This window comes from Actinoallomurus acanthiterrae (assembly GCF_054775715.1).
The window spans coordinates 7,534,751-7,592,421 of sequence record NZ_BAAHCO010000001.1; the positions used below are offsets into that span (position 1 = coordinate 7,534,751).

The following is a 57,671-nucleotide window of genomic DNA, read 5'->3' on the forward strand; positions in this document are numbered from 1 at the left end:
GAGAAGGACGCCCTCAAGGCCGCCGACCCGCTCGCGCACTTCGCGCTGGAGCTGGAGGAGGCAGGTGTCCTCGACGCGGAGGCCCGCGACAAGCTCGACGCCGAGGTGAAGGCCGAGGTCGACGACGCCGCCGCGTTCGCCGACGACAGCCCGCACCCGGACGTGTCGACGCTGTTCGACTACACCTACGCCACCCCCGTACGGGGCGAGTCCCGCCGCCTGCCGGCCGACCCGGTCTTCTGAGGAGAATCCACATGGCGACCATGACCTACCGCCAGGCCCTCCGGGACACCCTGCGCGACGAGATGCTGCGCGACGAGAACGTCTTCGTCATGGGCGAGGAGATCGGCGTCTTCGAGGGCTCGTACAAGATCACCGAGGGGCTGCTCAAGGAGTTCGGGCCGAAGCGCGTCCGCGACACCCCGATCGCCGAGGAGGGCTTCGTCGGCGCCGCGATCGGCGCGGCGATGCTCGGCCTGCGCCCCGTCGTCGAGATCATGACGATCAACTTCTCGCTGCTGGCGCTCGACCAGATCGTCAACCACGCGGCGAAGATCTACGGCATGTTCGGCGGGCAGTGCAGCGTCCCGATGGTGATCCGCACGCCCGGTGGCGGCGGGCAGCAGCTCGGGGCCACCCACTCGCAGAACGTCGAGCTGTTCTACTCCTTCATCCCGGGCCTGAAGGTCCTCGCTCCCAGCACGCCCGCCGAGGCGTCGGCGATGCTGCGGGCGGCGATCCGCGACAACGACCCGGTGCTGTTCCTGGAGAACCTCGCGCTGTACAACACGCGCGGCGAGGTGCCCGAGAACCTCGAGGACCTCGAGCCCGCCGAGATCGGCCGCGCCGCCGTGACCCGGCCGGGCACGGACGTGACGATCATCGCGTACTCACGGATGGCGCACGTCGCGGCCGAGGCCGCCGAGAAGCTCGCCACCGACGGCATCAACGCCGAGATCGTCGACCTGCGCAGCCTGCGCCCGCTCGACCGGGAGACCGTCGTCGAGTCGGTCCGCCGCACCGGCTGCGCCGTCGTCGCCGAGGACGACTGGCTGACGTACGGCATCGGCGCCGAGATCGCCGCGACGATCCAGGAGGGCGCGTTCGACTGGCTCGACGCGCCGGTCCGCCGGGTCGCCATGGCCGAGGTGCCGCTGCCCTATTCCAAGCCGCTCGAACTGGCCGCCCTGCCGTCGGCCGAATCGCTCGTCACCGCCGTCCGCGACACCGTCCGCGCGACCGGCCGTTAGGAAGATCCATGTCCGACATTCTCATGCCCCGCCTGTCCGACACCATGGAGGAAGGCGTCATCAGCGCCTGGCACAAGAAGCCAGGCGACAAGGTGAGCGCCGGGGACTCCCTCGTCGACATCGAGACCGACAAGGCCCTCATGGAGTACGAGGCGTACGAGGACGGGGTGCTCGGCGAGATCCTGGCCGCCGAGGGCGAGACCGTCGCCATCGGCAAGCCCATCGCCACCCTCGTCGCCGAGGGCGAGACCGTCCCCGCCGCGCGGCAGGCGCCCGCCGCCGAGGCGGCCTCCGCCACGACCGGCCAGGCCGCCGCCCCGGCGGCGACCGTGGCGGCGGCACCGACCGCACCCGCGCCCGTACCGGCGCAGGCCGTCGAGACCGTACCGGCCGGCGGCACGCGGTCGCGCCCGCCGTCCTCCCCGCTCGCCCGCCGGCTCGCGCGGGAGAACGACGTCGACCTGGCGACGCTGACCGGCTCCGGCCCCGGCGGCCGGATCGTCCGCGCCGACATCGAAGCCGCCCTGAAGAACGCCCCGACCGCGCCCGCGCCCGCGCCGCAGGTGCCCTCCCCCGCCTCGCCCGTGGTGGCCGAGGACCCGGACGTCGAGCGGCTGCCGCTGAGCCGGATCCGGAAGGTCACGGCCCGCCGGCTCACCGAGAGCATGCAGACGACGCCGCACTTCTACCTGACACGGATCGTCGACGTCGGCGCGCTGCTCGCTTTCCGCAAGACGCTGAACCAGGCCCTCGACCCGGCCAAGGTCAGCGTCAACGACCTCATCGTCAAGGCGTGCGCCACGGCCCTGCGCGCCAACCCGGTGCTGAACGTCTCGTTCACCGAGGACGCCCTCCTCGTGCACAAGCGGGTGAACGTCGGCGTGGCCGTCGCGCTGGAGGACGGCCTCGTCGTCCCGGTGATCCGCGACGCGGACCGCAAGAGCGTGTCGCAGATCGGCGAGGAGACCCGGGAGCTGGCCGGGCGGGCGCGCGAGCAGCGGCTCACCCCGCAGGAGATGTCCGGAGGGACGTTCACCGTCAGCAACCTCGGGATGTTCGGCGTCGACGCCTTCACCGCCGTCATCAACCCGCCGGAGGCGGGCATCCTCGCCGTCGGCGCGACCCGCAAGGACGTCGTGGTCGGCGACGACGGCGAGTTCACCGCCCGTGACCGGCTGACGCTCACGCTGTCCGTCGACCACCGGGCCTGCGACGGCGCGACCGGCGCGAAGTTCCTCGGCGAGCTGGCCGAGCTGCTGGAGAACCCGCTCCGCATCGTCGCCTGAGCCGCTCACGCCTAGGGCGCCCTTCCACGCCGGTCGTGGGAGGGCGCCTTCGGCTTCGGGCTCACGACCTCACGCGCGCTCCAGCAGGTCGCGGAGGCGCTCGTAGGAGCGGTCCCAGCTCCACTCCGCGCGGACCCACGCGCGGCCCTTCTCCCCCATCGTGCCCGGATCGGTCAGCAGCTCGATGAGGCGGTCGGCGATGGCCGGCACCGACCGGCCGTCGACGACGTGCCCGGTCTCCCCGTCGCGTACGGCGTCCGGGGCACCGCCGGAGTCCCCGGCGAGCACCGGCAGGCCGGCGGCGGCCGCCTCCAGGAAGACGATCCCGAGCCCCTCGACCTCCAGACCCGACAGCCGGCTCCGGCACGGCATCGCGAAGGCGTCCGCGGCGGCATAGAAGGGCGGGAGGTCGTGGTGCGGGTGCCCGCCCGCGAACACCACCCCGTCCCCGGCGAGGCGGCGCAGCCGGTCCTCGTACGGCCCCGCCCCGACGATCAGCAGCGTCGCGCCCGGCACGGCGCGCCGCACGAGCGGCAGCGCGCCGATCAGGCGGTCCTGGCCCTTGCGCGGCACCAGACGCGACACGCTCAGGATGACGGGCCGGTCCCCCAGGCCGTACCGCTCCCGGACCGCCGCGCCGCCGGCGTCCGGGCGGAAAACCGAGGTGTCCACGCCGGGCACCAGCCGGGTCGTGCGCGTCCGGGGGCCGAACGCGCGGGCGATCCGCCGCCTCGTGTATCCGGTCAGGTACGTGACGGTGCCGACCTGGTCACCGATGCGGCGCAGCAGCTGCCGCGACCCCGGCAACGACGCCCACCAGATCTCGTGGCCGTGCGTGGTGGCGACCGACGGCAGGCCGAGCCGGCCGGCGAGCAGGCCCAGCGGCGCGGCCGCGCCGAACCACACCCGGTCGCACCCGTACCCCTTCGCCAGCGCCACCGCCGTCGCGGCCGCCTCCCGCGTCGGCAGCAGCGTACGGGCCCGGTCCCGTACGACCGGGAACGGCAGCCCCGCGTCGAACCGGTCGCCGTGCGGTTCACGCGACGTGTAGACCACGACCTCGCCGGGTGGGAACCGGCGCGCCAGCTCGTGGACGAACGTCTCGATGCCGCCCAGCCGGGGCGGGAAGTCGTTGGTGACGATCAGCGTGGCACCCATGGGTCACACGTCGCGACGGTGGACGACGGTGATGGCGACGGCCGCCGCGGTGAGCGCCCACAGGGCCAGCGCGATCCACGCCTCGACGGTCGTCGTCGGACGATGCACCGTGAAGCCGAAGCGCCCGTAACCGACGTCGATCAGCCGGTCCCAGGCACTGGCGGGCAGCGCGTGCTTGATGTCGGCGGTCCAGCGGTAGTGGTCGGTGAAGCACAACGGGAGCAGCAGGAGTACCGCCGTGGTGATGACCATCGTCGCCGCGCTGTGCCGGACGATCGCGCCGATGCCCATCCCGATGAGCGCGCAGACCGGCGCGAGCACCGCCGACGCCGCGACCGCCTGGAACGCTCCGGGGTAGCCGATCGAGAGGCCGACGTGGTGGCCCGACAGGATGGCCTGGGTCGCCCAGAAAGAAGCGCCGGCGACGACCGTCCCGTAGCCGAGCATGACCACCGTCACGTCGATCAGCTTCGCCGTCACCAGCGAACGGCGGGCCGGCACGGCCGCGAAGGTGGTGCGGATCAGCCCGGTTCCGTACTCGCCGGTGATGGTGATCGCGCCGACGCTCCCGGCCGCGAGCATGAGGACCATGCCGGCGGGCTGCGAGAAGCCGTCCCGCATCGCCCAGATCGGAACGAAGATCGCGCGGATGTCGGCGCCGTAGTGCGGCCAGTTGTGGTAGTCGGCGACGGCGGCGTTCACGTTCAGCCCGATGATGGCCAGTCCGCTGAGGAGCAGGGTCCAGTAGGTCGAGCGGAGCGACCAGAGCTTGGTCCACTCCGCGGCGAGGAGGTCGCGGAACCGGGCCTGGGGCTCGGCGGCGTCGGGGCGAATGGTGGTGGTCGGTGCGGTCATCGGGCGTCTCCGGCGAGGTATTCGACGCTGTCGGCGGTGAGTTCCATGAACGCCTCCTCCAGCGACGCGGTGCGGGGGGCGAGTTCGTGGAGCATGATCCGGTGCTGGAAGGCGAGTTCGCCGATGCGGGTGGCGCTCAGGCCGGTGACCGTCAGCGCCCGATCGTCGTCCGGCCGGACGGACGCGCCCTCGGCGGCCAGGACGGCCGTCAGCGAGGACGCGTCGGGGGTGCGCACGGTCACGCTCTGGGGTGTGCCGCGGGCCGCGAACTCCGCCAGGCTCTCGTCGGCGATCAGTTCGCCGCGGCCGATGACGATGAGATGGTCGGCGGTGTGCTCCATCTCGCTCATGAGGTGGCTCGACACGAACACGGTCCGGCCCTCGGCGGCCAGCCGCCGGAACAGGCCGCGGACCCACCGCACCCCTTCGGGGTCCAGGCCGTTGATCGGTTCGTCGAACAGCAGAACGGGCGGGTCGCCGAGCAGGGCCGTGGCGATGCCGAGCCGCTGCCTCATGCCGAGGGAGAAGCCCCCGATGCGGCGGCGCGCCACCTCGGTCAGGCCCACCTCCCGCAGCACCTCGTCCACCCGGGTTCGCGGGATCCGGTTGCCGCGGGCCAGCGCGGACAGGTGCGCGTACGCGGTGCGGCCGCCGTGCACGTCCTGGGCGTCGAGCAGCGCCCCGACGTGCCGGAGCCCGCGCGGGCGGCCGCGGAACGGGCGGCCGGCGACGGTGGCCGTTCCGCTGGTCGGCTCGTTCAGCCCGAGGATCATCCGCAGCGTGGTGCTCTTGCCCGCGCCGTTGGGTCCGAGGAACCCGGTGACATGTCCGGGACGCACCGTGAAGGTCAGGCCGTTGACCGCCGTCTTGGGGCCATAGCGTTTCGTCAGTCCGCTCACTTCGATCACGCGGCCAACGGTGTCGCGGGCCCGGCTCTCCGCACATCGAGCCGTCGTCGGCATTCCCGTGGCCCGCGTACCGACCGTGGTCGTACACCCGTGGTCCGATGCGGCCATGGAGATCACGCCATTACGATTCGGGCATGTCCGCCGTGCCCTCTTCTCCCCTGCTCAGGCGCGTTCCGCCAGGCGTGTGGACGGCCGCGGCCTGGTGCGCCGGCACGGTGTTCACGTTCCTCATCCGCGTGCGGCTGCCCGGAGAGGGCCTGCCCCCGGTCCAGGCCGGGGTCCTCTTCTACCGATGGGACGGCCGGGCGATGCTGGTGGTGGCCACCGCGCTCACGCTGATCGGCAGCGGCCTGCTGCGGCGGCGGCCGCTCACGGCACTCGTCCTGTTGCTCGCCGGCTCCGTCCTCGGGACACTCCCGCTGAGCGTCGGCGCGATCCCGGTGCCGCAGTTCCTCTCCGTCGACGTCGCCCTGTGGTTCATCGCGGCCACCGGGCGACGCCGGACGTCGCGCGCCGCGGCCGGTCTGGTCTTCGCCACACTGGCCGGGTACCTGGCCTTCCGGCTCCTGTGCGGGTGGACCATCCAGACGTCGACGGAGCTGGCCGTGGCGATGACCGCCGCCATCGCCTGGCTCATCGGCAACTCGACCCACCAGGCGCGAGAGCACGCCGAGGACATGCGCGCCCAGGCCGCCACGCAGGCGGTGACCACCGAGCGGCTCCGCATCGCCCGCGAGCTGCACGACGCGGTGGCCCACAACATCGGCATCGTCGCCCTGCAGGCCGGCGCGGCGCGGAGAGTCATCGACACCCAGCCCACCCGGGCACGCGACGCCTTGAAGGCGGTGGAGACTTCGAGCCGGGAGACGCTGTCCGGGCTGCGCCGGATGCTCGGCGGGCTCCGGCAGGCGGAATCGGAGGCGGCGCCGCTGCACGATCTTCCCGGTCTGGCGGACCTCGATCGGCTGGCGGAGGCCACCACGGCCGCCGGTGTCCGGGTCGACGTGCGATGGCGGGGAGAACCCCGCCCGCTCCCGCCGGAGATCGACTTGTCGGCGTTCCGGATCATCCAGGAGGCCGTCACCAACGTGGTGCGCCACGCCGGCACCCGATCCTGCACCGTCTCCATCGACTACCAGGACGAGGACCTGACCATCGACGTCGCCGACGGCGGGCGCGGCCACGGCGCCGCCCCCGGCACCGGCTACGGCCTGGTCGGCATGCGCGAACGCGTCACCCTGCTGCACGGTGACTTCTCCGCCGGACCACACCCCGAAGGCGGCTTCCGCGTGACGGCCCGCCTCCCCCTACCGACAGGTGTCGCATGAGGATTCGGGGGATCGCAGGCTGGGGTGGGGCCGTCCTGTTCCCGGTCGCGCTCGCCTGGTCGCAGGTGGCCGGGTCGGGCAGCGGACCGTTCTACAGCCCTTCCCAGGCCCTCGCGGCGATGCTGTCGATGAGCCTGCTGATCGGCGTGCTCCGGCGGATCCCGCTCCTCGCGCTGGCCATGATGCTCCTCGGCTGCGTCTTCGTCGTCGCGTTCGCCGGGCCTGAGTATCAGACTCGATCCCCGTTTCTATCGTTTCTGGCGGTGGACCTGGCCGTGGCGTTCATCGTCGCCACCCGGGCCTCGCGGGTCTCGACCGTCGCCGTCCTGCTGTCCCTCGTCGTGCAGTTGCTCGCCATCGCCGGCTTCTCAAGTGGGCAGGACCTCCTGACCACCGTCGAGATCGCCGTCTTGGCCATCGCCACGGCCTTTATGGCCGGCAGGCTGCTCCGCGAGCGCCGCGAGCACGCGGCGGCGCTGCGTTCGCGCGCGGTGGCCGACGCCGTCACCGCCGAACGGCTCCGGATCGCGCGCGAACTGCACGACATGGTCGCGCACACCATCGGCATCGTCGCCCTGCAGGCCGGCGCGGCCAAGCGGGTCATCGACACGCAACCCACCCGAGCCCGCGAGGCGCTCGGCGAGGTCGAGACCGCGAGCCGGGAGACGCTGTCCGGGCTGCGCCGGATGCTCGGCGCACTCCGCCAGGCGGAAGCAGAGGCCGCACCGCTGCACGAGATGCCCGGCCTGGCGGACGTCGACCGGCTCGCCGAGGCCACCACGGCCGCCGGCGTCCACGTCGACGTCCGATGGCACGGAGAACGCCGCCCGCTCCCCCCGGACGTCGACCTGTCGGCGTTCCGGATCATCCAGGAGGCCGTCACCAACGTCGTACGGCACGCCGACACCCGGTCCTGCACCGTGTCCATCGACTACCAGGACGAGGACCTGACCATCGACGTCGCCGACGGCGGGCGCGGCCACGGCGCCGCCCCCGGCACCGGCTACGGACTGGTCGGCATGCGCGAACGCGTCACCCTCCTGCACGGTGACTTCACCGCCGGACCACGCCCCGAAGGCGGCTTCCGCGTGACGGCCCGCCTCCCCCTACCGACAGGAGTGAAATGAGCGTCCGCGTTGTTCTCGCCGACGACCAGCCGCTGGTGCGCACCGCCCTGCAGATGGTCATCACCGACGCCCCCGACATCGAGGTCGTCGGCGAGGCCGGAACCGGTGCCGAGGCGGTGGAGGTGACCCAGAGCCTCGAGCCGGACGTCGTCGTGATGGACATCCGGATGCCCGGCATGGACGGCATCGAGGCCACCCGGCAGATCACGGCCGGTTCGGGCTCGACGCACGTCGTCGTCCTCACCACGTTCGACGATGACGACTACGTGTACGGCGCGCTGCGCGCCGGCGCGGCCGGGTTCCTCGTCAAGGACATGGCGCTGGACGACATCCTCGCCGCGATCCGCGTCGTCGCCGCCGGGGACGGCCTGATCGCGCCGAAGGTCACGCGCCGCCTGATCGAGGAGTTCGCCGGCCGCCCGGGGCCCGTTCCCGGGCGGCGCACGCTCGACGGCATCACCGAACGGGAGCACGAGGTGCTGACCCTCGTCGGGCGCGGCCTGTCGAACTCCGAGATCGCCGCCGAGCTGGTCATCAGCATCGCCACCGTCAAGACCTACGTGACACGGCTGTTCACCAAGCTGGACGCCCGCGACCGGGTCCAGCTGGTGATCATCGCCTACGAGACCGGCCTGGTCGCGCCCTCCCGGTGACGGCCCCCGCCGCCCCGGCTCCGGGCCCGTGGCCTGTCTGAACGGCCGGAACGGGGGGTAGGTCTCGGACGGACAACGGGGGAAGGCCGCCGCGCCCGTGTGGGGCCGGGTTCGCCTGGCGGTCGCGCACGACAGGGGGGAGTGCGCCGTGCGGGTGATCGTCGATCTCACACGATGCCAGGGGTACGGCCAGTGCGCGTTTCTCGCGCCGGACGTGTTCGCCATGAACGGTGACGAAGCGCTGCTGTACGACACCGACGCGGACGAGGCGCAGCGCGAGCACGTCCTCCGCGCGGCGGCGGCCTGCCCGGTTCAGGCCATCCACCTCGACCAGATGGCGACCCAGCACCGGGGAATGCGGACGGGCGCGGTCGTCTCCCCGCCGGTCGGTGACGGATTCCGGAAGACCGGCCGGATCGTGATCGTCGGCGCCTCGCTGGCCGGGGCACGGGCCGCGGGCGTGCTCCGCCGCGACGGCTTCACCGGCTCGCTGACCCTGATCGGGGACGAGCCGTACGAGCCGTACGACCGGCCGCCCCTGTCCAAACAGGTGCTGACCGGCCGGGTGCCCGCGGATCACACCCTCCTCCCCCGCCTGCGCGAGGTCGACGCCGAATGGCTGCCCGGCGTCGCCGCCGCCGGACTCGACCTGGCCGCCAAGACGGTGCGGCTCGCCGACGGCCGGGAGGTCGGCTTTGACCGGCTGCTGATCGCGACGGGTGCGCGCGCCCGGCCGTGGTTCAACCCGGAGGAGGCCGCGCTGGACGGGGTCCTCCCGCTGCGCACGATCGAGGAGTCGTCCCGGCTCCGGGAGCGCCTCGCCGCACGCCCACGCCGGGTGCTGGTGATCGGCGCGGGGTTCACCGGCTCGGAGGTCGCGTCGGTCTGCCGGGATCTGGACCTCCCGGTGACCGTCGTCGAACGCGGCCGGGCGCCGCTCGTCGGCGCGCTGGGCGGCGTGATCGGCGATGTCGCGGCCGACATGCAGCGCGCGCACGGCGTGGACCTGAGGTGCGGCGTCACGGTGGAGGCCCTGGAGGGAGACGCGGACGGCCGGTTCCGCGCCGCGCGGCTCTCCGACGGCGACACGGTCGAAGCCGACGTCGCGGTCGTCGCGCTCGGGGCGATCCGCAACGTCGAGTGGCTGCGCGACTCAGGGCTGGCCGCCGGCGTGTGGGGGGTGGCCTGCGACGCGGGCTGCCGCGCCGTCGACATCAACGGTCTGGTCACCGACGACGTCTTCGTCGCGGGCGACGTCGCGCGCTTCCCCCACCCGGTCTACAACTTCCAGTTCATGACGCTCGAGCACTGGGGCAACGCGGTCGCCCAGGCCGAGATCGCCGCGCACAACATGCTCAGCGACCAGGCGCACCGCTGGCCGCACCTGTCGCTGCCGGTGTTCTGGTCCAATCAGTTCGGGACCAGCATCAAGTCCGTCGGCGTGCCGACCTTCGCCGACGAGGTGGTCATCGCGCACGGCTCCCCGGAGGAGCGCAGGTTCGTCGCCGTCTACGGCTACCGGGGGCGTATCACCGCCGCGGTCACGTTCGACCGCGCCATGTGGCTGGAGTTCTACCAGGGCCTGATCGAGCGGGCCGCGCCCTTCCCGCCCGAGTTTCCCGCCACGGACCGGCCGGAGACGCTACGGCCGGTCCCGGCCGAGGTTCCGGAGCGGCTCGAGGCGACACAGGTCACCGTCATGGTGACCGGACACGATCCGGCCGAGCGCCGCGCCACCTTGATACACCGATGAACGAGTCACGAGGAGGCGCCGCCATGGCACCGTCCAGCGTCTTCGAGCAGATCCTCGACTTCTCCCACCGCGCCGACCCGTACTCCCTGTACGCCGAACTGCGCAAGACGCCGGTGGCGAAGCAGGAGGACGGCACCTACGTCGTCAGTGGCTACAAGGAGATCGTCGCGCTGCTGCACGACCCGCGCATCAGCTCCGACCGTCGCAACCGCGCCCGGCCGGCCGGATCCGAGGAGGAGGCGACGGGGCTGCCCGGATTCATCAGCACCGATCCGCCCGAGCACGACCGGCTCCGGCGTCTGGCGATGCGCCACTTCGGTCCGCCGCATTCGCCGCACCGGGTAGAGAGCATGCGGCCCGAGCTGGTCCGTCTCGTCGGCGGCCTGATCGACGGCGTCGCCGACCGGACGCGGATCGACATCGTCGACGACATCGCCTACCCGTTCCCGGTCACCGTGATCTGCCGGCTCCTCGGAGTGCCGCGTGAGGACGAGTCGCGGTTCCACGTGTGGGCCGACGCCATCGCGGAGTCGATCGGCCCCGGGGAGTCGGACCGGGCCGAGCGTGAGCAGCGGCGGGAGAACGCGCAGCTCGAGCTCGGACGGTACCTCGGCGGGCTCGCCGAGGTACGGCGGAAGAACCTGGGCGACGACCTGCTCTCCGGCCTGATCTCCTACGAGGGCCCGGACGGGGCGATGTCACCGTACGACGTCGCGGCCACGGGCTCACTGCTGCTGGTCGCCGGCCACGAGACGACGGTCAACCTGATCACGAACGGGATGCTCACCCTGCTCCGCCATCCGGAGCTGATCCACCGGCTGCGCGATGAGCCCGATCTGGTGATCTACACGGTCGAGGAGCTGCTGCGCTACGAACCGCCGGTGCAGTTCATCGCCTCGCGGGTCGCCCTGGAGGACATCGACATCGCCGGGACCACGATCCCCAAGGGCGCGCCCATCGCCCTGGCGCTGGCGGCGGGAAGCCGCGACCCGGAGCACGTGCCGGAACCCGACCGCTTCATCCCGGACCGCCGGTACAACGAGCACCTCGGGTTCGGCGCCGGGATCCACTACTGCTTCGGCGCTCCGCTGGCCAGGCTGGAGGCGCAGATCGCGCTGAGCGAGCTGGCGAAACGGCTGCGGAACCCCCGCCTCGTCACCGATCCGCCGCCGTACCGGCCCAGCGCGGGCCTGAGAGGACCCCGCCACCTCCTCGTCGACATCGATGGCGTCGCCGGCTGATCCGCTCGGCGCACGGGATCTGGAACCGCCCGTGGCGGGGATGCGTCTAACAGGCTCGTCCTCCGCCGAAAGGCCGTCATGCGCTCTCGTCTGATCGCCGTCGCCGCCGGACTCGCGCTGATCCTCACCGCCTGCGGTCAGCGGACCGCACGCGGGCCGGGGCCCGCGAACGACGACTTCAGGCGGCGTGCTGCACAGGCGATCGCGGCGTGGGAGGCCGTGGGCAAGCCGACGGCGTGGACCTCAGGCTTCGTGCCCCTCGAGGAGCTCACGCTCCTTCCGCGCGACCCCGGCTTCACCGACACCACCCGGCTCGCGTACCGCATCGGCGCCTACCGGCTCAGCGGCCGGCTGCCCGAGAACGCGCCACGACGCGGCACGATCCGCTGGCCCGACGGCCGGACGCTCGCCCTCCCGCTGTCCAGCGCCCGGGAGGCGTACGCGGCGTTGGACCGCGGGACGATGACCCGGACGGTCCCGAGCACGTCGAGCCCGGGAGCCACGCCGGCGGACGGCGCGGCGGGCGCGTCCGCCGTGCCGTGCCCCGAATGCGACCTCACGGTGACGGGCGCCCGGCTCGGGCCGGTGTCCCTGCACACCAGCCGAGGCGTCGCGCAGGTCCCCGCCTGGTGGTTCACCGTCCCGAAGCTGAAGAGCCCGGTCGTCCGGGTGGCGGTCCGGCCGGAGACCGTCGGCGCGCTTCCGACGCCCTCGACCATCGCCGGGGGCACTCCCGTGTACGGGCTCGACGCGGTCCCCGGCGACCCCCGGCGGCTGCGCGTGACGGTTCCCACGCCCAGCGGAGCATGCGGGGTGGGAACCGTCCGCGGCGTGGCCTACGAGTCCGCGCACGCGATCGTCGTCGGGACCACGCTGACCGGGCACACCGGCGACTGCCCCCAGATCGAGACGGCGCGCACGCTGGACGTCACTCTGACCGGCCCGGTCGGCGGCCGGGTGGTGCTCGACACGACCGGCCGCCCGATCCGCCTGGGCGAACACCGCCCCATCCCCGCCTGACGAAGATCACCGCGGCGCCGTGCTTCTCGAGGACGCTGCCCCGGTGCGTGGACGCACCGGGGCAGCAGGGGTCAGGAGGCCCGGTGAGCCGGGCTCACCGGGGCCCGCTCAGGAGAAGGACCAGGCGAAGACGTGCAGCGACGCTCCGCCCGACGGGGCGTTCAGCGTGAGGCTCTTGACCTGCTTGCTCGCGTCGAGCGCGATCGGCGTGGCGCCGAACACGTAGATGTTGAGCTTCTGCTGGTTGCCGTCGGACCCGTTGCGGTAGGGGGTCTTGGCGACGATCTCGTTGCCGTACTTCGGCGGGTAGGCGTCGGCGCCGAGCGCCCAGTCGCTGAACTCCAGCTTGCCCGTCGCCGTCGACCCGTCGGTGTAGGTGATCGTCACCGTCGACGGGGCGTTACCGTTGCCCGCCGAGCCGAGGAACGCCAGCTTCGACGCGCCCTTCGGGGCGTCGGCCAGGTCGACGACCTGGCCGTTCGCCTGGACGTTGTCGAGCTGCCCCGGCGTGCGGTTCGGCCAGGCGAAGGTGAAGCCGTTCCAGGTCACCGGCTGACCGGGCTTGAGGCCCGCCGCGGCCAGCGCCTGCGCGGAGTAGCTCCACCCGCCGCCGTCGAAGTTGGCGTTGCCCTGCTTGCCGTCGTCGGAGATACCGGCGTTGTTCTGGTACCACTCGATCGTGCCGCGCTTGGCGACGTTGAGCGAGATGCCGGTGGTGCCCACCGACTGCCCGGAGGCGGTCAGCTCGATCGGCACCGAGTAGTAGTCCAGCTTCTGGTCGGCGGCCACCGAGACGGTCACCTTCTGGTCGGCGTGGCCGGCGTCGGGGACCTTCAGCGTGCCGGAGGACGGCGTGACGGTGATGCCCGCCGGCGGCTTGGCGGTCCAGGTGACGGTGTCGCCCGTGCCGACGGCCTGCACGCGGAGGGTCGCCTCCACGGAGCCGCCCGGCTCGACGGACGCGGTGCCCGGCGTGGTCGCCGACAGGAACGGGCGGGCGCCGGTGCCGAACGATGGCGGGGCGTCCTTCGGGTCGCTGCCGAAGGTGGTGTTCGGCTGGGCCCCGAGGGTGTAGTCGAGCCTCCCGCCGGAGGCGACGAACGACTCGGGCAGCCAGGCGCGGCTGGTCGCCTTGCCGCCGACCTTCAGCGACTGCACGTACTTGTCGGTGTCGGACGCCCCCGGCGCGTTGATGGTGATCTTCTGGCCGCTGGACCGCGTGACCGTGATCTGCGGGAACTCCGGGCTGTTGAGGACCATCTCGGCGCGGCCCGGGATCGCCGGGTACATGCCGAGCCCGGCGAACACCCGCCACGCCGACATCGTGCCGAGGTCGTCGTTGCCGACCAGGCCGCCCGGCGTCGGCTTGAACAGTTCCTTGCGGGCCCGCGCCACGACGTCCTGCGTCTTGTACGGCTGCCCGGCCCAGGCGTACAGCCACGGGGACTGCAGCGACGGCTCGTTGCCCAGGTAGGCGTACGGCTCGTGCGAGCCGGCGTTGAGCTTGGTGAAGAAGGTGTCGAGCCGCTTGGCCGCCTGGTCCCGGCCGCCCATCGCGTTGAACAGGCCGGCGACGTCGTCGTAGACCATCCAGTGGTACTGCGAGCCGTTGCCCTCGACGTACCAGTTCGAGTCGGCCGGGTCGAACGGCGTGAGGAAGGAGCCGTCCGCGAAGCGCGGCTGGATCCAGTCGTTCTGCGGGTTGTAGATGGTCTCCCAGCCGTGCGCCCGCTTCATGAAGTCCTGGTAGGTGCTGTTGTCCCCCAGGCGCTGGGCGAGCTGGGCGATGCCGAAGTCGGCGATGCCGTACTCCAGGGTGGTCGCCGGGTCGGCGGGCACGTAGCCGAGCCTGAGGTAGTCGGCGTTTCCGGGCCGCTCGGTGTAGCTGGTGTTCTTGTCCTCCCCGACCCGGTTCGCGCCCTTGACCATGGCGGCCAGCGCGCCGTTCGCGTCGAAGTCGCGGGCGCCGAAGGCGTACATCGTCGACACGATCGAGTGGTACGGGTCGCCGTTCATGACGCCGGTGATCGTGTTCTGGTGCGACCAGCGGTCCCACACGTCCCCGACCGAGTGCGCGTCGTTGTACATCGACTGGGCGATGTCGGCGCCCACGTCGGGCGCCAGCAGCGCGATGAGCTGCGCCTCGCTGCGGTAGATGTCCCAGCCGGAGAACGTCGCGTACTGGTGGTGGCCCTTCTTTACCTTGTGGGTGCGGTAGTCGAACCCGGTGTAGGTGCCGTCGACGTCGTCGAAGATGTACGGCTGGAGCATCGCGTGGTAGAGCGCGGTGTAGAAGGTCCGCAGCTGATCGTCGGTGCCGCCGCCGATCTTGATCTGGCCGAGGCGCCTGTCCCACGCGGCGTGCGCGGCGTCGCGCACGGAGTCGAAGCCCCGCCCGCCGATCTCCTTCTTGAGGTTCTGCGTCGCGCCGTCGATGCTCACGTACGACACCGCGGCGCGCATCTGCACCGGCTTGGCCTTGCTGGTGTCGAACTGCAGGTAGACGCCCGATCCCGGGCCCTTGACGGTGACGTCACGGGCGAGGGCCTGCGGGGAGCGCTGCGGCATCGGCCGGCCCTCGGGGCCGTTGTTCAACCGCCCGAAGGTCTTCTGCGTCTGCTGGGGGACCTTCGCCGGGGCGCTGCCGCGCACGGCGTCCTCACCCGGCTCCACCGAGTCGTTCTTCCACGTGCCGTACGTCTGGAAGGGCCGGTCGAAGGTCGCGGTGAAGTACACGTAGTACTTGGTGTCCGCGCCGCAGAACCCGCCCGTCTTGGCCCAGCCGGACACGGTGTTGCCCTTGACCGTGGCCTCGGCGTCGTCCACGCCGTTGATCGACCCGGTCACGTTGAGCAGCAGCGTGCCCACCTTGTCGGTGGGGAAGGTGAACCGCGCGACACCGGCCCGCTGCGACGCGGTCAGCTCGGTCTTCACGCCGGAGTCCAGCGTCACGGCGTACGACCCTGGCGACGCCTGCTCGTTCTCGTGCTTGAAGGTCTGGACGTAGTCGGTGCCGTGGGTGGCGGGCGACGTCGTGACCGGCCCGGAGAACGGGATGACCGGGAAGTCCTGCGCGCCCGTGCAGCCGGGCCCGGAGATGTGGGTCATGCTGAAGCCGCGCAGGCGGTTGTCCTCGTACTTGTAGCCGCCGCCGGAGTTGCGGACGGTGTCGGGACTCCACTGCATCATCCCGAACGGAGTGACGGCGCCGGGGAAGTTCATCCCGGCGCCGCCACCGTGCCCGAAGTCGGGCCCGCCGTCCTGGGTGCCGACGAACGGATTGACGTAGGAGGCGAGGTCGGGGGCTGCCGCGTGGGCTGGGAGGGCCGGTAGGGCCAGGGAGGTCAGGGCGAGGCCGGCGAGGCCTGCCAATCGGGCACGCGAGCGTCTGAACACGGCTGCTCCTCTGGGTGAGGTCACAGGGTGCGCTGGCGGAGGACCATCGCAGAGTCATGACAACGTTGTCACGGTTACCGGCATTGTTGATCTGTGTCACTCCACAGTCAATGGGCAATACCGGCCACACCGATGTTCCCGAGTCACGCCGGTTTCATGGGGATCGCGATCGCCGCACCGCGATCGATTAGCGATGAGTCAACGGACGTTACCGATTCCGTCGTTGATGGCGGTCGAGCGCCACGGAAGGGTTGGGTCACCTTGAAGTCGAGCACCAACCCTGAGGCCAGGAACCGTGAAGAAGATCTATAACGCCGCTCACCTGTACATGATCATCGGACTCGTGAGCGGTTTCTACTACCGCGAGGTCACCAAGATCAAGCACTTCACCGGGGACTCGCAGCTCGGTCTGGTGCACACCCACGTGCTCGCGCTCGGGATGCTGTTCTTCCTCATCGTCCTGATGCTGGAGAAGCAGTTCGCCCTGAGCACGGGCAAACTGTTCGGCTGGTTCTTCTGGATCTACAACGCCGGTCTCGCGGTGACCGTCGCCATGATGACGCTCCACGGGACACTGACCGTCCTCGGGCACGAGAGCAACGACGCCATCGCCCTCGTCGCCGGGCTGGGGCACATCCTGCTGACCATGGGCCTGATCCTGTTCTTCATCGCCCTCGGCAAGCGCATCCCCGCCCGGCGGGAGCTCGCGGACCGCGGCGCGGCGCGCGGCGTCGCCCCGGCCGAGCCGCTCGCCGACGGCTGAACCGCGCCGACGCCTAAAGCGGGCGGCCCGGACCCGGACCGTACGGGCCCGGAGGCTCCTGACCGTACGGTCCCGGCCCCTGCGGTCCGGCCGCCTTCTGGTCAGCCGGTCTCGCCAGCGTCACCCCGCCCAGCTACTAGGGTCTAGTGCCGGTGGAAGGCCTCGGCCAGCCACCAGGAACCGCCGTCCTCGGCGATTCTGGCGTCGATCACCAGCGGGCTCTCCCGCGGGCCGTCGAGCCAGGTCCGGACCGGAACAAGATCGTCGACCGTGCGCACCGTGACCCCGGTGCAGCCGAAGCCACGCGCGATCGCGGCAATGTCCGTGCAGGGAAAACGGACCGTTCCGAGGTCGGCCTGCGCGCCGAAGTGGTGGACCTCGGCACCGTAGGCCGCGTCGTTGTAGACGATCACGACCAGGGGCAGGCCGAGCCGTACCGCGGTCTCCAGTTCCGAGACGCCCATGTGGAAGCCGCCGTCGCCGAGCGCCGCAACGGGCAGCCCCACCTGCGCGAGCCTGGCCCGGGCGCCGATGAGCCTGCCGTGCCTCGTGGTCCACATGTTCAGCGCGCATCCCCAGCCGACGACGAGGTCGGCGCCGCCGATCAGTTCGGCCGTCAACGGCGAGGAGAACCCGCCCGAGATGCCCAAGGACCACGGATCGTCGTGGAACAGCCCGTTCGCCACCGCGGAAGTGGCCAGGAGCGCGCCACAGGAGTCGGCCAGTGCCCGAATCTCCGCGGCCGCCGCCCGGGCGCCCCGGCCCGCCACGAAGACCGGGCGCGAGGCATCGGCGAGGAGATCGGCCAGCCCGCGGACGGCGTCGGAATCCGCGCGGAACGTGGGCGCCGACCCGACCGCCGGCACCTCGGACGGCGGATCCGGCACCTCCATCGCCTGCACGTCCAGTGGCAGGTTGAGCACCACGGTGCGGCGCTGGTGCAGTGCGCTCCGGAAGGCCCGCACGGTGTCGGCCACCGCCGTGTCCGGGCTGTACACCCGCTCCGCCACGGCCCCCACCGAACGGACCAGCGCGTCCTGGTCGATCCGGAAATTGGACAACAGGTCCGAACCCGGAGTGTCCCCGGTCACCACGAGCAGCGGGGTACGGCTCTTCGCCGCCTCGCCGATGCCCGTCATGGCGTTGCTCAGCCCGCAGCCCTGATGCGTGGACACCACCGCGACCCGGCCGCTCATCCTGGCGAACGCGTCGGCCGCGGTGGCCGCCCCGCCTTCGTGCCGGGTCGCGAAGAACTCGACGCCGTGCGCCCGCAGCGCGTTGGTGACGTGGAAATTGCCGCTGCCCACGACGCCGAACACCGGGCCGGCGCCGAGCTGGGCCAGTACCTTCCCGACGAGTTCCGCGACACGCACCCTCAGGCCGTCCTTTCCACGAACGCGTACACCCGGGCGGGGCTTCCGGAGCCGCCGACGATCGGCAGCGGCGACACGACCAGCAGCGCGCCGGTCGCGGGCAGCCGTGCCAGGTTCTGCAACTGAGTCAACCCGCATTTACCCGCCCCGAGCAGCCGGTCGTGGCAGGGGAAGATCGGGTCGAACTCGGCCGCCCGCCCGGCGTCGGTTCCCACGGTCTCCACGCCGAACCCGGCGATCGGGGTCTGCTCGGCCAGCCACTGCGCGCATTCCGGCGACACACCGGGGGTGTGCGACGTGCCGTCGCCGGCGTTGAGGAAGTCGTCCTGATCGGCCGAGCGCGTGTCCCACCCGGTGCGATAGAGCAGCCACCCGCCGTCGGGCAGCGGTCCGTGTTCCTCCTCCCAGGCCCGAACGTCCTCGATCGTCAGCACGAAGTCGGGATTCTCGGCCACCCGGTCGGAGACGTCCAGCACGACCGCGGGCGCGATCAGCGTACGCAGCGGGATCTGGTCGACGCTGTGCCCGTCCCTGCCGGACAGCCAGTGGTTCGGTGCGTCCACATGGGTTCCGACGTGCTCACCGGTGTGGATGTCGTTCCAGTACCAGCGCGGACCCCGCTGGTCGTAGCGGCTGATCTCCTCGAGCCGGAAGTTCACGGTGTTGGCGAACGGCTCCGGCAGCCGCAGCACCGGCGTGCTCGCGGACAGCGGGGCCGTGAGATCCACGACTTCGAGCCGATCGGTGTGCAGAGCGGACATCAGGTCGGCGAGCAGCGTCATGGCGATCTCCTGATGGGGTGGGGACCGGCGACGGACCAGGATCAGATCGGGCGCCGCGGCCCCGGTGGCTCATCGCCCGGCGTTCCCGGGCCACCGTACGGGCCCGGTGTGTCCCGCGGCCCGGACGGACCGGACGGCGGCGTGTCGTGCGGTTCGGGCGGACCGGACGGCGGCGTGTCCTGGGGCTCCATGAAGGGACCCGGCGGGGGGTACGGACCCGGCGCCGCGAACGGGCCGGGGGGCGGCGGGCCGTACGACGGGCCCGGCGGATTGTACGGGCCTGGCGGATTGTACGGGCCCGGGGCCGAGAACGGGCCGGGCGGCGGCGGGCCGTACGACGGGCCCGGCTGGAGGAACCCGGACTGGCCGCGTCCGGCCCACGGTGGCACGAGCGGCCGCGTCTGCCGGCCCTGGAACGCCTGGCGGGCCAGGTGCATGAGGTTCAGCAGGTCCTGCCGGCGGCGGTAGAACCAGGTCGGCTCGGCGACGTTCCGCTCGGCGCGCTGGTGCAGCAACGCCAGCTCGGTCGCGGCGAGCTGGTAGTCGGCCATCGCGCGCGCCGCCCGCGCGCCGCCGGCCATGCGGGCCCACTGGCGGGCGCGCCGGCGCAGTTTGAGGTTGCCGAGCATGTTGACGTCCTGCGGCGTGACCAGGCCGGTTCCGGCGTACATCGGCAGGTGCCGCTGGATCAGCTTGACGGTCTGGCGGCGCTCCCACCGGATGGTGACGATCAGTCCGATGAGGATCAGGAAGTCGATGCCGTAGGCGATCATCAGGCCCTGGAGGCCGAAGGCGGTGGAGAAGTTCCAGGCGCCGTGCAAGAGCATGGCCGCGCAAAGCCCGACGACGGGCGCCACGACGCGGGCGGCGCCGCGGTGCAGGGCGGCGTAGGCGACGCCGAGGCCGGTCATCGAGGTGAACAGCGGATGCCCGAACGGGGAGATCACCCCGCGCATGATGAAGACGGCCTCGAGGTTGTGCTGGTGGAACGCCCGGATGTAGTACCCGACGTTCTCCATCATCGCGAACCCGAGGGCGACCATGGCGGCGTAGATGATGCCGTCGGTCAGACCGTCCAGCTCGTTGCGGCGGAACCACAGGAAGCCGAAGAGCACGGCACCCTTCAGTGACTCCTCCACCAGGGGCGCGCCGACGGAGGCGGTGACGAGCTCGCCCCGCTCGCCGAACACCGGCTTGGTCAGCAGCTCGTACCCGGCGGTGTTGAGGATCAGCGCGCCGAGCACGGCGACGCCGGCACCCCACATGAACGCGAACAGCAGCGCGCGCCACGGCTCGGGTTCGAGCCGGTCGAGGGTGAGGACCAGCGAGATCAGCAGGGGCACCGGGAGGATCGCCAGGACGAACCCGACGATGAACGGCGCCCCGTTGAGCGCGTCCAGGCCCAGGACGACGATCGCGCAGACCGACGAGACGACCAGACCGATGATCAGGCCGACGGGTGCCCGGCCGGGCATGCGACCTTCGAGGATCGCCTTGGGATCAACACGCGCCATGCCGGGAGGTTAACCGTCAGTGCAGCAGCGGGTCGATCGCGACCGCCAGGAAGAGCAGTGCGAGGTACGCGTTCGAGAGGTGGAAGTAGCGCATCGGCTTGAGCACGGCGCCGGTGATGCCCGCGCGGACCCGGCCGAGCAGCCGGTACGCCTCGACGAGGCAGGCGACGCCGAGGACGGCCGCGGCGATCGGGTAGAAGATCGTCGTGTGGGCGATCGGCCACAGCGCCAGTGAGCACGCCACGGTCACCCACGTGTAGACGATCACCTCGACGGCGACCCGCCGCTCGGTGGCCACGACCGGCAGCATGGGCACCTCGGCGGCCGCGTAGTCCTCGCGGTAGCGCATGGCCAGCGTCCAGGTGTGCGGCGGCGTCCAGAAGAACACCACGAGGAACAGCACGACCGGGGTCCATGACACGCTGTTCGTGAGGGCGGACCAGCCGATCATGACCGGCATGCACCCGGCGATCCCGCCCCACACGACGTTCTGCTTCGTGCGCCGCTTGAGCACCAGCGAGTAGACGAAGACGTAGAACAGGATCGCGAACACCGACAGCCCGGCGGACAGCGGGTTCACGGCCAGCGCGAGGAACACGGTGGAGGCGACGGAGAGCGCGATCCCGAAGACCAGGGTCTCCTTCGGCGTGACCTGCACCATCGGCAGCGGCCGGCGGCGGGTGCGGCGCATCTTCGCGTCGATGTCGCGGTCGATGTAGCAGTTCAGCACGTTGGCGCCGCCCGCCGAGAGCATGCCGCCGACGAGGGTGGCGATGACGGGCCACAGCGGCGGCAGGCCGCCGGCCGCGAGGAACATCACCGGAATCGTCGTGATGAGCAGGAGCTCGATGATGCGCGGCTTGGTCAGCGCCACGTAGGCACGGACCAGTGCGCCGAACGGTCGACGGCCGGGCGTGGGCGGCGCGGGAGTCCTCGCCGGACGGTTGATGACCACCGTCACCGGATGTTCACCTGCGCGTTCACGACGTTAAGGGACACTGTCTCTGATCCTCGGGTTTCCTTGCCGCGAGTCGGCTCATGATCGGGCCATCGCCCTATGGGCTGGACCGCGCAATCACTGTAATGCCGGTCCCCGCGCACCCCGTCACCGGGGTGGGCGCGGCACAACGGGTTAAGCCCGGCGTCTTCGGGAAATGCCGTACGAGGGTCGCGGCGTTGACGATAGAGGAACACCTGTCAAGGCGGTGGCGACGTGAGCGATAGGCTCACTTCGGGCCCCGGCAGTGGCCTGGTCACGGGCTCTTTTCGGCTGGGGACGGGTCGCGGGGACACTGACACGTAGTCGAGAGGAGCCTGGAGCGTCTCGTGAGTACGCATTCTGATAACTCATTCGAATGGACCGACCTGGACCGGCGGGCCGTGGACGTCATCCGCGCGCTGGCCATGGACGCCGTCGAGGAGGCCGGCTCGGGCCACCCTGGCACGGCCATGAGCCTCGCTCCGGCCGCCTACCTGTTGTTCCAGCGGTTCCTGCGCCACGACCCGACCGACCCGAAGTGGCCGGGCCGGGACCGGTTCGTCCTCTCCGCCGGCCATTCCAGCCTGACGCTCTACATTCAGCTTTTCCTGTCGGGGTACGGGTTGTCGCTGGACGACCTGAAGGCGCTTCGCAAGTGGGGCAGCCAGACTCCCGGACACCCGGAGCACGGCCACACTCCGGGCGTCGAGACGACGACGGGGCCGCTGGGCCAGGGCCTGGGCAACGCCGTCGGCATGGCGATGGCCGCGCGCCGGGAGCGGGGGCTCTTCGACCCTGACACCGCGCCCGGGAAGAGCCTGTTCGACCACTCCATCTGGGCCATCGCCTCCGACGGCGACATCGAGGAGGGCATCAGCCACGAGGCCAGCGCCCTCGCCGCACACCAGCGCCTCGGCAATCTCACCGTCATCTACGACGACAACCACATCTCGATCGAGGACGACACCGCGATCGCGCTGTCGGAGGACGTGGACGCGCGATACCGGGCCTACGGCTGGCACGTGCAGCGGGTCGACTGGACCACCGACGGCGACTACCACGAGAACGTCGAGGCTCTGGCCCAGGCCTTGGAGGCCGCGAAGGCCGAGACCGACCGCCCGTCGTTCATCGCGCTCCGCACGATCATCGGCTGGCCGGCGCCGAACAAGAAGAACACCGGCAAGGCCCACGGCGCGGCGCTCGGCGAGGAGGAGGTCGCGGCGACCAAGCGGATCCTCGGCCTGGACCCGGACGTGTCCTTCGACGTGCCCAAGGAGGTGCTCGCCCACTCGCGTGAGGTCATCACGCGGGGCCGGGCGCTGCACGCCGAATGGGACCAGAAGTTCGCGGCCTGGCGCTCCGCCGATCCCGAGCGGGCCGCCGAGTTCGACCGGATCTCCGCCCGGCGGCTGCCGGACGGCTGGACGGCCAAGCTGCCGGAGTTCGAGAACGGCAAGCAGCTCGCCACCCGCGCGGCCTCCGGCGAGATCCTGTCCGCGATCGGCCCGGTCCTCCCCGAGCTGTGGGGCGGCTCCGCCGACCTGGCGGAGAGCAACCTCACCACGATGAAGGGCGAGCCGTCCTTCATCCCCGAGGAGTTCCAGACCAAGGACTGGCCCGGCAACCGCTACGGCCGCACGTTGCACTTCGGCATCCGCGAGCACGCCATGGGCTCCATCCTCAACGGAATCGCCCTGCACGGCGGCACCCGGCCCTACGGCGGCACGTTCCTGGTCTTCAGCGACTACATGCGCCCCGCCGTGCGCCTCGCGGCGCTGATGAAGCTGCCGGTGACGTACGTGTGGACGCACGACTCGATCGGCCTGGGCGAGGACGGCCCGACGCACCAGCCGGTCGAGCACCTGTGGGCACTGCGCGCCATCCCCGGGCTTGACATCGTCCGGCCGGCCGACGCGAACGAGACCGTCGTCGCCTGGCGCACGATCCTCGAGCACACGGACCGGCCCGCCGGCCTCTGCCTGAGCCGGCAGAAGCTGCCGGTGTTCGACCGCGGCGAGCTGGCGAGCGCCGAGGGCGTCGCCAAGGGGGGCTACATCCTCGCGGAGGCGTCCGACTGCCAGCCGCACGTCATCCTGATCGCGACCGGCAGCGAGGTCGAGATCGCCGTGGAGGCACGCGAGATCCTGGAGGCCAAGGGCACGCCGACCCGGGTGGTCTCGATGCCCTGCGTCGAGTGGTTCCTGAGCCAGGACGAGGCCTACCGCAACCACGTCCTGCCGACTTCCGTCCGGGCCCGCGTCTCGGTCGAGGCGGGGATCGGCCTCGGCTGGCGGGCGTTCGTCGGCGACTACGGCGAGACGGTCAGCCTGGAGCACTTCGGCGCCTCCTCTGACTACAAGACCCTTTTCCAGCAGTTCGGCTTCACCGCCGACCGCGTCGTCGCCGCGGCCGGGTCCAGCCTGATCAAGGCGGGCATCGGCGGGCGTGGTGAAACGACCGGTAACTGAGGAGAGACATGAGTGACATCCTGAAGAAGCTCTCGGACGAGGGCGTGTCGATCTGGCTGGACGACATCAGCCGGGAGCGCCTCAGCACGGGCAACCTCGAGGCACTGATCCGCGAGAAGCACGTCGTCGGCGTGACCTCCAACCCGACGATCTTCTCCAAGGCGCTGAGCAAGGGCTCGGCGTACGACGAGCAGGTACGCGAGCTGTCCGTCCGGGGCGTCGACGTCGAGGAGGCCTCCCGGGCCATCACGACGCACGACATCCGCTGGGCCGCCGACGTGCTGCGCCCGGTCTACGACCGCACCGAGGGCCTCGACGGCCGCGTGTCGATCGAGGTCGACCCGCGGCTGGCGCACGAGACCGAGAAGACCACGGCCGAGGCCAAGGCGCTGTGGTGGATGGTCGACCGGCCGAACGTCTTCATCAAGATCCCGGCGACGCTCGCCGGCCTGCCGGCGATCACCGAGACGCTGGCGCACGGCATCAGCGTCAACGTCACGCTGATCTTCTCGCTGGAGCGGTACGGCCAAGTCATCGACGCGTTCTTCGAGGGCCTGGAGAAGGCGCGGGCCAACGGCCACGACCTGTCGAAGATCGCGTCGGTGGCGTCGTTCTTCGTCAGCCGCGTCGACACCGAGATCGACAAGCGCCTCGACAAGCTCGGCCACACGGAGCTGGCCGGCAAGGCGGGCATCGCCAACGCCCGCCTCGCGTACGCGCTGTACGAGGAGAAGTTCGGCACCGACCGGTGGAAGGCGCTCAAGGACGCGGGCGCGCGCGTCCAGCGGCCCCTGTGGGCGTCGACCGGGGTCAAGAACCCGGAGTACTCCGACACGATGTACGTGGACGAGCTCGTCGCCCCGGACACCGTGAACACCATGCCGGAGCCGACCCTCGACGCCGTCGCCGACCACGCGGACATCCGCGGTGACCGGGTGCGGTCCTTCTACGACGACGCCCGTGCCCACATGGCCGCCCTCAAGGAGGCCGGTGTGGACTACGACGACGTCGTCCGGGTCCTCGAGGAGGAGGGCGTCGAGAAGTTCGAGGCGTCCTGGACCGAGCTGCTCGACAGCATCAAGAGCGAGCTGCGCGACAAGGCCTGATCTGGAGCCCCGCCCGGCCGGTGACCGTCGCGCGACGGAGCCGGCCGGGCGCGTTTCGGGATCGTCCATGTACGGTGAGTGACACGCGCCGGACGGGGTATGCCCGGTCCGGACGTGAGAAACGAACGACACCCCACGTCCGGCGGGGTCCGCTCGCAGGGCGTGGCGAATGGATCGGGCCGGGAGACGCCGTGACCTTGCGAGTGACCGCCGGACGTGTGTCCGTGACCGTCGGGGGCGATGCCGTCGAGCACACGGACAAGGCCCTGGGGCGGCTGACCTACGACGGCGTGCCCACGGCGCTCATGGCCAAGAACGCCAGCCTGTGGGGCGCGGACGCGGCGGGCCGGGCGGCCGCCGGCTCGGCTGGGTCGACGCGCCGGAGACGTCCCGCCGCCTGCTTCCCGAGCTGTCCGAGCTGGTGGACCTGTTCGCCGGCCTCGACCGGGTCGTGCTGGCCGGGATGGGCGGTTCGGCACGCGCCGCCGAGGTGATCGCACGCGGGCAGGGCGCCGACCTGACGGTGCTCGACACGGTCGATCCGCACGAGGTGCGCCGGGCGCTCGACGACCGGCCGGACCGTACGGTCCTGGTCGTGGCGAGCAAGAGCGGTCGCACGGTGGAGACCGACGCCCTGCGCCGTGTCTTCGAGGGGGCCTTCCGCGCGGCGGGCGCCGATCCGGCCGAGCGGATCGTCGTGGTCACCGACCCGGGCTCGCCGATGGAGTCCTGGGCGAAGGAGACCGGCTACCGGGTGGTCCTGTCCGACCCGGAGACGACCGGCCGGTTCGGGGCACTGTCGGCGTCCGCGCTGCTCCCGGCCGCGCTGTCCGGAGCCGACGTCGCGCGGCTGCTCGACGAGGCCGCCGCCCTCCGGCCCGCTCTTCGCGTGCCGTACGACAATCCGGGCCTGACGCTCGGCGCGGCGCTGGGCGCGGCCGCCGCGCACGGCCGCGACAAACTGATCATCGCCGACAACGGCTCCGGCCTTCCCGGGCTGGCCGGCTGGGTCGAGCAGCTGACCGCGGCGGCGACGGGCAAGGACGGCAAGGGCGTCGTGCCGATCGTCGTCGAGGACGTGGACGCGCCGGCATCCGCCGAGGACCGGTGGCTCCTCGCCCTGGGCGACCGGGTCGGCGGCACCGGCCTCGCGGTGTCCGGCCCGCTCGGCGCGCAGTTCCCGCTGTGGGCGTACGCCATGGCCGTGGCCGCCCGGATCATCGGCGTCGACCCGTTCGACGAGCCCGCGCTGCGCGAGTCCCAGAGCGCGGTCTCGGCGCTGCTGCGCGGTTCCGAGGACGGTGCCGCCCCCACGCTCATCGCCGGCGAGCCGGCGCTGGTGGACGGCGCCGTCGAGGTGCACGGCCCCGCGGAGCTGCTCCACGGGGCCAAGGACCTGCGGAGCGCCCTCGACGCGGTGCTCCGCGCGGTCCCCGACCGCGGGCACCTCGCGGTGATCGCCCACCTGGACCGCGTCGGGGACGCCGCCGCCGCTCGGCTGCGTCCGCTGCTCGGCCGGCGGCGCCGCGACGTCCCGGTCGGCTTCGGCTGGGGCTCGGCGGCCCTCCACTCCACCGGCCAGGTCCACAAGGACGGCCCTCCGGGCGGGCTGGTCCTCCAGATCACCGGCGCGGTCGAACGGGACGTCGAGGTGCCCGGCCGGCCGTACGGACTGAAGGCGCTGCAACTCGCCCAGGCATTCGGTGATCTACGCGCGCTGCGCTCCCGGGGCCGTCCGGCCGTGCGGCTGCACCTGCGGGACCGCGCGGCGGGTCTCGCCGAATTGGAGACCGCCCTAGGCGACTGAGGGAGAGCCGAGCATGCCATCCTGGTTTCTGTCCGGGTTCTCCGCCTTTCCGGTGCCTGACCGTGTAGATCCTGCGACGCTGGGAAGATCGCGCGCGATACGAGGGTTAGCGAAAGATGGTCACCGGCTCGGCCGAGCACGGACGGCCGCTTGAACGATGAGGATGACGCCAAGGCGGCCCACCGCCCGGGCGCCACTAGGAAGGACAGGGAAGTTGGGCATGAGATGGCCCACCGGGACGATCGGGGCGCCGCCGCGTACTCCCTGTGATGAACACGAAGCCGACGGGAACGGAGACACGCGATGAAGAGGGCTCTAGAGGCGCTCAACCCGCTCCGCGATCCCCGGGACAAGCGGCTGCCGCGGGTGGCCGGGCCGTGTGTGCTCGTGCTGTTCGGCGTCACCGGTGATCTGTCCCGTAAGAAGCTGTTGCCCGCCATCTACGACCTCGCCAACCGGGGCCTGCTGCCGCCGGGCTTCTCGCTCGTCGGGTTCGCCCGCCGCGACTGGGAGCACCAGGACTTCCGGCAGCTCGCGCACGACGCGGTGAAGGAACACGCCCGTACCCCGTTCCGTGAGGACGTCTGGAACCAGCTCGCCGAGGGCATCCACTTCGTGCCGGGCACGTTCGACGACCCGGGCGCGTTCGAGGCTCTCGCCATGGCGGTCAAGGAGCTGGACGAGAAGCGCGGCACCGGCGGCAACTACGCGTTCTACCTGTCGATCCCGCCGAAGTTCTTCCAGGACGTCGTCAAGCAGCTGCAGGCCAGCGGCCTGTCGCAGCCGTCGGAGGGCTCCTGGCGCCGCGTCGTGATCGAGAAGCCCTTCGGACACGACCTGGCCAGCGCGCAGGAGCTCAACGGCATACTGCACGAGGTCTTCCCCGAGGAGTCGATCTTCCGGATCGACCACTACCTCGGCAAGGAGACGGTGCAGAACATCCTGGCGCTGCGGTTCGCCAACAACCTGTTCGAGCCGATCTGGAACCGCTCCTACGTCGACCACGTGCAGATCACGATGGCCGAGGACATCGGCATCGGCGGCCGTGCCGGCTACTTCGACGGCGTCGGCACCGCGCGGGACGTCATCCAGAACCACCTGCTGCAGCTGCTGGCGCTGACCGCGATGGAAGAGCCCGTGTCGTTCGCGGCCGAGTCCGTGCGGGCGGAGAAGGCGAAGGTCCTGTCGGCCGTACGCCTGCCCAAGGACCTGGGCGCCTACACCGTGCGCGGGCAGTACGCCGCCGGCTGGCAGGGCGGCGTCAAGGTGCGCGGCTACCTGGAGGAGGACGGCATTCCGCCGAACTCCCGTACCGACACCTACTCGGCGGTCCGCCTGGACGTCGACACGCGCCGCTGGGCGGGCGTGCCGTTCTACCTGCGCACCGGCAAGCGGCTGACCCGCCGCGCCACCGAGGTCGCGCTCGTCTTCCAGCGCGCTCCGCACCTGCCGTTCGCCGTCACGGACACCGAGGAGCTCGGCGAGAACGCCCTGGTCATCCGCGTGCAGCCGGACGAGGGCGTCACCATGCGGTTCGGCTCGAAGGTCCCCGGCACCTCCATGGAGGTCCGGGACGTGAACATGGACTTCGACTACGGCGAGTCGTTCACCGAGTCCTCTCCCGAGGCGTACGAGCGCCTGCTGCTCGACGTGCTCATCGGCGACCCGCCGCTCTTCCCCCGTCAGGAGGAGGTCGAGCTGTCCTGGGAGATCCTCGACCCGATCGAGGAGTACTGGGACAAGCACGGCAAGCCCGAACCGTACAAGTCGGGCGGCGGGGGGCCGAAGGCCGCGGACGAGATGATGGCCCGCGACGGCCGGGCGTGGAGGCGGCTCTGATGAACATCGATCTCACGAACACCACCACCCGGAAGATCCAGGACGCGCTGAGCGCGGCCCGGCACCGGATGGGCGGGCCCGCGACCGGCAAGGTCCTGACCCTCGTCATCTACACCGACGAGGCCGCGCAGTACGACGCCGTACGCGCCTCCACCGAGGCCGCCCGCGAGCACCCGTGCCGGATCATCGCGGTGATCGCCCGCCATGCCAACGGGGAGCCCCGGCTCGACGCCGAGGTCCGCGTCGGCGAGACGGGGCCCGGCGAGACCGTGATCCTCCGGCTGTACGGCCAGCTCATCGAGCACTCCGACTCGGTCGTGCTGCCGCTGCTGGTCCCGGACACGCCCGTCGTGACCTGGTGGCCCGGCGTGGCTCCGCGCAAGCCGGCCGACGAGCCGCTCGGCGCGCTCGCCCAGCGCCGCGTCACCGACGCCCGGGGCAGCACCGACCCGATCGGCACGCTGACCCGGCTGGCCGAGGCGTACGTGCCCGGCGACACCGACCTCGCCTGGACCCGTATCACCCCATGGCGCTCGCTGCTGGCCGCGATCCTCGACCAGCCGCGCGATGACATCACCGGTGCGATCGTCGAGGCCGAGCCGCAGAATCCCAGCGCGGCGCTGCTCGCCTCGTGGCTGTCGGTGCGGCTCGCCATCCCGTGCGCCGTGACCGAGTCGCACGGGCCGGGCATCACCGCCGTACGCCTCACCACGACCAACGGCGGCGACGTCGCGATCACCCGTCCCGACGGCCGCGTCGCGACGCTGTCCCGGCCCGACCAGCCGGACCGTCAGGTCGCGCTGCACCGGCGGCCGACGTCCGAGCTCCTGGCGGAAGAGCTGCGCCGCCTCGACCCGGACGAGGTCTACCGCGAGGCCGTCCTGCGGTGCGCCAAGGGTCTCGACACACCGGCCGAGGCCGCCGCTCCGGCGACGGCTCCGGCCGCGGCGAAGACCCCGCGCGGGGCCGCGAAGGGCAAGAAGCCGTGACCGCCCCGTCGGTACTGATCCACCAGGACCAGTCCCTGCTCGCCAAGGCCGTCGCCGCCCGCCTGGTGACCGGTCTCGTCGACGTCCAGGCGGCCCGCGGCAGGGCGCATGTCGTCCTGACCGGCGGCGGCGTCGGCACCGCGGTGCTCGAGGAGATCGCGGCCTCCCCGGCCCGGGACGCCGTCGACTGGGGGCACCTGGACATCTGGTGGGGCGACGAGCGCTACCTGCCGTCAGGTGACGAGGAGCGCAACGAGACCGGCGCGCGAAAGGCCCTGCTCGACCACGTCGACGTCGACCCGAAACGCGTGCACGCCATGCCGTCGAGCGACTCGGGCCTGACCCCGGAGGACGCGGCGGAGCAGTACGCCGCCGAGCTGCGGGCCGCGACCCGGCCGGAGGACCACGGGGTCGTCCCGTCGTTCGACGTGCTGATGCTCGGCCTCGGCCCGGACGCCCACGTCGCCTCGTTGTTCCCCGGCATGCCCGCGCTCTACGAGGAGGAGCGGCCGGTGGTGGCCGTGCACGGCGCGCCCAAGCCGCCGCCGACCCGCCTCAGCCTGACCCTGCCGTCGCTCCGCACGGCGCGCGAGATATGGATCATCGCGGCGGGCGAGTCGAAGGCCGGCGCCGTACACCTGGCGCTGTCCGACGCCGGCCCCGTGCAGGTCCCCGGCGCGGGCGCCCGCGCCCGGCAGCGAACGCTGTTCCTGCTCGACCGGGCGGCCGCGAGCCAGCTGCCGCCCGAGATCGGCCGCATCGCCTCGCCGTGAGGCTTAGGGCCTGTCTCGAAGTCCCCGTCCGTAGCCGGACAGCGGATTTGTCAGACACGCCCTCGGGGCTCTCGTCCGGCTCAGCCGGATGAGGGCCCCGCGGCCGACCGGCGCAGCAGAGTGATCATGCGCCAGGCCTCCGGAGCGTCGAGGGGGACGCCGGGGTCGAAGTCGCCGTACTGCGCCTCCACCGTGAGGCCGCCGGCGAGCCGGAGCGCCGCGTCCAGCTCGGTCGCCGTCCAGAAGCGGTAGGGCACCACGCCGTGGATCACGTCGCCGCCGTCGACGGCGATCGTCACGTGGTCCTCGACGATCTGGGTGATCGGGTCGATCTCATCCGACGGCTCGCCCCACCGTACGTGGGCGCTGGCACCGTCCTTCTCCACGGTCCACGCCGCCGAGACGCGAGGCGTCTCGCTGAGCCGGTCGGCCGGGTGGCTCATCTCGATCACCGCGAGACCGTCCTCGGCGAGGTGCTCCGCGACGCACCGCAGGTACGCCACGAAGGCGTCCAGGGACATCAGGTGCGCCGTCGAGTCGAGCATGGTGATGACGAGGTCGAAGCGACGGCCGAGCTTGAAGTCGGTCATGTCGGCCTCGACGACCTCCAGGGGCAGCCCGCTCCCCCGTTCACGGGCATAGGCGCACATCGCTGCGCTGAGGTCCAGGGCGGTCGCCGCCACGCCCCGGCGGGCGAACTCCCGGGCGTGCTCCGCGGGCCCGGCCGCCAGCTCCAGGACGTTCCGGGCGTCGCCCGCCCAGCGCCGCAGCACGTCGACCTCGCCGCCGACGTCACGGAACGAACAGGCGAGCTCGTACGCCCAGGGATGGTCGTAGATCACGCGTTCCATGCTCCCAGAGCCGCGACGGTGATCGGTGCGGGGCCTGGTTTGACCGGACGCGGTACGCCGGGGCAGGCTCGGCGGCGATGGGATACGTGACGGTGGATGAGGCTCTCGCCGACGTGGCCCGGGTCGGGCCGTACTTCTCCGTCGCCGTCGACCCCGGCGTCGCGGAGCACCCGCTGTGGCGGCCGCTGACCGAGCTGTACGGTCCGGCGCTGCGCGACCAGATCGCGGCCGTGCGGGTGCGTCTCGGCACGTCCGAGGACCGGGTCGCGGCCTCCCTGCTGTTCCAGGGCGTCGCGGGCCGTCTCTGGTCGCCGGTGCTCGCCACCGCCGTCGTCCACGGCCGCGTGCCGGACCTCGATCCGGCCCGTACGTACTGGCGGGCCGCCTCCCCCGGCCCGATCCTCCTGGCGACGCCGGGCGCGGCGGCGCTTCCCGCGGACCCGCCCACCCTCCGTCGCGTCGTGCTCGAGGATCACCTGGCGCCGCTGGTCGCGGCGGTACGGGCGGTCACGCCGGTCGCGGAGGGCCTCCTGTGGGGCAACGCGGCGTCGGCCCTCGCCGGCGCGATGACGGTGCTCTCCCGGGCCCGCCCGACGGTCTCCGGGGCGGCGCTGCGGTGCGTCGAGGAGCTCCTGGCCGGTTCTCCGCTGGCGGGAACCGGCGGCTTCGGTCGCTACGGCTTCCGCCGGCGCAGCTGCTGCCTCTACTACCGGGTACCCGGCGGCGGCAAGTGCGGCGACTGCGCGCTCCTCTGACCTTTGCCTTCACCAGGCCGGCGGTTCAGCCCCGACTCTGAGCGTTGAAGCAGGCGCTCGTGTGGCTACGGCCGCGCCACGACAGCCTGGACGAGGCCGTAGGCGACCGCCTCGTCGGCGCTGAGGAGGCGGTCCTGCCGGGCGTCCTCGCGGATCTCGTCGACCTCCCGGCCGGTCGTCTCGGCCAACCGGATGTAGAAGGCGTCGACCTGACGCCGATGCTCCTCTTCGCGGGCGGCGACGTCCGTCGTGTCGCCCTGGAACGCCGCCCGGGGCTCGGTCAGCCGCAACGTCGCGTGGGGCATCATCTCCCGCCGCCGCGCCGCGGCGAGCACGAGCAGGGGCGGGCCGCCGGTCTGACCGGCGACCAGGACGCGTACCGGGCAGCCGAGGACGCCGATCGTGTCCGCGACGGCGAACGCCGCGTCGGGTTCACCGTCCGGCGACCACAGGTGCAACGTGACCGGCTCCTCCCCCGCCGCGTCGAGCATGACGAGCCTCCCGGACAGCTCCGAGGCGCGGGCGCCGTCGAGCGGCCCGTTCGCGAGGATGATCCGGTGCTCGAACAGCCGGTCGGCGAGCGGATCCGCCGCACCCGGCTCACCCAGCCAGGACCGCTCCTCCGGTCGGGAAGGTCCTCCCGGCCACGACGGCCCCTTCGGGTCGCCAGGGAACTCGGGCGGAAACGACGGCATCGTCATCGGGTGCCCCCTCCGTACGGCTCCTTCGACCATAGCCCGCCCCCGTCACCGTCTCGATCCGGCCCGATCGGCTGGAGCATTCCGTCCAGCCGGGCCACCCGCCCGTCTCCGTCTCGATCCGGCTGAAGTGCTCGCGTCCGGTCAGGCCACCCGCCTCTGCTACCGTGCCGCTCCCGCCCGCGTCGGCTCGAGCGCTTCCGTACAGGCGGGGCCGAGCGCGATCCGCACGTCGAGCAGCCTGGGGTCCTCGGACCGCACGAATCGTCCGCCGAGGCCGCCGAGCAGGGCGCGCACGCGAGAGTTGTCGGCCAGCATGGTGGCGCGGACCTCGGCCAGGCCCTGCTCGTGCGCGACGGCCAGGAGACGGCGGGCCAGCGCCGCCCCGATGCCTCGGCCCTGCCAGCCGTCCTCCACGAGGAACGCCAGCTCGCCTACGCCGGGGTCGAGCGTGTACATCAGGTGCGCGAGGGCGAGGATCGACCCGTCCGGGCCTTCGGCCGCCGTGGTCAGCCCGTGCGCGCGGTCGCAGAACACCCGCAGTAGCCGCCCCGGAATGTCGCCACGCGCGCTGAAGTAGCGGCGGTGCCGGCTCTCGATCGAGCAGCGGGCGTGCATGTCCCGTACGGCGTCGGCGTCGAGGACCGTCAGCGGCCGCACGGTGATCTCGGTACCGTCACCGAGGCTCAGGCGCTGCCGGGCGGGAGCCGGGCCCTGGGCCGGGAGCAGCGAGCGGACCAGGGCGTTGGCCCGGGCGATCTCCGTGAGCGTGAAGGGCAGGCCCTCGCGGTGCAGCAGCACCCCGCGTAGCGGCCCGGCGGAGACGGTGATCGTCGCCGGGTCCGGCTGCTCGTCGAGCGCTGCCGGGCCGGCCACCCACTCCGCGCTGTCGGCGCGCAGCAGCTCGGCCAGGATCTCCGGCAGCGCGCGCGGGTTGGACCGGAGGCGTACGGCGAGGGAGAGCGCGCGGCTCGGCTCGTCGATGAGCTCGTGCGGCGTCGCCGGAACGACGCTGGTCCGGCGGCCCGCGGCGACCGCGACGGCAGCGGCGAGCGCCTCCGCGGTGGTTCCGGTGGGCACGTCCACGACGAACTCGTCCACCACGCCGTCCGTGGCGACCTGGACGGACAGGTCGAGGATGTTCGCTCCCTGCGCGGCCAGCGCGGCGGTCAGGACGGCCAGTCGGCCCGGCCGGTCGTCGATCTCGGTGCGTACGCGGAGCAATGGCATGTCATCCCCTTCGGCGGCTGAACGGGACCAGCGTTCCGCATCGCTGTTACCGGGGCGCTACACGACCGTTTCCGCCGGATCAGCGCTGTCCGGGGGGGCGAACGCGACGAGGGCCCGGCGCCCCGAGACGCCGGACCCTCGTCATCGATGGCGGGTCAGGGCGTCGCGGTCCAGCCGGGCATCGGGAAGCCGGCGAGCAGCTCGCGGATCTCCGCGGCGATCTTGTCGAGGACCGCCTCGTCGTCGGCGGCGGCGACGGCCTGGTCGATCGACGCCGCGACGAACGGCATGTGCTCCTCGGCGAGGCCGCGCGTCGTGATCGCGGCGGTGCCGAGCCGGATGCCCGAGGGGCTCCACGGCTTGCGCGGGTCGAAGGGCACCGTGTTGAAGTTCAGCTCGATGCCGGCGCGGTCGAGCGCCTTGGCCGCCGGCTTGCCGGCGATGCCCTTGGCGGTCAGGTCGATGAGGATCAGGTGGTTGTCGGTGCCGCCGGAGACCAGGTCGAACCCGCGCTCGGTCAGCGCGGCGGCGAGCGCTTGGGCGTTCGCGACGATCTGACGGGAGTACGCCTTGAAGTCCTCCTGGGCGGCCTCCCGGAGCGAGACGGCGATCGCGGCGGTGGTGTGGTTGTGCGGGCCGCCCTGCAGGCCCGGGAAGATCGCCTTGTCGATCGCGGTCGCGTGCTCCGCGGTCGTCAGGATCATGGCGCCGCGCGGGCCGCGAAGGGTCTTGTGCGTGGTCGTGGTGATGACGTCGGCGTGCCCGACCGGCGACGGGTGGGCGCCGCCGGCGACGAGCCCGGCGATGTGCGCGATGTCGGCGGCGAGGACGGCGCCCACCTCGCGGGCGATCTCGGCGAACGCCGGGAAGTCGATCGTCCGCGGGATCGCGGTGCCACCGCAGAAGATCACCTTCGGCCGCTCCGCGCGGGCGAGGTCGCGCACCTGGTCCATGTCGACGCGGCCGGTCTCGCGGCCGACGCCGTAGTGCACCGGGCGCAGCCACTTGCCGGTGATCGACACCGGCGACCCGTGCGTGAGGTGGCCGCCGTGGGCGAGCTCGAGCGACAGGAACGTGTCGCCCGGGTTCAGGAACGCCAGGTGCACGGCGAGGTTGGCGGGCGAGCCGGAGTACGGCTGGACGTTCGCGTGGTCGACGCCGAACAGCTCGCGGGCGCGCGCCTGGGCCAGTTCCTCGACCGGGTCGACGACCTGCTGGCCCTCGTAGTAACGCTTGCCGGGATAGCCCTCGGAGTACTTGTTGGTCAGGACGGAGCCGGTCGCCTCCAGCACCGCCGGGGAGACGTAGTTCTCCGAGGCGATGAGGCGGACCTTGTCGTGCTGACGGCGGGCCTCGGCCTCGATGAGACCGGCCAGGTCGGGGTCGGCCGCGGTGAGATGGGACAGCGCTGGCTGGTGCATGGGGCCTCCATACGGGCTCGGCTCCCAGCACCCAGGCGCGCGGTGCCAGATCTTCTTCGCTCCCCGGTGGTGAACTCCACCTCATGCGCCAGTCGCGGACTCACATCGTACCGAAAGCTCGGACGCGGCTCAGGGGCGACAGGCCGGATCAGGGCACCGGGGCACCCGTTAATACGATCGGCCCGGTGCCCGCCGAGGCGGTACCGGGCCGATCGCAAAAACGATCTACGGGGTCAGTTCCGGACGCGCTGCATCGCGGCCGCGATCGCCGCACGCTCGGCGCGCAGCTTGGCCAGAGCCTCCTCGAGGATGGCCTCGCCGTCGGCGTCGCTGCGCCGCTCCTTCACGTAGGCGAGATGCGTCTTGTAGGGCTCGTTGCGCGGCGGCGCCGGCGGGTTCTCCGCGTCCTTGCCGGCCGGGAACCCGCACCGGGGGCAGTCCCACTGGTCGGGAACCGCGACGTCGGTCGCGAAACTCGGCCGGGACTCGTGCCGGTTCGCGCAGTAGAAGCTCACCCACACACGCGGGGCCGCTTCGCCACGCTCGGCCTCTCCCATCGGGCCAGCACCGACTCGGCTGCCTCGAATAGCGTTGCCACTACCCACGGACTACTCCTCGCTTCCTTTGCCGCCGCAGCGAGGGGCGGCGGCGTCAACACACTGCGGGTCTGGGCTGCTCAGCCGTGGTGGCCGTGCTTGAGCAACAGACCCAGCGCGATGATCGCCACGAACCAGATCACGCCCGTGCCGATCGTGAGCCGGTCGAGGTTCCGCTCGACCACGGACGACCCACCGAGCGACGAACTGATACCGCCGCCGAACAGATCCGACAGGCCGCCGCCCTTGCCCTTGTGCAGGAGGACGAGCAGCACCATCAGCGCGCTCGTGATGATGAGCACGATGGAAGTTGCGATGATCACAGCAGCCCAGCGCTTTCGTGATTCACCCCGCTGTTCGCGGGGAAGGTTCTCGTGTTCAGGTCATCCGTTACCGAGGGTACGACGTTCTACCGCGTGGTTCAGCAGAAACGCGCAGTCTGATGCGCTAGATCACACCGGCAGTTCGCGATACCTACAGATCTTGACGAAGTCCCCCGCGTCCAGGCTCGCTCCGCCGACGAGCGCTCCGTCGATGTCCGGCTTCGCCATGATCCCGGCGATGTTGCCGCCCTTGACTGAACCCCCGTAGAGCACGCGGACCTGCTCGGCGAGATCTCCACTGTACAGCTCGGCCAGCCGGTTCCGGATCGCGCCGCACACCTCCTGCGCGTCTTCCGGGGTGGCGACCTCGCCGGTGCCGATCGCCCAGACCGGCTCGTAGGCGATCACGACGCGCTGTGCCTGCTCGGCGGGGACCTTCTGCAGCCCGCCCTCGACCTGGGAGAGCGTGTGGGACAGGTGCTCGCCCGCCTTACGGATCTCCAGGCCCTCGCCGACGCACAGGATCGGCGTCAGGTCGTGCTTGAGAGCCTGCTTCACCTTGGCGTTGACGAGCGCGTCGTCCTCATGGTGGTACTCCCGGCGCTCGGAGTGCCCGGCCAGGACGTACGCGCAGCCGAGCTTCTCGAGCATCAGTGCCGAGATCTCACCCGTGTAGGCGCCCTTGTCGTGGGCCGACACGTCCTGCGCGCCGTACGTCAGCGCGAGCTTGTCGGCGTCCACCAGCATCTGCATGCTGCGGATGAACGTGAACGGCGGCAGCAGCGCGACGTCCACCGCCTCGTAGTCGGCCTCCCTGAGGCCGAACGCGATCTTCTGGACGTGCGCGATGCCCTCGAAGTGCGTGAGGTTCATCTTCCAGTTGCCGGCCATCAGCGGCTTGCGCTGCGGCGCTGCGGGTTTGGCTGCCACGTTCAGTCCTCCAGGACGGCCAGGCCGGGCAGCGTCTTACCCTCGAGGTACTCGAGGCTCGCGCCGCCACCGGTCGAGATGTGGGAGAAGCCGTCCTCGGGGAGGCCGAGCTTGCGTACGGCCGCGGCGGAGTCGCCCCCACCGACCACGGTGAACGCCTTTGACGCGATCAGCGCCTCGGCCACCGCGCGGGTGCCGCCGGCGAAGGCGTCGAACTCGAAGACGCCCATCGGGCCGTTCCAGAAGACGGTGGCCGCGTCGGCGAGCTTGCTCGCGAACAGCTCACGGGTGCGCGGGCCGATGTCCAGGCCCTCCCGGTCGGCCGGGATGGCGGTCGCTTCGACGGCCTCGTGCGGCGCGTCGGGGGCGAACCCGGTGGCGGCCAGCACGTCGACCGGCAGGACGAGGTCGACGTCGCGCTTGCGCGCCTCCTCGATGAACCCGCGGACCTGGTCGAGCTGGTCCTCCTGCAGCAGCGACTTCCCGACCTCGTGCCCCTGGGCCTTGAGGAAGGTGTACGCCATGCCGCCGCCGATGATCAGCCGGTCGACCTTGCCGAGGAGGTTCGCGATGACGCCGAGCTTGTCGGAGACCTTCGCGCCGCCCAGCACGACGACGTACGGCCGGGCAGGCTCGCCGGTCAGGCGCCGCAGCACGTCGACCTCGGCGGCGATGAGGCCGCCGGCCGCGTGCGGGAGCCGCTGCGGCACGTCGTAGACGCTGGCGTGCTTGCGGTGCACGGCGCCGAAGCCGTCGCCGACGTACAGCTCGGCCAGGGCGGCGAGGCGGTCCGCGAACGCGCCGCGCTCGGCGTCGTCCTTGCTGGTCTCGCCGGCTTCGAAGCGGAGGTTCTCCAGGAGGGCGACCTCGCCGTCCTGGAGCGCGTCGGCCGCCGCCTGCGCGGAGTCGCCGACGGTGTCGGTGGCGAAGCGGACCTCGCGGCCCAGCAGCTCACCCAGCCGCTTCGCGACGGGGGCGAGGGAGAACTCCGGTTTCACCTGCCCCTTGGGGCGGCCGAGGTGGGCGCACACGATGACGCGGGCGCCCCGGTCGGCGAGCTTGGTGATGGTCGGGACGCTGGCCCGGATCCGGCCGTCGTCCCCGATCACGCCGTCCTGCAGCGGGACGTTGAGGTCCGACCGGACCAGCACCCGCCTGCCGCGCACGTCGCCGAGATCGTCGAGCGTGGACATGCTCATTGATCGCACTCCTGGTCGTGTGGGAACGAGCGCAGCAGGCTCACCGCCTGCTGCGCTCGTTCGTGTCGCCGTTGCCTGGCCGCGCCGGCCCTGCGTGTGACTCGTCAGAGCCGCGAGCCCACCAGCTTGGTGATGTCGACGAGACGGTTGGAGTAACCCCACTCGTTGTCGTACCAGCCGACGACCTTGACCTGGTCACCGATCACCTTGGTGAGCCCGGAGTCGAAGATGCAGGACGCCGGGTCGGTGACGATGTCGGAGGAGACGATCGGGTCCTCGGTGTAGGTGAGGATGCCGCGCAGCGGGCCCTCGGCCGCCTCGCGCAGCGCCGCGTTGACCTCCTCGACGCTGGTCTCGCGGCCGACCGTGACGGTCAGGTCGGTCGCCGAGCCGGTCGGCACCGGGACGCGCAGCGCGTAGCCGTCGAGCTTGCCCTTCAGCGCCGGCAGGACGAGGCCGATGGCCTTGGCGGCGCCGGTGCTGGTCGGGACGATGTTGATCGCGGCGGCGCGGGCGCGGCGCAGGTCCTTGTGCGGGCCGTCCTGGAGGTTCTGGTCCTGGGTGTAGGCGTGGATCGTGGTCATCAGGCCACGCTCGATGCCGAAGGTGTCGTGGATGACCTTCGCCATCGGGCCCAGGCAGTTGGTGGTGCAGGACGCGTTGGAGATGACGGTGTGCAGCTCCGGGTCGTAGGCGTCGTCGTTCACGCCCATGACGATCGTGACGTCCTCGTTCTTGGCCGGCGCGGAGATGATGACCTTCTTCGCGCCGTTCTCGACGTGGACCTTCGCCTTGTTGGCGTCGGTGAACAGGCCGGTCGACTCGATGACGACGTCGACGCCCAGGTCGCCCCACGGCAGCTTGGCCGGGTCGCGCTCGGCGAAGGCCTTGATGGTCTTGCCGCCCACGGTGATCTCGTCCGCGCCGGCCTTCACCTCTTCGGGGAGCCGGCCGAGGATGCTGTCGTACTTGAGCAGGTGAGCGAGCGTGGCGTTGTCGGTGAGGTCGTTGACCGCCACGACCTCGACGTCGCCACCGGCGGCGTTCAGCGCTCGCCAGAAGTTGCGGCCGATGCGGCCGAAGCCGTTAACGCCAACCCGGATGGTCACGGCACCGATCTCCTCATGCTTCGTCCCCCGGAGCTCACCGGGGGCCTGTGAACCTGACGTGTGTGCTCTCAGGTCGACCCTACCGAACCCGGTGTGATGCGACTGTAACCACCGGGCGGGAAGCGACCGGTCCGCCGCCCTGCCGGGAGCCAACATCCGATGGCGGGCGGCGGACCACGGAAAGCGTATTTGGTCTAGACCTAATTGGTCTAGACCAAATCGATACAGAAAAGGCGATTCACCGAAGTGACCGGCGTCACTCATGAGACCGGCCGCCTGTGCCGAGGCCCCTGAGTCCTCGTTCGCAGGCGTCGGTGCGGCGCTTCTCCGGCGCGCTCGCCGCCTGGCGGGCGGCCGTGCGGCACGCCTCGTGAGCCTCACGGCGCCGTTCCGCCGACGCCGCCAGGTGTTTGCCCGTACGGCGTCGCCGACGAGCCCGAGGCCGGGCTCAGGGCCGCGTGGACCGTGCCGACGCGCCTGAGGGTCTGCCGCGCCGTCGGCGCGGCAGACCCTCAGGCGGTCCCTTTCGCCGGATCCCCGGCGAATCGATCAGGGGGCGAGCATGTCGGCGGTGACGTTGGCCTCGGTACCCGCGATGCCCTGGTCCATGGCGCGCTTGTCGGCCATGGCCAGCAGCCGCCGGATCCGGCCGGCGATGGCGTCCTTGGTCAGCGGCGGGTCGGCGAGCTGCCCGAGCTCCTCCAGCGACGCCTGCTTGTGCTCCAGCCGCAGCCGGCGGCGACGAGGTGCTCCGGGGCGTCGTCGGCGAGGATCTCCAGGGCGCGCGCGACGCGCGCTCCGGCCGCGACCGCGGCCCGCGCGGAGCGGCGCAGGTTGGCGTCGTCGAAGTTGGCCAGCCGGTTGGCGGTCGCCCGCACCTCGCGGCGCATGCGGCGCTCCTCCCAGGCGAGCACCGAGTCGTGCGCGCCGAGCCGGGTCAGCAGCGCCGAGATCGCGTCGCCGTCACGGACGACGACGCGGTCGACGCCGCGCACCTCGCGCGCCTTGGCGTGGATCCGCAGCCGCCGCGCCGAGCCGACCAGGGCCAGGGCGGCCTCCGGCCCGGGGCAGGTGACCTCGAGGGACATCGACCGGCCGGGCTCGGTCAGCGACCCGTGCGCCAGGAACGCCCCGCGCCACGCCGACTCGGCGTCGCAGGCGCCGCCGGAGACGACGTGCCGGGGCAGGCCCCGGACCGGGCGGCCGTTGTTGTCGATCAGCCCGGTCTGGCGGGCCAGGGACTCACCGTCGCGGAACACCCGCACGACGTACCGGTTGCCCTTGCGCAGACCGCTCGGCGCCAGCACCACGACGTCGGAGGTGTGGCCGAAGACCTCGGCGAGGTCCTTGCGCAGGCGTCGCGCCGCGGCTCCGGTGTCGAGCTCCGCCTCGATCACGATGCGCCCGCTGACAATGTGCAGGCCCCCGGCGAAGCGCAGCAGCGTCGACACCTCGGCCTTGCGGCAGCACGGCTTCATGACGGACAGCCTGCTCAGCTCGTCCTTCACCACGCCGGTCATCGCCATGGATGTGATCCTCCCCCTGTAGCCATCATCCCGTCAGGGCAGTCTCGCGGAATCTTGCCGGGGACAGTGGCCGCTGACAAAGATCTGTGCGAACGCTTGGGCCAACCGTGCCGGATCATGCCGTGGAGATCCATCTCCGGCCGCCACGTCGGCCAGCACGAGCGTTCCACCGAGGGTACGTGCCGCCTTTTCAAGAACATCGCGCTCTTCGACGACATTCCGGTCGGCGAGGACGACGTCGACCCGGAGGTCGGGTGCATGCGCCCGCAGCACTTCCAGGTGCCGCTGCGGCGAGAAGTCGTCGGTCTCGCCGGGCTGGGGTTCGAGGTTGAGGGCGACGATCCGCCGGGCCGAGGTGCGCAGCAGCGCGCCCGCCAGCTCCGGCACCTTCAGATGGGGCAGCACGCTGGTGAACCAGGAGCCGGGCCCGAAGACGACCCAGTCGGCCTCCTCGATGGCGCGCAGCGCCTCCGGGGAGGCGGGCGGATCCGCAGGGACCAGGGAGACGCTCAGCACCTGTCCCGGCGTCTTCGCGCAGGCCACCTGCCCCTGAACGTGCGTGATCTCCTGCGGCCGCTCCGGGTCGGCGCCGCGGACCTCCGCGACGATGTCGAGAGGGACGGACGCCATGGGCAGCACCCGGCCCTCCGCGCCCAGCAGCCGCCCCATCCAGTCGAGGCCGGCGACCGGGTCGTCGAGGAGCTCCCACAGCGCCACCATCAGCAGGTTGCCCACGGCGTGCCCGTGCAGCTCGCCCTGGCTGCGGAAGCGGTGCTGGACGACCTCGCTCCAGGTGCGCCCCCAGTCGTCGTCGCGGCACAGCGCGGCCAGGGCCATGCGCAGGTCGCCGGGCGGCAGGACGCCCAGCTCCCGCCGCAGCCGGCCGCTGGACCCGCCGTCGTCGGCGACGGTCACCACGGCCGTGAGCCGGTCGGTGACGCGCCTCAGCGCGGACAACGAGGCGAACAATCCGTGCCCGCCGCCGAGGGCGACGACCTTGGGGGAAGTCACGTGCGGTTATTCCCGTCCCAGATCCCGGTGGACGACCCTTACCTCGAGCCCCTCGTCGCCCAGCCGGGCGCCGAACTGCTCGGCCATGGCGACGCTGCGGTGCTTGCCGCCGGTACAGCCGACGGCGAGCGTCACGTAGTGCTTGCCCTCGCGCTCGTACCCCTCCACGAGGAGCCGCAGCACCTCGGTGTAGGAGTCGAGGAACTCCTTGGCTCCCGGCCGGGACAGCACGTAGTCGCGCACCGCCGCGTCGCGGCCGTTCTGCGGGCGCAGCTCGGGGATCCAGTGCGGGTTCGGCAGGAACCGGCAGTCGACGACCAGGTCCGCGTCGACGGGCAGGCCGTACTTGTAGCCGAAGGAGACCACGGTCGCGCGCAGGCTCGACTCCGCCGCCTCGCCGCCGAAGAACTCGACGATCTTGGCCCGCAGCTCGTGGACGTTCAGCGCGCTGGTGTCCAGGACGAGATCGGCCTCGGCGCGCACCTCGCGCAGCCGCTCGCGCTCGCGGGCGATGCCGTCGACGATCCGGCCGTCGCCCTGGAGCGGGTGCGGCCGACGTACGCTCTCGAAGCGGCGGACGAGGACGTCGTCGGACGCCTCGAGGTAGACCACGCGCGGGTGCGCGCCCCGCGCCTCCAGGTCGTCGAAGGCCGACTGCAGGTCGGTCGTGAAGGCCCGGCTGCGCACGTCGACGACGACCGCGATGCGCGGCACCGCGCCCTGGCCCCGCTCGGCCAGGTCGGCCATCGTGGCCAGCAGCGCGGGCGGCAGGTTGTCGACGACGAACCAGTCCAGGTCCTCCAGCGACTTGGCCGCCGTGCTCCGCCCGGCGCCCGACATACCGGTGATGATCACTATGTCGGGCACCTGTGGCCCGCCCGTTAGATTCGCCCCTGTCGTGTGATTCACGTCCTGCCTCCCCCGTCCTGGGCCGGTGACGCCGCCCCGTCCTGAGCGCCTGGTGCGGCCCCGTCGTGGCCGCGCAGCGCCGCGACGATGTTCTCAGCCGTACGGCGTCCGATGCCAGGAACCTCCGCGATCTGGTCCGGACCGGCCTCCTTGAGGAGCTTCACCGACCCGAAGTGCTTGATCAGCGCCTTGCGACGGCCCGGGCCGAGGCCGGGGACGTCGTCGAGCTCGCTGACGAGCATGCCCTTGCTGCGCTTGGTCCGGTGGTATCGGATGGCGAAGTCGTGCGCCTGGTCGCGCAACCGCTGCACGAGGTACATCGCTTCGCTGTTGCGCGGGAGGATGACCGGGTCCTCCTCGCCGGGCAGCCACAGCTCCTCCAGGCGCTTGGCGATGCCGCACACGTCGACGTCGTCGATGCCGAGTTCGTCGAGCGCCCGCTGGGCGGCGGCGACCTGCGGCGGGCCGCCGTCGACCACGACGAGGTTCGGCGGATAGGCGAACTTCCGCGGCTTTCCGGTCTCCGGGTCGATCGGCCCGCCGGCCTCCGGCTCGCCCAGGACGTCCAGCTCGCCGGTCTTCTCCGTCTCCTCGAGGTAGCGCTTGAAGCGCCGGCGGATCACCTCGTGGATCGAGCGCACGTCGTCCTGGCCCTCGACCGTCTTGATGGAGAACCGCCGGTATTCGCTCTTGCGGGCCAGGCCGTCCTCGAAGACGACCATCGACGCGACGACGTTGGTGCCCTGGAGGTTGGAGACGTCGTAGCACTCCATGCGCAGCGGCGCCTGGTCGAGCTCGAGGGCGTCCTGGAGCTCCTGCAGGCCCTTGCTGCGGGTCGTCAGGTCCGTCGCCCGGCGCGTCTTGTGCTGCTTGAAAGCCTCGACGGCGTTGCGCTCGACGGTCTCCATCAGCGTCTTCTTGTCGCCGCGCTGGGGCACGCGCAGGTCGACCCGGCCGCCCCGGTGCTCGGCGAGCAGTTCCACGACCGCGTCGGTGTCGGGCGGCAGCGCGGGCACGAGGATCTCCCGGGGCACCGCCTCGGCGGCGGTCTCGCCGTACATCTGCAGCAGGAACTGCTCGACGAGCTCGCCGGTCGTGACGTCCTCGACCTTGTCGACCACCCAGCCGCGCTGGCCGCGGATGCGCCCGCCGCGGACGTAGAAGACCTGCGCGGCGGCCTCGAGCTGGTCGTCGACGAAGGCGATCACGTCGCAGTCGGTGGTGTCGCCCAGCACCACGGACTGCTTCTCCAGCGCCCGCTGCAGCGCCCGGATGTCGTCGCGCAGCCGCGCCGCGCGCTCGTACTCCTGCTCGACGGCGGCCGCCTTCATGTCCTTCTCGAGGGCCTTGATGAAGCGCGCGGTGTCACCCGCCATGAAGGCGCAGAAGTCCTCGGCCAGGTCGCGGTGCCCCTGCTCGGTGATCCGGCCGACGCAGGGCGCGGCACACTTGCCGATGTCGCCGAGCAGGCAGGGCCGGCCCATCCGACGCTGCCGCTGGAACACTCCGGCCGAGCAGGTGCGCACGGGGAACACGCGCAGCAGCTGGTCGACGGTCTCGCGGATCGCCCACGCGTGGGAGTAGGGCCCGAAGTAGCGGACGCCCTTCTTCTTGGCGCCGCGCATGACCTGCACGCGCGGGACGTCCTCGTGCATCGTGACCGCGAGGTAGGGATAGGACTTGTCGTCGCGGTACTTCACGTTGAACCGCGGGTCGAACTCCTTGATCCAGGAGTACTCCAGCTGGAGCGCCTCGACCTCGGTGCCGACGACCGTCCAGTCGACGTCCGTGGCGGTCTGCAGCATCGTCTGCGTGCGGGGATGCAGCCCCGCGAAGTCGGCGAAGTAGGAGTTCAGCCGGGAACGGAGGCTCTTCGCCTTGCCCACGTAAATGACCCGGCCGGTCCCGTCGCGGAATCGGTAGACCCCGGGCGATTCAGGTACGGAGCCGGACGCGGGCCGATAGGTCGCCGGATCTGCCACGCCGTAAGCCTAATGCGCTCGCGGAGCGAGGCGGCTTCAGTGGTCATTTGGGGTGATATGTGTCACCTGTGAATCTTGGTGATTTGTGGGAACGACGGCGTGTCTGGAAGGTCGGGTTTGGGTCATTGATGCGCTAAGGAGGACCTTCATCGTGTCGACCGTCACCGCGCTGGCCATTCTGGTCGGGTCGGTCCTGCTCAGCCTGCTGGTGGTGGAGATCCTCCGGCGGGCGCTCACGAGCCGGCTGGTGTCGCGCTGGCCGCTGGCCCCGCCGATCGTCCGGCGATGCGTGAAGCCCGCCTTCGTCCTCGCGTTCGCCGCCGGGGCGACGGCCGGGCTGCCGCCGCGGGGGATCCTCGGCAGGTTCACCTCCGACATCCGGCACGCGCTGTCCCTCATCGTCATCGCGTCGATGACCTGGCTGCTCATCCAGGCGGCGTACGCCGCCACCGACGTCGCCCTCGACCACCTCACCAAGATCGAGGGCGACCGCAACGTCCGCGCCCGGCGGGTCCGCACCCAGGTGATGCTCCTGCGCCGCACCTCCGCCTTCGTCGTCGCGATCATCGCGGCGTCGTCGATGCTGTTCACGTTCCCGGCCGTACGCGCGGTGGGCGCGGGGCTGCTCGCCTCCGCCGGGATCGCCGGCATCGTCGCCGGTATCGCCGCCCAGTCGACGCTGAGCAACGTCTTCGCCGGCCTGCAACTGGCCTTCAGCGATGCCCTCCGCATCGACGACGTGATCGTCGTGAAGGGCGAGTGGGGCCGCATCGAGGAGCTGACCCTCACGTACGTCGTGATGCGCCTGTGGGACGAACGACGGCTCGTGCTCCCCGTGTCGTACTTCGCGCAGAACTCCTTCGAGAACTGGACCCGGCACACCGCCCGCGTGATCGGCACCGTCCTGCTGCACGTCGACTGGAACGTTCCCGTGGAGGAGCTGCGGACGGAGCTGTACCGGTTCCTGCGCGAGCATCCCCTCTGGGACCAGAAGGACTGGGTCCTGCAGGTGACCGACGTGCTGCAGAACGGCCTGATCCAGATCCGGGCGCTGATGAGCGCGCACGACTCCGCCAGCGCGTTCGACCTGCGCTGCGACGTCCGCGAGCACCTCATCGCCTACATCCGGGAGAACCATCCCTCGGCGCTGCCCCGGCTTCGTACGGACACGGACGGCCCGGTCCCGGGGAACGCCTTGTCACAGGACCGGACCGCGCCGCGGTGACGGCCGACGAGCTCCGGGCCGGGGCGTCGTGCCGTGCGGTCAGGCCAGCTTGATCTCGCCGTTCTCCACCTTGACGGACTTGCTCGGCAACGGCTTCGGCGCCGGGCCGTGGACGACGGAACCGTCGCTGATCCGGTACTTGCTGCCGTGGCACGGGCAGTCGATGGTGCCGTCGGAGACCGTGCCGACCGTGCAGCCCCGATGGGTACAGACCGCGCTGAACGCCACGAACTTCCCCTTCTCCGGCTGGGTGACGACGACCTTCTGATCCTTGAATATCTTTCCGCCGCCGACCGGGATGTCGGAGGACTTGCCGAGCGCGCCGCCGCTCGAGCCGCTACCGCTCGAGCCGGAGCCGCCGCAGGCGGCGAGCGTCCCGGCGAGGCCGGCCAGGCCGACCCCGAGCAGCATGCCACGGCGCGTCGGCGCCGCGCCCGGCTCGGTGTCGGCGTCCGTGGAACCGGCGGCCGGGGCGGCCGAGGGATCGAACGGCATGGGGCTCCTCCTCGTGTACGGGGTCTCTATCCAGGATTCACGGAGGGAGGATCTGTTCGGTTCAACGTTATTCGACGATGATTCCGTCGCCCTGCAGCCGTACGGTGAACTCCTGCAGGGGTGCGCCGGCCGGTCCCTGCTTGACCGATCCGTCCGTCGCGTTGAACTCACTGCCGTGACAGGGGCAGGTGATCACGCCGTTCTCCGGGCTGCCGACGGTGCATCCCTGGTGGGTGCAGGTGGCGGTGAACGCCTTGAACGTCCCCTGCGACGGCTGCGCCACGACGATCTTCCACTTGTCGATGACCTTGCCGCCGCCGACGGGGATCTCCCCGGTCCGCGCGATCACCTTGCCCTTGATCGCCGGAGGCACGATGGCCTTCGCCGGCCGTGTCCCGCACGCGCCGAGTCCGATCACTCCCGCGCCCGCCAGCGCCGCCGTTCCCAGCAGCCGCCGCCGGGAGCAGCAGCCCACCGCTTCCTCTGTCATCCGTCTCCCCACGAGGTCATGTACTACACGCTGTAGTACATCGCGGGTTCATGCTATCGCCCGGTTTCCGGACTCGATGACCGGGTCAGACGCCGAGGATCTTGGCGAGGAACTGGCCCGTGTGGCTCTCCCCGACGTTCGCGATGTCCTCGGGGGTGCCGGTCGCGACGACGGTGCCGCCGCGCGAGCCGCCCTCCGGGCCCATGTCGATGATCCAGTCCGCCGTCTTGATGACGTCGAGGTTGTGCTCGATGACGATGACGGTGTTGCCCTTGTCGACGAGGCCGTTCAGCACGCCGAGCAGCTTGCGGATGTCCTCGAAGTGCAGGCCGGTGGTGGGCTCGTCGAGCACGTAGATCGTGCGGCCCGTGGAGCGGCGCTGCAGCTCGGAGGCGAGCTTGACCCGCTGCGCCTCGCCGCCGGACAGGGTCGGCGCGGGCTGGCCGAGCCGGACGTAGCCGAGGCCGACGTCGTTGAGCGTCTGCAGGTGGCGGCGGATCGCCGGGATGGCTTCGAAGAACTCCAGGCCCTCCTCGATCGGCATGTCGAGGACCTCGGAGATCGTCTTGCCCTTGTAGTGCACGTCGAGGGTCTCCCGGTTGTACCGGGCGCCGTGACAGACCTCGCAGGGCACGTAGACGTCGGGCAGGAACTGCATCTCGATCTTGATGGTGCCGTCACCCGAACACGCCTCGCAGCGCCCGCCCTTGACATTGAACGAGAACCGGCCGGGCTGGTAGCCGCGCACCTTCGCCTCGGCGGTCGCCGCGAACAGCTTGCGGACGTGGTCGAACACGCCCGTGTAGGTGGCCGGGTTGGACCGCGGGGTGCGGCCGATCGGCGACTGGTCGACGTGGACGACCTTGTCGAGCTGGTCGACCCCGTTGATCCGCTTGTGCCGGCCGGGCACCGTGCGGGCCCCGTGGAGATTCTTGGCCAGCGAGGTGTAGAGGATGTCGTTGACCAGCGTCGACTTGCCCGACCCCGACACGCCGGTGACGGCGGTGAAGACGCCGAGCGGGAACGCGACGTCGATGTCGCGCAGGTTGTGCTCACGGGCGCCCTTGACGACCAGCTCGCGCCCGCGCTGGCGCTTGCGGCGGGTCGCCGGGACGGCGATCTCCTTGCGGCCGGAGATGTACGCCCCGGTCATCGAGCTCTCGCTGGCCAGGAGGTCCTCGACCGTGCCGCTGACGACGATCTGGCCGCCGTGCTCGCCCGCGCCCGGGCCGATGTCCACGACCCAGTCGGCGGCCCGGATGGTGTCCTCGTCGTGCTCGACGACGATGAGGGTGTTGCCGATGTCGCGCAGCCGGATCAGCGTCTCGAGGAGCCGGTGGTTGTCCCGCTGGTGCAGCCCGATCGACGGCTCGTCCAGGACGTACAGCACGCCGACCAGCCCGGAGCCGATCTGGGTGGCCAGGCGGATGCGCTGCGCCTCACCGCCGGCCAGGGTCGCCGACGCCCGGTCCAGGCTGAGGTAGTCGAGGCCGACGTCGAGCAGGAAGCCGAGCCGGGCGTTGATCTCCTTGAGCACCGCCTCGGCGATGTGCTTCTCCCGCTCGCTCAGCTCCATGTTGAGCAGGAACTTCGCGCACTCCCCGATCGGCATGGCGGCCACGTCGGCGATCGACCGGTCGTTGACCGTGACGGCGAGGACGACGGGCTTGAGCCGCTTGCCGTCGCACGACGGGCACGGGATCTCCCGCATGTAGCCCTCGAACCGCTCCCGGCTGGAGTCGCTCTCCGCCTCGGAGTGGCGCCGCTGGACGTACGGGATCACGCCCTCGTAGGTCGTGTAGTAGGACCGCTGCCGGCCGTACCGGTTGCGGTAGCTGACGTGCACCTGCGTGTCGTGGCCCTGCAGGATCGCCTTGCGGGCCTTGGCCGGGAGCCGCTCCCAGGAGGTGTCGAGGTCGAAGCCCATCGCGTCGCCGAGCGCGCCGAGCAGCCGCAGGAAGTAGTCGCTGATGTGGCCGTTCGACCACGGCGAGATCGCCCCCTCCTCGAGGGTCTTCTCCGGGTCGGGGATGAGCAGCTCCGGGTCGACCTCCATGCGGGTGCCCAGGCCGGTGCAGTCGGGACAGGCGCCGTACGGGGAGTTGAACGAGAAGGACCGCGGCTCGAGCTCGTCGAAGGACAGGTCGTCGTACGGGCAGTAGAGGTGCTCGGAGAACATCCGCTCGCGCTGCTCGTCGTCCTCGGGCAGGTCGACGAAGTCGAGGATGACCGTGCCGCCGGTGAGTCCGAGCGCCGTCTCGATCGAGTCGGCGAGCCGGCGGCGCGAACTGTCCTTGACGCTCAGCCGGTCGACGACGACCTCGATGTCGTGCTTCTCGTACTTCTTGAGCTTGGGCGCCTCGTCGAGGCGTACGAGGTTGCCGTCGACGCGGGCGCGGGAGAAGCCCTTGGTCTGCATGTCGCGGAACAACTCGGCGTATTCGCCCTTGCGGCCGCGGATCACCGGGGCGAGCACCTGGAACCGGCTGCCCTCGTCGAACTCCATCACCCGGTCGACGATCTGCTGGGGCGTCTGCTTGGAGATCGGGCGGGCGCAGACCGGGCAGTGCGGGTGCCCGATGCGGGCCCACAGCAGACGGAGGTAGTCGTAGACCTCGGTGATGGTGCCGACGGTCGAGCGAGGGTTCTTGGACGTCGACTTCTGGTCGATCGAGACCGCCGGGGACAGCCCCTCGATGAAGTCGACGTCGGGCTTGTCCATCTGGCCGAGGAACTGACGGGCGTACGCCGACAGGGACTCGACGTAGCGGCGCTGGCCCTCCGCGAAGATCGTGTCGAACGCCAGGCTGGACTTGCCGGAGCCGGACATGCCGGTGAACACGATCAGCGCGTCGCGCGGAAGATCGAGTGAGACGTCTTTGAGGTTGTGTTCACGCGCTCCGCGCACGATGAGACGATCAGCCACGGCGTATTCGCTATCCCCTAGAGCCTGGTTGAGACAGGTCAGCTTCAGGCTAACGAGGAGACAGGCGGTTTTCTTCCGATCGCCCCTGACGGCGGGCTCCTCGTCGCAGCAGAACCGTACACGTGTTCGAAGAGAGATCGCCACCGAAACGCGGGAGGCCGGTGGGGCGGATGCGACCTTTACTCCGGCCCGTCGTCGAGGGCGCGTTCGAGGTAGCGCCCGGCCGACCGGCGTACGGCGTCGGCACCGTCGGCGGCGACGACCCGCCCCCACCAGCCGCCGTACACCCGCTCGAACGGGAACGGCTCCATGCGGCGCAGGGCGCGGCGGATGATCCGGGGGCGCTCAGGGATGAGATTGGGGTAGCTGTACATAAAGCTGACGTACCGGCGGTCGGGGACGACGGTGAAGATGTCGCCGGTCAGCAGCGCTCCGCTGCCGTCTTCGCCGTCGCGCCAGTGCAGCACCTGACCGCCCGCGAAGTGCACGCCCGCGTTCACGAGCGTGAGCCCGTCGCCGATCTCCTGGGTCTCGCCCTCCCAGAAGACGATCGACTCGTCGGGCCGGGCCACCCACTCCCGGTCGGCCGCGTGAATGTAGACGGGCGCGTCGAAGGCGTGCGCCCACTCGATCATCGAGCCGTAGAAGTGGGGGTGGCTGATCGCGATCGCGTCGACGCCGCCGAGGTCGGCGACCTGGGCGAGGAGGTCGTCGTCCAGGTAGGTGATCACGTCCCAGAGGACGTTGCCCGACGGAGTGCGGACGAGCAGGGCACGCTGCCCGATCGAGGTCTTCGGATCGGTACCGACGCCGACGATCCCCGGCCCCTCGTCGGCGACCTTGCCACGGTGCCCGGCGGCGTGGAGCTCGGCGATCGTGGTCCACTGCTGGCCGTCCCACCCGACGTACTGCCGTTCGTCCTCGCAGATCGGGCAGTCCGGACGGGTCGCGGCGTACTGCACCCCGCAGGTGCGGCAGATCGGAAGATCGTCGTCCATGGCCGGAGCCTACGTCCGGACGAGTCCGGGTCCGGGCACCGCCACGGGCATCCGCCGGACCGAGCGCCGAGCGGCACGGAAGTGAAAGGATGGACGGGTCCGCGGCCATGTCCCCGATGACCGGAGGGAGAGCGCGTGTCCTACACAGGCGATGTCGAGGTCGGCGGTCCCCCCGACGTGCGCGAGCTGCCCGGCCTGACGATCAGCAAGCTGGCCGTCGGGCCGTTCGACAACAACGCCTACCTCCTGCGCTGCACCGCCACCGGCGAGCAGGTCCTGATCGACGCCGCCGCCGAGCCGGAGCGACTGCTCAAGCTCCTCGGCGACGCTCCCCTCTCCCGCGTCGTCACGACGCATCGCCACCAGGACCACTGGGGCGCGCTCGGCGACGTCGTCGACGCGACGCATCCGTCGGTCGTGGCGCACCCCGACGACGCCGAGGTCCTGCCGTTGCCGGTGACCGAGCCGGTCCGGCACGGCGGCACCGTCCGCGTCGGGCAGAACACCCTGTCCGTGATCCACCTGCGCGGCCACACCCCCGGGTCGATCGCGTTGCTGTACGGCGACGGCGACACGCCGCACCTGTTCACCGGCGACAGCCTGTTCCCGGGCGGGCCGGGCAACACCTGGGGCGACGCGACGCTGTTCAACCAGCTGATGGACGACCTCGAAGAGCGGGTCTTCGGCACCCTGCCGGACGAGACGTGGATCTATCCGGGCCACGGCAAGGACACCAGTCTCGGCCGCGAACGCCCGCACCTCAAGGAGTGGCGCACCCGAGGCTGGTGATCGCGGTCCGCCGGTCCCGCGCGGCAGTCGTCCCGGGTCCGCGCGCCCGGGGCTGGTGATCCCGGCCACAATGCGCCACGATCGTGATGAATCGGACGTTGGTCTGGTACACCGTGAGATCCTCCAGGCCGCCGATCGGCATATTCGGCGGCCGCGATGAGGGGATGATTGGTGGAGACGGGCGTGCGGAGCGCGCCGCGAACCGAGCCGGGTAAAGGGGCATGACGGGCGTGACCAGGCAGGTGGCCGAGACCGAGGGTCTGACGGACGTGGAGCTCGCGGCACGGCTGCGCATGACATTGGGCCGGCTGAGCCGTCGCCTCCGCCAGCACGGCCCGCAGACGCTGACGTCCAGCCAGGCGTCGACCCTCGCCAGCGTGGAGGCGATCGGCCCGGTTCGCCTCGGTGACCTGGCCGCCGCCGAGGGCGTCAGCGCGCCGACGCAGAGCCGTCTGGTGGCCTCCCTGGAGGCCCAGTCCCTGCTGCGCCGTACTCCCGACGTCGACGACCGCCGGGCCACGCTCCTGGAGATCACCCCGGAGGGCCGCCGCCAGCTCGAACAGCTGCGCACGGAGCGGTCGGCGTTCCTCGTCGAGCGGCTCGGCACCCTGTCGCCCGCGCAGCGCGCGGCGCTGGTCTCGGCCCTCGACGTTCTCGAGGACCTCGCCGAGACATAAGGTCTACGCCTTGCGGTAGGTCTTCTGGAGGCCGACGAAGAACAGCTTCTTGCCTCTGCTCTGCAGCTCGACCCGCCAGTACGAGGCGCCCTGGCCGGTGCGGTCGGACAGGTCGAACGTCGTCGCGTCTCGCGGGGTGGCCGTGCCGCTCCACAGTTTCTGGCCGAACGCCATCCACTGACCGGTGCCGTCGGGCTGGAACTGGAAGTAGTCCTTCCCTCCGTCCTGACTCCACTTGCCGGCGAGCGCGTGGAGCCAGGTCCTGGCGTCGGCGGCGCGCACGTGCGGCGTCGTGGGCTCGGCGGTGGGCAGGTCGACGCTTCCCGGCATGGTGGACTCGGCCACAGGTGACGCGGGGCGGGATCGCTCGGGGGTCGGTCTGCGGTTGCCGTTCCGGTCGGCGAGGGCGGTGACCAGCAGGATGCCGGCGGCGGCGACCGCCAGCACGATCGAGATCGTCCGCGTCACCGCGGGCGCCATCGAGGGCAAGCGCATGCGTACCTTCCCCAGAAATCTTCCCCTGTGATCACGTTACAGGGCGAGAACCTGGTCCGGGACATCCCCCGATAAAGGTGATCAGCGACGCGTGCGCCCGGCTTGCGCGTCGACGTCGGTCATGCCGGTGTCCGTCTCGTCCGCGGCGGTGTCGTCCGGCTCCGGGCCGGCGTCGCCGTCGGGATCCCGGTCCGTGCCCTCCTCCGGCATCGGGCCGGAGGCGCCTGGGGCCGCCGGAGCGGGAACGGCCGGGCCGGGGTTGTCGGCGGCGGTCTGACCGGGTCCTCCTCCGGCCTCCCGGTCCTCCGTCCCGCCGCGCCGGGCCCCGATGAGGCTGGCGACGGTGGTGACGAACATCGTCGCCCCGATGACGGCGAGGGAGAGGCCGGTCGAGATCTCCGGGACGCTCGGGAACCAGGTCGTGTGCATCGCCTCGAGGACGAGCTTGACGCCGATGAAGGCCAGGATGAACGCGAGCCCCTTGCTGAGGTACACCAAGCGGTCGAGCAGTCCCCGGAGGAGGAAGTACAACTGCCGCAGCCCCATCAGCGCGAAGGCGTTGGCGGTGAAGACGAGGTAGGACTCCTTGGTCAGCCCGAAGATCGCGGGGATGGAGTCGAGGGCGAACAGCAGGTCGGTCGATCCGATGGCGACCATCACGATCAGCATCGGGGTGATGAGGCGCTTGCCGTCGATGCGGACGGTCATCCGGTGCTCTTGGTACTCCTCCGTCGTCGGGACGGCCCGGCGGATCCAGCGCACGAGGATGTTCTCCTCGTACTCGTCCTCGTCGGGCTCACCGCGCACCAGGCCGTACGCCGTCCAGATGAGGAACCCGCCGAAGATGTAGAACAGCCACTCGAAGCGGGCCAGGGCGGCGGCGCCCACGGCGATGAAGATCCCTCGCATCAACAGCGCGATCATGATGCCGATCAGCAGGACCTTGTGCTGGTTGACCCTGGGAACGGCGAACCGCGCCATGATCACATAGAAGATGAAGAGATTGTCGACGCTGAGGCTGTACTCGGTGAGGTAGCCGGCGAAGAACTGCGCCGAGTAGTCGGCCCCGACCACGAACAGCAGACCGATGCCGAAGAGGATCGCCAGGAGGACGTAGAACGTCACCCACGCGGTCGCCTGCCGCATGGAGAAGTCGCGTGGCTTTCCACGGTCGACCACCCAGAGGTCGAACATGATGAACGCGAGCAGCCCCAGCAGGGTGAGACCCCAGACCCAAAGGGTTACGTTCACAAGAGCACTTCCTCCGGTGGCAGGCAACGGCCCCGGAGGTCTCTTCCGCCCTCACTCATCGGTGAGGGCCGACAGCACCGGGCCGCATGTGGCTCCTGGGACCGTGGTGACGACACTGCCGCGAAGGAATACTCCCCTCCTGGGCACTGACTATATACAAAGGCTTACCTTCGTCGTACCGAGACGTGATCAAGGTGTGCTCGAGGTGACCCGTGCGTAAACCGAGACCAACTGGTCGAGCGCGTCTTGGTCGGCCGGCAGCCGGGTGGCCTGTTCGGCGGCGGCCGAGGCGAGCCGGTCGGCGAGCGCCGGCTCGTCGAGAACGCGCCGCACCGCGCGTTCGAGCGCGGCGGCGTCTCCCGAGGGGACCAGCAGCGCCGCCTCCCCCACCATGCGGGGCACTCCGCCGACGCGCGTGGCGACGAGGGGCCGGCGCGCAGGATCTCCTGGACGATCAGCGGCTGCCCCTCCCAGACGCTCGGCACGACGGCGACGTCGGCGGCGGCGAGGAGGTCGGCGACGTCCGTACGACGGCCGAGCAGCCGCACGGGGAGGCGCTCGGCCGCGATCCGGTCGCGCAGCTCCGCCTCGAGCGGCCCGTCCCCGGCGATGAGCACCAGCGGCGCGGCGTCCAGCCGGGCCCAGCCGGCGGCGGCGTCCAGCAGGGTCGGCAGTCCCTTCTGCTCCGCCAGCCGCGCCACCGTCAGGATGAGGGGGCGGTCTCCGGCGCCGAGTTCGGCGCGGATGCGCTTCGGTGCCTCGGGGTCGTCGGACGGCGGGGCGGCCGGTGCGGGTACGAGCGCGAGCCCCACCGAACGCGCGCCCAGCGAGCGCATCCGCTCCTCCAGGTCCGGGGATACGCCCAGGACCTCGGTCGCGCCCCGCGCGACGACGCGTTCGAGCGTGGCGTACGCCGCGCCGGTCAGGCCGCCCGCGATGGAGGCGTTGTGCAGCGTGACGACGAGTGGCGGACCGGCCGAGCCGAGGCGCAGCGGCCCCGGAACGGTACGGACCCGGGCGAGCGCGGCCAGCCCTCCGGCCCGCAGACCGTGCGCGTGGACGACGTCGGCGTCCCGCGTGAGGCGCCGGAGCCGGGCGATCGCCCGTACGTCGCCCAGCGGATGCGGGCGGTCGGAGATCTCGACGGGGGCGAACGCCGTACCGGACGTGGTGAAGCCGAACAGCGCGTCGGCCGAGGCCGGGCCCAGGACGACGACCTTCGCGCCGCGCGCCCGCAGGCCGTCGGCCACCGACCGGACGTGCCGTCCGAGCCCGCCTGCGGCCGTCGCCAGCACGAGCGCGACCTTCAGTTCGTCCATCACCACTCCGTCCGCCCGCCCATCACGGCCTTCGCCCGATCAGGCCTCGTAGATCGTCCCGGTCGCCCGCGTACGCGACGGCGGCGAAGGCGACGCCGGCGGCCAGCGCGGCCAGGACACCGACCCCGACGCTGGCGGCCAGACCGGTCGCGCCGAACGCCGCCACCACGCCGGCTCCCGCGGCGTACCCGGCCGCCGCGCCGGCCAGTCCCGTCGCGACCGCCCGCCCCATGCCGCGGAACGCCGTCCTGCCGCGGGTCCGCGCCACCGTGATCAGCAGGAGCACGCCGGCGAGCGTCATGCCGATCGAGTTGCCCAGCCCGAGCGCGGCGACGGCGTCGCGCCGCCCCGCCGCCTCCACCAGCGCGATCTCCGCGGCGATCACCGCGATCCAGCCGGTCACCTGGGCGACCGCCGACGCCCGTCCCTTGCCGGCGGCGAACAGGACGCGGCCGACGTGCGCCATCAGCCCGTAGCCGATGAGGCCGGGCGCGAAGGCGACGATCGCGTGGGCGAGGTCGGACGGCGGCACGCCCCCCTTGGTCCCGAGCAGGAACACCCGCGCCACGGGAAGCGCGGTCGCGGCCAGCACGGCCGCCCCCGCGCAGGACAACAGCACGATCGCGCGCGTCGTCGACGCGGCCATACGGTCGAAGCCCTCGTGGTCCCCGTCGCTCGCGCGCGCCGACAGGACGGGGAACGCACTGGTCGCGAGCGGGACGGCGAGGACGGCGTACGGCAGTTGGAACAGCGCCCAGGCGTACTGGTAGACCGCCAGCGCGCCCGACCCGCCCCTCGCGTTCGCGAGGATGATGACGATGCCCCAGGCGGCCTGCTGTGCAACCAGTGTGGCCAGGCCCGCCAGGGCCAGCCGCCGGATGCGTGCGGCGACACCGGGCGGGAACCTCAGCGTGGGCCGCAGCAGCCCGAGCCGCAGCCGCGCCGCCGGGCCGACCACGGCGACGACGAGCGCGACCACGCCCAGGGTCGTTCCGACCGACAGCGTCAGCTCCGCGCCCCGCGTGACGGTGGACAGGTCGTGCTGGTTCGGGGCCTGCCGGTAGCCCGCGCCGGTCGACAGGAACGTCAGGTACGCGCCGATGACGACGAGACTCGACACGAGGGGGGCCAGCGCCGGGCCGAGGAACCTGCGGTGGGCCTGCAGCACGCCGTACAGCACCACGGCGAGCCCATAGAACAGGATCTGGGGGGTGAACGCCACCAGCATGCGCGTGCCCGCGTCGATCACCTGCTCGCGCGAACAGCCGGGTACGGCGCCACGTACGAGCACGTCCGCCATCAAGGGGCGGGCGGCCACGGCGGCGACTAGGGTGAGGGGCAGGAGGATCAGGACGGTCCAGCTCATCAGCGCCGAGGCGATCCGGCCGGCCTCCGGCGCCCGGCGGGCGGCGGGGCCCGCTAGGACCGGCACGACGAGGCTCGCCAGGGCACCTCCCGCCACCACCTCGAAGACGATGTTCGTCACCTGGTTGCCGGTGAAGTACGCGGTGGCCAGGCAGTCGTTGCCGACGGTGTGGGACAGGACGAGACTGCGGGAGAACCCGATGATCCGGGCGAAGATGGTGATGACGCCGATGAGGACGGCGGCGCCGGCGAGGCCTCTCCCCCGGCCGACGCTGGTCTCCCCGGCCTCCTCGGTCACGTCCGGTGCCGTCACGAGGTGTCCGACGGACGCGCCTCCGGCACGACGGGACGGCGGCCCAGCTGGTCGAGCCAGTTCAGCGGCGGCGTCGCCCGGATCACCTTCGTGAAGCTGACGACCTCACTCGCGGCGTTGAGCGCGGTGACCCCCGCGAGAACGCCCAGGCGGGACCGACGGCTCAGGCCCGTCGCCGACAGGCCGATCAGCGCGCCGAAGGCGTTCGCGCCCGCGTCGCCGAGCATCGCGCGCTCGCCGAGGTCCTCCGGCAGCAGGGCGATCGCCGCGCCGAGCGGAGCCGCCGCGACGGCCGAGCCGCTAAGCAGCCCGGCGAACCGGCCGCGGGGCACCGAGGGCGACGGCGCGGCGAACACCAGCGGGCTCGCCAGGAGCCCCGCCTTGATCGCTCGGCCGGGCCGCAGGTCGAACAGGTTGAGC

General features: G+C 71.5%; 48 protein-coding genes, 2 pseudogenes and 1 riboswitch (2 of these 51 running past the window's edge). Of the genes and pseudogenes, 20 read left to right on the forward strand and 30 right to left on the reverse strand.

Annotation, left to right across the window (positions count from 1 at the left end; translation table 11 throughout):
* The 3 genes in view from pdhA to ACYVF7_RS35620 are tightly spaced (at most 11 nt apart) and all read left to right on the forward strand, a layout consistent with a single transcriptional unit that may run on beyond the window.
* Positions 1-243, forward strand: the 3' portion of a protein-coding gene (pdhA, locus tag ACYVF7_RS35610) for a pyruvate dehydrogenase (acetyl-transferring) E1 component subunit alpha (protein ID WP_460349379.1). It extends 816 nt beyond the left edge of the window; the window shows 243 of its 1,059 coding nt (coding positions 817-1,059); its start codon lies off the left edge, out of view; its stop codon occupies positions 241-243.
* An 11-nt stretch (positions 244-254) separates the two neighbouring features.
* A complete protein-coding gene (locus ACYVF7_RS35615; protein WP_360879027.1) occupies positions 255-1,250 on the forward strand; it encodes an alpha-ketoacid dehydrogenase subunit beta in 996 nt (331 codons plus the stop codon).
* 8 nt (positions 1,251-1,258) lie between these two features.
* On the forward strand, positions 1,259-2,536 hold the full coding sequence (locus ACYVF7_RS35620) for a dihydrolipoamide acetyltransferase family protein (RefSeq protein WP_460349382.1): 1,278 nt from the start codon (positions 1,259-1,261) through the stop codon (positions 2,534-2,536).
* A gap of 69 nt (positions 2,537-2,605) precedes the next feature.
* On the opposite strand, the gene ACYVF7_RS35625 is transcribed toward ACYVF7_RS35620, so the two are convergent.
* From ACYVF7_RS35625 to ACYVF7_RS35635, 3 genes are read right to left on the reverse strand one after another with little or no spacing between them, the layout of a single operon-like run.
* Positions 2,606-3,694, reverse strand: coding sequence for a glycosyltransferase family 4 protein (locus ACYVF7_RS35625; RefSeq protein WP_460349384.1), 1,089 nt, complete (start codon positions 3,692-3,694; stop codon positions 2,606-2,608).
* A 3-nt stretch (positions 3,695-3,697) separates the two neighbouring features.
* Positions 3,698-4,549 (reverse strand): tautomerase family protein, encoded by an 852-nt coding sequence (locus ACYVF7_RS35630; RefSeq protein WP_460349386.1) that lies wholly within the window; start codon positions 4,547-4,549, stop codon positions 3,698-3,700.
* Positions 4,546-5,457, reverse strand: coding sequence for an ABC transporter ATP-binding protein (locus tag ACYVF7_RS35635; protein WP_460349388.1), 912 nt, complete (start codon positions 5,455-5,457; stop codon positions 4,546-4,548). Before ACYVF7_RS35635 ends, ACYVF7_RS35630 begins: the two co-directional genes overlap by 4 nt.
* Before the next feature lie 134 nt (positions 5,458-5,591).
* Between ACYVF7_RS35635 and ACYVF7_RS35640 the strand changes: the two genes are divergently transcribed.
* The 6 genes from ACYVF7_RS35640 to ACYVF7_RS35665 all read left to right on the forward strand — a co-directional run bounded on the left by ACYVF7_RS35640 (position 5,592) and on the right by ACYVF7_RS35665 (position 12,579).
* Positions 5,592-6,785 carry a sensor histidine kinase gene (locus ACYVF7_RS35640; RefSeq protein ID WP_460349390.1) on the forward strand — a complete coding sequence of 398 codons (1,194 nt, stop codon included), beginning with the start codon at positions 5,592-5,594 and terminating at the stop codon, positions 6,783-6,785.
* Complete coding sequence (locus tag ACYVF7_RS35645; RefSeq protein ID WP_460349392.1) at positions 6,782-7,912, forward strand: sensor histidine kinase; 1,131 nt, start codon at positions 6,782-6,784, stop codon at positions 7,910-7,912. Before ACYVF7_RS35640 ends, ACYVF7_RS35645 begins: the two co-directional genes overlap by 4 nt.
* Positions 7,909-8,565 (forward strand): response regulator, encoded by a 657-nt coding sequence (locus tag ACYVF7_RS35650; protein WP_460349394.1) that lies wholly within the window; start codon positions 7,909-7,911, stop codon positions 8,563-8,565. The genes ACYVF7_RS35645 and ACYVF7_RS35650 overlap by 4 nt, the downstream gene beginning before the upstream one ends.
* Positions 8,566-8,713: 148 nt before the next feature.
* Positions 8,714-10,318 carry an FAD-dependent oxidoreductase gene (locus tag ACYVF7_RS35655; protein WP_460349396.1) on the forward strand — a complete coding sequence of 535 codons (1,605 nt, stop codon included), beginning with the start codon at positions 8,714-8,716 and terminating at the stop codon, positions 10,316-10,318.
* A 23-nt stretch (positions 10,319-10,341) separates the two neighbouring features.
* Positions 10,342-11,559, forward strand: coding sequence for a cytochrome P450 (locus tag ACYVF7_RS35660; RefSeq protein WP_460349398.1), 1,218 nt, complete (start codon positions 10,342-10,344; stop codon positions 11,557-11,559).
* 78 nt (positions 11,560-11,637) lie between these two features.
* Complete coding sequence (locus tag ACYVF7_RS35665) at positions 11,638-12,579, forward strand: hypothetical protein (RefSeq protein ID WP_460349400.1); 942 nt, start codon at positions 11,638-11,640, stop codon at positions 12,577-12,579.
* A 108-nt stretch (positions 12,580-12,687) separates the two neighbouring features.
* Here the strand turns inward: ACYVF7_RS35665 and ACYVF7_RS35670 are convergent, their stop codons facing one another.
* A complete protein-coding gene (locus tag ACYVF7_RS35670; RefSeq protein WP_460349402.1) occupies positions 12,688-15,975 on the reverse strand; it encodes a GH92 family glycosyl hydrolase in 3,288 nt (1,095 codons plus the stop codon).
* 295 nt (positions 15,976-16,270) lie between these two features.
* Here ACYVF7_RS35670 and ACYVF7_RS35675 point away from each other — a divergent pair, with 295 nt between their 5' ends.
* Positions 16,271-16,738: a DUF2871 domain-containing protein gene (locus tag ACYVF7_RS35675; RefSeq protein WP_460349404.1), complete on the forward strand. Its 468-nt coding sequence runs from the start codon at positions 16,271-16,273 to the stop codon at positions 16,736-16,738.
* A 143-nt stretch (positions 16,739-16,881) separates the two neighbouring features.
* On the opposite strand, the gene ACYVF7_RS35680 is transcribed toward ACYVF7_RS35675, so the two are convergent.
* The 4 genes from ACYVF7_RS35680 to ACYVF7_RS35695 are packed head-to-tail and all read right to left on the reverse strand — an operon-like array spanning position 16,882 to position 21,368.
* A complete protein-coding gene (locus tag ACYVF7_RS35680; RefSeq protein ID WP_460349406.1) occupies positions 16,882-18,111 on the reverse strand; it encodes a thiamine pyrophosphate-binding protein in 1,230 nt (409 codons plus the stop codon).
* Between the two features lie 2 nt (positions 18,112-18,113).
* Positions 18,114-18,893, reverse strand: coding sequence for a cyclase family protein (locus tag ACYVF7_RS35685; protein WP_460349408.1), 780 nt, complete (start codon positions 18,891-18,893; stop codon positions 18,114-18,116).
* Between the two features lie 41 nt (positions 18,894-18,934).
* Complete coding sequence (locus ACYVF7_RS35690) at positions 18,935-20,407, reverse strand: PrsW family intramembrane metalloprotease (RefSeq protein WP_460349410.1); 1,473 nt, start codon at positions 20,405-20,407, stop codon at positions 18,935-18,937.
* A 16-nt stretch (positions 20,408-20,423) separates the two neighbouring features.
* The gene (locus ACYVF7_RS35695) at positions 20,424-21,368 is read right to left on the reverse strand and encodes a heme o synthase (RefSeq protein ID WP_460349412.1); all 945 of its coding nucleotides are present in this window, start codon (positions 21,366-21,368) and stop codon (positions 20,424-20,426) included.
* Positions 21,369-21,811: 443 nt separating this feature from the next.
* Between ACYVF7_RS35695 and tkt the strand changes: the two genes are divergently transcribed.
* The 6 genes from tkt to pgl all read left to right on the forward strand — a co-directional run bounded on the left by tkt (position 21,812) and on the right by pgl (position 30,368).
* Complete coding sequence (gene tkt / locus ACYVF7_RS35700) at positions 21,812-23,854, forward strand: transketolase (RefSeq protein ID WP_460358297.1); 2,043 nt, start codon at positions 21,812-21,814, stop codon at positions 23,852-23,854.
* 8 nt (positions 23,855-23,862) lie between these two features.
* The gene (gene tal, locus ACYVF7_RS35705; RefSeq protein ID WP_460349414.1) at positions 23,863-24,960 is read left to right on the forward strand and encodes a transaldolase; all 1,098 of its coding nucleotides are present in this window, start codon (positions 23,863-23,865) and stop codon (positions 24,958-24,960) included.
* A 325-nt stretch (positions 24,961-25,285) separates the two neighbouring features.
* Positions 25,286-26,767, forward strand: coding sequence for a glucose-6-phosphate isomerase (locus ACYVF7_RS35710; protein WP_460349416.1), 1,482 nt, complete (start codon positions 25,286-25,288; stop codon positions 26,765-26,767).
* Between the two features lie 303 nt (positions 26,768-27,070).
* Positions 27,071-28,606: a glucose-6-phosphate dehydrogenase gene (zwf, locus tag ACYVF7_RS35715; protein WP_460349418.1), complete on the forward strand. Its 1,536-nt coding sequence runs from the start codon at positions 27,071-27,073 to the stop codon at positions 28,604-28,606.
* Complete coding sequence (locus ACYVF7_RS35720) at positions 28,606-29,595, forward strand: glucose-6-phosphate dehydrogenase assembly protein OpcA (RefSeq protein ID WP_460349420.1); 990 nt, start codon at positions 28,606-28,608, stop codon at positions 29,593-29,595. Before zwf ends, ACYVF7_RS35720 begins: the two co-directional genes overlap by 1 nt.
* Entirely contained in the window at positions 29,592-30,368 is a 777-nt protein-coding gene (gene pgl, locus ACYVF7_RS35725; RefSeq protein WP_460349423.1) for a 6-phosphogluconolactonase, read from the forward strand. The genes ACYVF7_RS35720 and pgl overlap by 4 nt, the downstream gene beginning before the upstream one ends.
* Before the next feature lie 80 nt (positions 30,369-30,448).
* Here pgl and ACYVF7_RS35730 read toward each other — a convergent pair whose 3' ends face one another.
* Positions 30,449-31,219: a class I SAM-dependent methyltransferase gene (locus ACYVF7_RS35730; RefSeq protein WP_460349425.1), complete on the reverse strand. Its 771-nt coding sequence runs from the start codon at positions 31,217-31,219 to the stop codon at positions 30,449-30,451.
* Between the two features lie 77 nt (positions 31,220-31,296).
* Here ACYVF7_RS35730 and ACYVF7_RS35735 point away from each other — a divergent pair, with 77 nt between their 5' ends.
* Entirely contained in the window at positions 31,297-31,974 is a 678-nt protein-coding gene (locus tag ACYVF7_RS35735; RefSeq protein WP_460349427.1) for a (2Fe-2S)-binding protein, read from the forward strand.
* A gap of 65 nt (positions 31,975-32,039) precedes the next feature.
* Here the strand turns inward: ACYVF7_RS35735 and ACYVF7_RS35740 are convergent, their stop codons facing one another.
* From ACYVF7_RS35740 to uvrC, 12 genes and pseudogenes are all read right to left on the reverse strand, one after another.
* The gene (locus ACYVF7_RS35740) at positions 32,040-32,675 is read right to left on the reverse strand and encodes a ClpP family protease (protein WP_460349429.1); all 636 of its coding nucleotides are present in this window, start codon (positions 32,673-32,675) and stop codon (positions 32,040-32,042) included.
* A gap of 159 nt (positions 32,676-32,834) precedes the next feature.
* Positions 32,835-33,902: a GNAT family N-acetyltransferase gene (locus tag ACYVF7_RS35745; protein WP_460349432.1), complete on the reverse strand. Its 1,068-nt coding sequence runs from the start codon at positions 33,900-33,902 to the stop codon at positions 32,835-32,837.
* Between the two features lie 155 nt (positions 33,903-34,057).
* Complete coding sequence (locus ACYVF7_RS35750; protein WP_460349434.1) at positions 34,058-35,323, reverse strand: serine hydroxymethyltransferase; 1,266 nt, start codon at positions 35,321-35,323, stop codon at positions 34,058-34,060.
* Between the two features lie 22 nt (positions 35,324-35,345).
* A riboswitch (ZMP/ZTP riboswitch) is annotated at positions 35,346-35,429 on the reverse strand.
* Between the two features lie 127 nt (positions 35,430-35,556).
* A complete protein-coding gene (locus ACYVF7_RS35755; RefSeq protein ID WP_345436321.1) occupies positions 35,557-35,928 on the reverse strand; it encodes an RNA polymerase-binding protein RbpA in 372 nt (123 codons plus the stop codon).
* Positions 35,929-35,999: 71 nt separating this feature from the next.
* Positions 36,000-36,242, reverse strand: a complete 243-nt coding sequence (secG, locus tag ACYVF7_RS35760) for a preprotein translocase subunit SecG (RefSeq protein WP_360878932.1) — start codon at positions 36,240-36,242, stop codon at positions 36,000-36,002.
* A 129-nt stretch (positions 36,243-36,371) separates the two neighbouring features.
* A complete protein-coding gene (gene tpiA / locus ACYVF7_RS35765) occupies positions 36,372-37,133 on the reverse strand; it encodes a triose-phosphate isomerase (protein WP_460358300.1) in 762 nt (253 codons plus the stop codon).
* A gap of 41 nt (positions 37,134-37,174) precedes the next feature.
* The gene (locus ACYVF7_RS35770; protein ID WP_460358302.1) at positions 37,175-38,365 is read right to left on the reverse strand and encodes a phosphoglycerate kinase; all 1,191 of its coding nucleotides are present in this window, start codon (positions 38,363-38,365) and stop codon (positions 37,175-37,177) included.
* Between the two features lie 110 nt (positions 38,366-38,475).
* On the reverse strand, positions 38,476-39,480 hold the full coding sequence (gene gap, locus ACYVF7_RS35775; protein WP_460349437.1) for a type I glyceraldehyde-3-phosphate dehydrogenase: 1,005 nt from the start codon (positions 39,478-39,480) through the stop codon (positions 38,476-38,478).
* A gap of 549 nt (positions 39,481-40,029) precedes the next feature.
* Positions 40,030-41,006, reverse strand: a pseudogene (whiA, locus tag ACYVF7_RS35780) (DNA-binding protein WhiA).
* A 33-nt stretch (positions 41,007-41,039) separates the two neighbouring features.
* Entirely contained in the window at positions 41,040-42,017 is a 978-nt protein-coding gene (locus tag ACYVF7_RS35785; protein WP_460349439.1) for a gluconeogenesis factor YvcK family protein, read from the reverse strand.
* 6 nt (positions 42,018-42,023) lie between these two features.
* Positions 42,024-42,926 carry an RNase adapter RapZ gene (rapZ, locus tag ACYVF7_RS35790; protein WP_460349441.1) on the reverse strand — a complete coding sequence of 301 codons (903 nt, stop codon included), beginning with the start codon at positions 42,924-42,926 and terminating at the stop codon, positions 42,024-42,026.
* Complete coding sequence (uvrC, locus tag ACYVF7_RS35795; protein ID WP_460349443.1) at positions 42,923-44,908, reverse strand: excinuclease ABC subunit UvrC; 1,986 nt, start codon at positions 44,906-44,908, stop codon at positions 42,923-42,925. The genes rapZ and uvrC overlap by 4 nt, the downstream gene beginning before the upstream one ends.
* A 151-nt stretch (positions 44,909-45,059) precedes the next feature.
* Here uvrC and ACYVF7_RS35800 point away from each other — a divergent pair, with 151 nt between their 5' ends.
* Positions 45,060-46,133, forward strand: coding sequence for a mechanosensitive ion channel family protein (locus tag ACYVF7_RS35800; RefSeq protein WP_460349445.1), 1,074 nt, complete (start codon positions 45,060-45,062; stop codon positions 46,131-46,133).
* Positions 46,134-46,172: 39 nt separating this feature from the next.
* Here ACYVF7_RS35800 and ACYVF7_RS35805 read toward each other — a convergent pair whose 3' ends face one another.
* The 4 genes from ACYVF7_RS35805 to ACYVF7_RS35820 all read right to left on the reverse strand — a co-directional run bounded on the left by ACYVF7_RS35805 (position 46,173) and on the right by ACYVF7_RS35820 (position 51,042).
* The gene (locus tag ACYVF7_RS35805) at positions 46,173-46,628 is read right to left on the reverse strand and encodes a Rieske (2Fe-2S) protein (protein ID WP_460349447.1); all 456 of its coding nucleotides are present in this window, start codon (positions 46,626-46,628) and stop codon (positions 46,173-46,175) included.
* Positions 46,629-46,695: 67 nt separating this feature from the next.
* Positions 46,696-47,118 (reverse strand): Rieske (2Fe-2S) protein, encoded by a 423-nt coding sequence (locus ACYVF7_RS35810; protein WP_460349449.1) that lies wholly within the window; start codon positions 47,116-47,118, stop codon positions 46,696-46,698.
* Between the two features lie 85 nt (positions 47,119-47,203).
* A complete protein-coding gene (uvrA, locus tag ACYVF7_RS35815; protein WP_460349451.1) occupies positions 47,204-50,044 on the reverse strand; it encodes an excinuclease ABC subunit UvrA in 2,841 nt (946 codons plus the stop codon).
* Between the two features lie 179 nt (positions 50,045-50,223).
* Positions 50,224-51,042, reverse strand: a complete 819-nt coding sequence (locus ACYVF7_RS35820; RefSeq protein WP_460349453.1) for an MBL fold metallo-hydrolase — start codon at positions 51,040-51,042, stop codon at positions 50,224-50,226.
* Between the two features lie 135 nt (positions 51,043-51,177).
* Between ACYVF7_RS35820 and ACYVF7_RS35825 the strand changes: the two genes are divergently transcribed.
* Positions 51,178-51,831: an MBL fold metallo-hydrolase gene (locus tag ACYVF7_RS35825; RefSeq protein ID WP_460349455.1), complete on the forward strand. Its 654-nt coding sequence runs from the start codon at positions 51,178-51,180 to the stop codon at positions 51,829-51,831.
* 230 nt (positions 51,832-52,061) lie between these two features.
* Positions 52,062-52,508: a MarR family winged helix-turn-helix transcriptional regulator gene (locus ACYVF7_RS35830; RefSeq protein ID WP_433188395.1), complete on the forward strand. Its 447-nt coding sequence runs from the start codon at positions 52,062-52,064 to the stop codon at positions 52,506-52,508.
* Between the two features lie 3 nt (positions 52,509-52,511).
* Here ACYVF7_RS35830 and ACYVF7_RS35835 read toward each other — a convergent pair whose 3' ends face one another.
* From ACYVF7_RS35835 to ACYVF7_RS35855, 5 genes and pseudogenes are all read right to left on the reverse strand, one after another.
* Positions 52,512-53,003: a hypothetical protein gene (locus tag ACYVF7_RS35835; RefSeq protein WP_460349458.1), complete on the reverse strand. Its 492-nt coding sequence runs from the start codon at positions 53,001-53,003 to the stop codon at positions 52,512-52,514.
* Positions 53,004-53,084: 81 nt separating this feature from the next.
* Positions 53,085-54,254: a TerC family protein gene (locus ACYVF7_RS35840; RefSeq protein ID WP_460349460.1), complete on the reverse strand. Its 1,170-nt coding sequence runs from the start codon at positions 54,252-54,254 to the stop codon at positions 53,085-53,087.
* Between the two features lie 189 nt (positions 54,255-54,443).
* Positions 54,444-55,573 (reverse strand): annotated as a pseudogene (locus tag ACYVF7_RS35845) (glycosyltransferase family 4 protein).
* Positions 55,574-55,595: 22 nt separating this feature from the next.
* A complete protein-coding gene (gene murJ, locus ACYVF7_RS35850; RefSeq protein WP_460349463.1) occupies positions 55,596-57,251 on the reverse strand; it encodes a murein biosynthesis integral membrane protein MurJ in 1,656 nt (551 codons plus the stop codon).
* Positions 57,248-57,671, reverse strand: partial view of a hypothetical protein gene (locus tag ACYVF7_RS35855; protein ID WP_460349465.1) — the 3' portion only. It continues 473 nt past the right edge of the window; the window shows 424 of its 897 coding nt (coding positions 474-897); the start codon falls outside the window, past its right edge; it ends in the stop codon at positions 57,248-57,250. The genes murJ and ACYVF7_RS35855 overlap by 4 nt, the downstream gene beginning before the upstream one ends.

What these genes read in the sequence shown, in the direction of transcription:
- ACYVF7_RS35650 (WP_460349394.1), top strand. Translation starts at nt 7,909, where the DNA reads ATGAGCGTCCGCGTTGTTCTCGCCGACGACCAGCCGCTGGTGCGCACC.
- zwf (WP_460349418.1), top strand. Translation starts at nt 27,071, where the DNA reads ATGAAGAGGGCTCTAGAGGCGCTCAACCCGCTCCGCGATCCCCGGGAC.
- ACYVF7_RS35615 (WP_360879027.1), top strand. Translation starts at nt 255, where the DNA reads ATGGCGACCATGACCTACCGCCAGGCCCTCCGGGACACCCTGCGCGAC.
- ACYVF7_RS35685 (WP_460349408.1), bottom strand. Translation starts at nt 18,893, where the DNA reads ATGACGCTGCTCGCCGACCTGATGTCCGCTCTGCACACCGATCGGCTC.
- ACYVF7_RS35620 (WP_460349382.1), top strand. Translation starts at nt 1,259, where the DNA reads ATGTCCGACATTCTCATGCCCCGCCTGTCCGACACCATGGAGGAAGGC.
- ACYVF7_RS35740 (WP_460349429.1), bottom strand. Translation starts at nt 32,675, where the DNA reads ATGACGATGCCGTCGTTTCCGCCCGAGTTCCCTGGCGACCCGAAGGGG.
- ACYVF7_RS35720 (WP_460349420.1), top strand. Translation starts at nt 28,606, where the DNA reads ATGAACATCGATCTCACGAACACCACCACCCGGAAGATCCAGGACGCG.
- tkt (WP_460358297.1), top strand. Translation starts at nt 21,812, where the DNA reads ATGGACGCCGTCGAGGAGGCCGGCTCGGGCCACCCTGGCACGGCCATG.
- ACYVF7_RS35660 (WP_460349398.1), top strand. Translation starts at nt 10,342, where the DNA reads ATGGCACCGTCCAGCGTCTTCGAGCAGATCCTCGACTTCTCCCACCGC.
- tal (WP_460349414.1), top strand. Translation starts at nt 23,863, where the DNA reads ATGAGTGACATCCTGAAGAAGCTCTCGGACGAGGGCGTGTCGATCTGG.
- ACYVF7_RS35665 (WP_460349400.1), top strand. Translation starts at nt 11,638, where the DNA reads ATGCGCTCTCGTCTGATCGCCGTCGCCGCCGGACTCGCGCTGATCCTC.
- ACYVF7_RS35835 (WP_460349458.1), bottom strand. Translation starts at nt 53,003, where the DNA reads ATGCGCTTGCCCTCGATGGCGCCCGCGGTGACGCGGACGATCTCGATC.
- ACYVF7_RS35770 (WP_460358302.1), bottom strand. Translation starts at nt 38,365, where the DNA reads ATGTCCACGCTCGACGATCTCGGCGACGTGCGCGGCAGGCGGGTGCTG.
- ACYVF7_RS35625 (WP_460349384.1), bottom strand. Translation starts at nt 3,694, where the DNA reads ATGGGTGCCACGCTGATCGTCACCAACGACTTCCCGCCCCGGCTGGGC.
- ACYVF7_RS35730 (WP_460349425.1), bottom strand. Translation starts at nt 31,219, where the DNA reads ATGGAACGCGTGATCTACGACCATCCCTGGGCGTACGAGCTCGCCTGT.
- ACYVF7_RS35750 (WP_460349434.1), bottom strand. Translation starts at nt 35,323, where the DNA reads ATGCACCAGCCAGCGCTGTCCCATCTCACCGCGGCCGACCCCGACCTG.
- ACYVF7_RS35745 (WP_460349432.1), bottom strand. Translation starts at nt 33,902, where the DNA reads ATGCCATTGCTCCGCGTACGCACCGAGATCGACGACCGGCCGGGCCGA.
- ACYVF7_RS35820 (WP_460349453.1), bottom strand. Translation starts at nt 51,042, where the DNA reads ATGGACGACGATCTTCCGATCTGCCGCACCTGCGGGGTGCAGTACGCC.
- ACYVF7_RS35805 (WP_460349447.1), bottom strand. Translation starts at nt 46,628, where the DNA reads ATGCCGTTCGATCCCTCGGCCGCCCCGGCCGCCGGTTCCACGGACGCC.
- tpiA (WP_460358300.1), bottom strand. Translation starts at nt 37,133, where the DNA reads ATGGCCGGCAACTGGAAGATGAACCTCACGCACTTCGAGGGCATCGCG.
- ACYVF7_RS35640 (WP_460349390.1), top strand. Translation starts at nt 5,592, where the DNA reads ATGTCCGCCGTGCCCTCTTCTCCCCTGCTCAGGCGCGTTCCGCCAGGC.
- ACYVF7_RS35810 (WP_460349449.1), bottom strand. Translation starts at nt 47,118, where the DNA reads ATGACAGAGGAAGCGGTGGGCTGCTGCTCCCGGCGGCGGCTGCTGGGA.
- ACYVF7_RS35690 (WP_460349410.1), bottom strand. Translation starts at nt 20,407, where the DNA reads ATGGCGCGTGTTGATCCCAAGGCGATCCTCGAAGGTCGCATGCCCGGC.
- ACYVF7_RS35735 (WP_460349427.1), top strand. Translation starts at nt 31,297, where the DNA reads ATGGGATACGTGACGGTGGATGAGGCTCTCGCCGACGTGGCCCGGGTC.
- ACYVF7_RS35645 (WP_460349392.1), top strand. Translation starts at nt 6,782, where the DNA reads ATGAGGATTCGGGGGATCGCAGGCTGGGGTGGGGCCGTCCTGTTCCCG.
- ACYVF7_RS35630 (WP_460349386.1), bottom strand. Translation starts at nt 4,549, where the DNA reads ATGACCGCACCGACCACCACCATTCGCCCCGACGCCGCCGAGCCCCAG.